General features: G+C 66.1%; 52 protein-coding genes and 1 pseudogene (2 of these 53 cut by a window edge). 23 read left to right on the forward strand and 30 right to left on the reverse strand.

What is annotated here, in order from left to right; all coding sequences use genetic code 11:
* The 9 genes from ACM0PY_RS10560 to ACM0PY_RS10600 all read right to left on the reverse strand — a co-directional run.
* Positions 1-479, reverse strand: the 5' end (the start) of a protein-coding gene (locus tag ACM0PY_RS10560) for a flagellar basal body P-ring protein FlgI (protein WP_053496702.1). The gene continues 652 nt to the left of window position 1, outside the view; only the first 479 of its 1,131 coding nucleotides appear in the window; its start codon is at positions 477-479; the stop codon falls past the left edge of the window.
* Between the two features lie 8 nt (positions 480-487).
* Complete coding sequence (flgH, locus tag ACM0PY_RS10565; protein WP_005416456.1) at positions 488-1,180, reverse strand: flagellar basal body L-ring protein FlgH; 693 nt, start codon at positions 1,178-1,180, stop codon at positions 488-490.
* Positions 1,181-1,202: 22 nt separating this feature from the next.
* Positions 1,203-1,988: a flagellar basal-body rod protein FlgG gene (gene flgG / locus ACM0PY_RS10570; protein ID WP_005416457.1), complete on the reverse strand. Its 786-nt coding sequence runs from the start codon at positions 1,986-1,988 to the stop codon at positions 1,203-1,205.
* 103 nt (positions 1,989-2,091) lie between these two features.
* A complete protein-coding gene (locus ACM0PY_RS10575; protein WP_053496684.1) occupies positions 2,092-2,841 on the reverse strand; it encodes a flagellar basal body rod protein FlgF in 750 nt (249 codons plus the stop codon).
* Between the two features lie 32 nt (positions 2,842-2,873).
* Positions 2,874-4,097, reverse strand: coding sequence for a flagellar hook protein FlgE (gene flgE / locus ACM0PY_RS10580; protein ID WP_005416459.1), 1,224 nt, complete (start codon positions 4,095-4,097; stop codon positions 2,874-2,876).
* Between the two features lie 32 nt (positions 4,098-4,129).
* Positions 4,130-4,813, reverse strand: coding sequence for a flagellar hook assembly protein FlgD (locus ACM0PY_RS10585; protein ID WP_005416460.1), 684 nt, complete (start codon positions 4,811-4,813; stop codon positions 4,130-4,132).
* 23 nt (positions 4,814-4,836) lie between these two features.
* Positions 4,837-5,244 carry a flagellar basal body rod protein FlgC gene (flgC, locus tag ACM0PY_RS10590; RefSeq protein ID WP_005416461.1) on the reverse strand — a complete coding sequence of 136 codons (408 nt, stop codon included), beginning with the start codon at positions 5,242-5,244 and terminating at the stop codon, positions 4,837-4,839.
* Between the two features lie 3 nt (positions 5,245-5,247).
* Positions 5,248-5,643: a flagellar basal body rod protein FlgB gene (flgB, locus tag ACM0PY_RS10595; RefSeq protein WP_005409576.1), complete on the reverse strand. Its 396-nt coding sequence runs from the start codon at positions 5,641-5,643 to the stop codon at positions 5,248-5,250.
* Positions 5,644-5,781: 138 nt separating this feature from the next.
* Positions 5,782-6,726 (reverse strand): chemotaxis protein, encoded by a 945-nt coding sequence (locus tag ACM0PY_RS10600; RefSeq protein ID WP_019659622.1) that lies wholly within the window; start codon positions 6,724-6,726, stop codon positions 5,782-5,784.
* A gap of 166 nt (positions 6,727-6,892) precedes the next feature.
* On the opposite strand from ACM0PY_RS10600, the gene flgA reads away from it, so the two are divergent.
* The 4 genes from flgA to ACM0PY_RS10620 all read left to right on the forward strand — a co-directional run bounded on the left by flgA (position 6,893) and on the right by ACM0PY_RS10620 (position 9,577).
* Entirely contained in the window at positions 6,893-7,549 is a 657-nt protein-coding gene (gene flgA / locus ACM0PY_RS10605) for a flagellar basal body P-ring formation chaperone FlgA (protein WP_061478698.1), read from the forward strand.
* A 75-nt stretch (positions 7,550-7,624) separates the two neighbouring features.
* Positions 7,625-7,930 (forward strand): flagellar biosynthesis anti-sigma factor FlgM, encoded by a 306-nt coding sequence (gene flgM / locus ACM0PY_RS10610; RefSeq protein WP_005409579.1) that lies wholly within the window; start codon positions 7,625-7,627, stop codon positions 7,928-7,930.
* On the forward strand, positions 7,927-8,265 hold the full coding sequence (locus ACM0PY_RS10615) for a FlgN family protein (RefSeq protein WP_014037132.1): 339 nt from the start codon (positions 7,927-7,929) through the stop codon (positions 8,263-8,265). Before flgM ends, ACM0PY_RS10615 begins: the two co-directional genes overlap by 4 nt.
* Positions 8,266-8,356: 91 nt before the next feature.
* Complete coding sequence (locus tag ACM0PY_RS10620) at positions 8,357-9,577, forward strand: ATP-binding protein (RefSeq protein WP_053496680.1); 1,221 nt, start codon at positions 8,357-8,359, stop codon at positions 9,575-9,577.
* Between the two features lie 93 nt (positions 9,578-9,670).
* Here ACM0PY_RS10620 and ACM0PY_RS10625 read toward each other — a convergent pair whose 3' ends face one another.
* Positions 9,671-11,443 carry an EAL domain-containing protein gene (locus tag ACM0PY_RS10625; protein ID WP_180885744.1) on the reverse strand — a complete coding sequence of 591 codons (1,773 nt, stop codon included), beginning with the start codon at positions 11,441-11,443 and terminating at the stop codon, positions 9,671-9,673.
* Positions 11,444-11,447: 4 nt separating this feature from the next.
* On the reverse strand, positions 11,448-13,550 hold the full coding sequence (locus ACM0PY_RS10630) for a sensor histidine kinase (RefSeq protein ID WP_134970197.1): 2,103 nt from the start codon (positions 13,548-13,550) through the stop codon (positions 11,448-11,450).
* Positions 13,551-13,680: 130 nt separating this feature from the next.
* Here ACM0PY_RS10630 and ACM0PY_RS10635 point away from each other — a divergent pair, with 130 nt between their 5' ends.
* The gene (locus ACM0PY_RS10635) at positions 13,681-16,440 is read left to right on the forward strand and encodes an EAL domain-containing protein (protein ID WP_180885746.1); all 2,760 of its coding nucleotides are present in this window, start codon (positions 13,681-13,683) and stop codon (positions 16,438-16,440) included.
* A gap of 135 nt (positions 16,441-16,575) precedes the next feature.
* Here ACM0PY_RS10635 and ACM0PY_RS10640 read toward each other — a convergent pair whose 3' ends face one another.
* The 8 genes from ACM0PY_RS10640 to ACM0PY_RS10675 form a co-directional block, all read right to left on the reverse strand.
* On the reverse strand, positions 16,576-17,661 hold the full coding sequence (locus tag ACM0PY_RS10640) for a GAD-like domain-containing protein (RefSeq protein WP_180885748.1): 1,086 nt from the start codon (positions 17,659-17,661) through the stop codon (positions 16,576-16,578).
* A gap of 120 nt (positions 17,662-17,781) precedes the next feature.
* Complete coding sequence (locus tag ACM0PY_RS10645) at positions 17,782-18,288, reverse strand: hypothetical protein (protein WP_134970200.1); 507 nt, start codon at positions 18,286-18,288, stop codon at positions 17,782-17,784.
* A gap of 67 nt (positions 18,289-18,355) precedes the next feature.
* The gene (locus ACM0PY_RS10650) at positions 18,356-18,571 is read right to left on the reverse strand and encodes a hypothetical protein (RefSeq protein WP_134970201.1); all 216 of its coding nucleotides are present in this window, start codon (positions 18,569-18,571) and stop codon (positions 18,356-18,358) included.
* A 98-nt stretch (positions 18,572-18,669) separates the two neighbouring features.
* Positions 18,670-19,860: a methyl-accepting chemotaxis protein gene (locus ACM0PY_RS10655; RefSeq protein WP_014647075.1), complete on the reverse strand. Its 1,191-nt coding sequence runs from the start codon at positions 19,858-19,860 to the stop codon at positions 18,670-18,672.
* 162 nt (positions 19,861-20,022) lie between these two features.
* Positions 20,023-20,637 carry a high frequency lysogenization protein HflD gene (gene hflD, locus ACM0PY_RS10660; protein WP_049412377.1) on the reverse strand — a complete coding sequence of 205 codons (615 nt, stop codon included), beginning with the start codon at positions 20,635-20,637 and terminating at the stop codon, positions 20,023-20,025.
* Between the two features lie 12 nt (positions 20,638-20,649).
* A complete protein-coding gene (gene mnmA, locus ACM0PY_RS10665; RefSeq protein ID WP_180885752.1) occupies positions 20,650-21,777 on the reverse strand; it encodes a tRNA 2-thiouridine(34) synthase MnmA in 1,128 nt (375 codons plus the stop codon).
* The gene (locus tag ACM0PY_RS10670) at positions 21,774-22,235 is read right to left on the reverse strand and encodes an NUDIX hydrolase (RefSeq protein WP_072166979.1); all 462 of its coding nucleotides are present in this window, start codon (positions 22,233-22,235) and stop codon (positions 21,774-21,776) included. Before ACM0PY_RS10670 ends, mnmA begins: the two co-directional genes overlap by 4 nt.
* Position 22,236: 1 nt before the next feature.
* Positions 22,237-22,710 (reverse strand): hypothetical protein, encoded by a 474-nt coding sequence (locus ACM0PY_RS10675; RefSeq protein WP_005416476.1) that lies wholly within the window; start codon positions 22,708-22,710, stop codon positions 22,237-22,239.
* A 112-nt stretch (positions 22,711-22,822) separates the two neighbouring features.
* Between ACM0PY_RS10675 and clpS the strand changes: the two genes are divergently transcribed.
* Entirely contained in the window at positions 22,823-23,149 is a 327-nt protein-coding gene (clpS, locus tag ACM0PY_RS10680) for an ATP-dependent Clp protease adapter ClpS (RefSeq protein ID WP_005416477.1), read from the forward strand.
* 173 nt (positions 23,150-23,322) lie between these two features.
* Here clpS and ACM0PY_RS10685 read toward each other — a convergent pair whose 3' ends face one another.
* Positions 23,323-24,135 carry an APH(6) family putative aminoglycoside O-phosphotransferase gene (locus ACM0PY_RS10685; RefSeq protein ID WP_069138590.1) on the reverse strand — a complete coding sequence of 271 codons (813 nt, stop codon included), beginning with the start codon at positions 24,133-24,135 and terminating at the stop codon, positions 23,323-23,325.
* 138 nt (positions 24,136-24,273) lie between these two features.
* On the opposite strand from ACM0PY_RS10685, the gene clpA reads away from it, so the two are divergent.
* Positions 24,274-26,559 carry an ATP-dependent Clp protease ATP-binding subunit ClpA gene (clpA, locus tag ACM0PY_RS10690; RefSeq protein WP_180885754.1) on the forward strand — a complete coding sequence of 762 codons (2,286 nt, stop codon included), beginning with the start codon at positions 24,274-24,276 and terminating at the stop codon, positions 26,557-26,559.
* Positions 26,560-26,631: 72 nt separating this feature from the next.
* Here clpA and ACM0PY_RS10695 read toward each other — a convergent pair whose 3' ends face one another.
* From ACM0PY_RS10695 to aat, 3 genes are all read right to left on the reverse strand, one after another.
* Positions 26,632-27,012 (reverse strand): hypothetical protein, encoded by a 381-nt coding sequence (locus ACM0PY_RS10695; RefSeq protein WP_049460780.1) that lies wholly within the window; start codon positions 27,010-27,012, stop codon positions 26,632-26,634.
* A 202-nt stretch (positions 27,013-27,214) separates the two neighbouring features.
* Positions 27,215-27,433: a translation initiation factor IF-1 gene (gene infA, locus ACM0PY_RS10700; protein WP_005409596.1), complete on the reverse strand. Its 219-nt coding sequence runs from the start codon at positions 27,431-27,433 to the stop codon at positions 27,215-27,217.
* Between the two features lie 86 nt (positions 27,434-27,519).
* Positions 27,520-28,260: a leucyl/phenylalanyl-tRNA--protein transferase gene (aat, locus tag ACM0PY_RS10705; RefSeq protein ID WP_180885782.1), complete on the reverse strand. Its 741-nt coding sequence runs from the start codon at positions 28,258-28,260 to the stop codon at positions 27,520-27,522.
* A gap of 200 nt (positions 28,261-28,460) precedes the next feature.
* Here aat and ACM0PY_RS10710 point away from each other — a divergent pair, with 200 nt between their 5' ends.
* The gene (locus ACM0PY_RS10710) at positions 28,461-29,720 is read left to right on the forward strand and encodes a hypothetical protein (RefSeq protein ID WP_235646850.1); all 1,260 of its coding nucleotides are present in this window, start codon (positions 28,461-28,463) and stop codon (positions 29,718-29,720) included.
* 20 nt (positions 29,721-29,740) lie between these two features.
* On the opposite strand, the gene ACM0PY_RS10715 is transcribed toward ACM0PY_RS10710, so the two are convergent.
* Entirely contained in the window at positions 29,741-30,865 is a 1,125-nt protein-coding gene (locus ACM0PY_RS10715) for a GNAT family N-acetyltransferase (RefSeq protein WP_180885756.1), read from the reverse strand.
* Positions 30,866-31,057: 192 nt separating this feature from the next.
* Between ACM0PY_RS10715 and ACM0PY_RS10720 the strand changes: the two genes are divergently transcribed.
* On the forward strand, positions 31,058-32,536 hold the full coding sequence (locus ACM0PY_RS10720) for an N-acetylmuramoyl-L-alanine amidase family protein (RefSeq protein ID WP_134970207.1): 1,479 nt from the start codon (positions 31,058-31,060) through the stop codon (positions 32,534-32,536).
* A gap of 99 nt (positions 32,537-32,635) precedes the next feature.
* Here the strand turns inward: ACM0PY_RS10720 and trxB are convergent, their stop codons facing one another.
* Complete coding sequence (gene trxB / locus ACM0PY_RS10725; RefSeq protein ID WP_005416486.1) at positions 32,636-33,607, reverse strand: thioredoxin-disulfide reductase; 972 nt, start codon at positions 33,605-33,607, stop codon at positions 32,636-32,638.
* 233 nt (positions 33,608-33,840) lie between these two features.
* On the opposite strand from trxB, the gene ACM0PY_RS10730 reads away from it, so the two are divergent.
* The 5 genes and pseudogenes from ACM0PY_RS10730 to ACM0PY_RS10750 all read left to right on the forward strand — a co-directional run bounded on the left by ACM0PY_RS10730 (position 33,841) and on the right by ACM0PY_RS10750 (position 41,012).
* Entirely contained in the window at positions 33,841-36,201 is a 2,361-nt protein-coding gene (locus ACM0PY_RS10730) for a DNA translocase FtsK (RefSeq protein ID WP_005416487.1), read from the forward strand.
* 39 nt (positions 36,202-36,240) lie between these two features.
* Positions 36,241-38,183: pseudogene (locus tag ACM0PY_RS10735) on the forward strand (DUF3857 domain-containing protein).
* Positions 38,184-38,294: 111 nt separating this feature from the next.
* Complete coding sequence (gene lolA, locus ACM0PY_RS10740; protein WP_005413289.1) at positions 38,295-38,933, forward strand: outer membrane lipoprotein periplasmic chaperone LolA; 639 nt, start codon at positions 38,295-38,297, stop codon at positions 38,931-38,933.
* Between the two features lie 241 nt (positions 38,934-39,174).
* Entirely contained in the window at positions 39,175-40,452 is a 1,278-nt protein-coding gene (locus ACM0PY_RS10745) for a replication-associated recombination protein A (protein ID WP_227836677.1), read from the forward strand.
* A gap of 188 nt (positions 40,453-40,640) precedes the next feature.
* The gene (locus ACM0PY_RS10750; RefSeq protein ID WP_026346975.1) at positions 40,641-41,012 is read left to right on the forward strand and encodes a DUF805 domain-containing protein; all 372 of its coding nucleotides are present in this window, start codon (positions 40,641-40,643) and stop codon (positions 41,010-41,012) included.
* Between the two features lie 73 nt (positions 41,013-41,085).
* Here the strand turns inward: ACM0PY_RS10750 and ACM0PY_RS10755 are convergent, their stop codons facing one another.
* Entirely contained in the window at positions 41,086-41,460 is a 375-nt protein-coding gene (locus tag ACM0PY_RS10755; RefSeq protein WP_061478682.1) for a hypothetical protein, read from the reverse strand.
* A 321-nt stretch (positions 41,461-41,781) separates the two neighbouring features.
* Between ACM0PY_RS10755 and ACM0PY_RS10760 the strand changes: the two genes are divergently transcribed.
* The 9 genes from ACM0PY_RS10760 to ACM0PY_RS10800 all read left to right on the forward strand — a co-directional run bounded on the left by ACM0PY_RS10760 (position 41,782) and on the right by ACM0PY_RS10800 (position 51,874).
* Positions 41,782-42,810, forward strand: coding sequence for an alpha/beta hydrolase (locus tag ACM0PY_RS10760; RefSeq protein WP_134970208.1), 1,029 nt, complete (start codon positions 41,782-41,784; stop codon positions 42,808-42,810).
* Positions 42,811-42,932: 122 nt separating this feature from the next.
* Entirely contained in the window at positions 42,933-44,309 is a 1,377-nt protein-coding gene (locus ACM0PY_RS10765) for a YncE family protein (RefSeq protein ID WP_134970209.1), read from the forward strand.
* A 51-nt stretch (positions 44,310-44,360) separates the two neighbouring features.
* Positions 44,361-45,407 carry a heme/hemin ABC transporter substrate-binding protein gene (locus ACM0PY_RS10770; RefSeq protein WP_235646849.1) on the forward strand — a complete coding sequence of 349 codons (1,047 nt, stop codon included), beginning with the start codon at positions 44,361-44,363 and terminating at the stop codon, positions 45,405-45,407.
* Positions 45,404-46,447: a FecCD family ABC transporter permease gene (locus tag ACM0PY_RS10775; protein ID WP_164229446.1), complete on the forward strand. Its 1,044-nt coding sequence runs from the start codon at positions 45,404-45,406 to the stop codon at positions 46,445-46,447. The genes ACM0PY_RS10770 and ACM0PY_RS10775 overlap by 4 nt, the downstream gene beginning before the upstream one ends.
* A complete protein-coding gene (locus tag ACM0PY_RS10780; protein ID WP_180885762.1) occupies positions 46,444-47,205 on the forward strand; it encodes a heme ABC transporter ATP-binding protein in 762 nt (253 codons plus the stop codon). Before ACM0PY_RS10775 ends, ACM0PY_RS10780 begins: the two co-directional genes overlap by 4 nt.
* Positions 47,206-47,269: 64 nt before the next feature.
* Positions 47,270-48,019 carry a hypothetical protein gene (locus ACM0PY_RS10785; protein ID WP_069138580.1) on the forward strand — a complete coding sequence of 250 codons (750 nt, stop codon included), beginning with the start codon at positions 47,270-47,272 and terminating at the stop codon, positions 48,017-48,019.
* Positions 48,020-48,447: 428 nt separating this feature from the next.
* Positions 48,448-50,484 (forward strand): elongation factor G, encoded by a 2,037-nt coding sequence (fusA, locus tag ACM0PY_RS10790; RefSeq protein ID WP_180885764.1) that lies wholly within the window; start codon positions 48,448-48,450, stop codon positions 50,482-50,484.
* 251 nt (positions 50,485-50,735) lie between these two features.
* Complete coding sequence (locus ACM0PY_RS10795; RefSeq protein ID WP_005409616.1) at positions 50,736-51,008, forward strand: hypothetical protein; 273 nt, start codon at positions 50,736-50,738, stop codon at positions 51,006-51,008.
* 110 nt (positions 51,009-51,118) lie between these two features.
* Positions 51,119-51,874 carry a SapC family protein gene (locus ACM0PY_RS10800; RefSeq protein WP_053496662.1) on the forward strand — a complete coding sequence of 252 codons (756 nt, stop codon included), beginning with the start codon at positions 51,119-51,121 and terminating at the stop codon, positions 51,872-51,874.
* Here the strand turns inward: ACM0PY_RS10800 and ACM0PY_RS10805 are convergent.
* From ACM0PY_RS10805 to ACM0PY_RS10820, 4 genes are all read right to left on the reverse strand, one after another.
* Positions 51,831-54,200, reverse strand: coding sequence for an ATP-binding protein (locus ACM0PY_RS10805; protein ID WP_235646848.1), 2,370 nt, complete (start codon positions 54,198-54,200; stop codon positions 51,831-51,833). The genes ACM0PY_RS10800 and ACM0PY_RS10805 overlap by 44 nt on opposite strands.
* Positions 54,197-54,847 carry a response regulator transcription factor gene (locus tag ACM0PY_RS10810; protein WP_235646847.1) on the reverse strand — a complete coding sequence of 217 codons (651 nt, stop codon included), beginning with the start codon at positions 54,845-54,847 and terminating at the stop codon, positions 54,197-54,199. The genes ACM0PY_RS10805 and ACM0PY_RS10810 overlap by 4 nt, the downstream gene beginning before the upstream one ends.
* Before the next feature lie 289 nt (positions 54,848-55,136).
* On the reverse strand, positions 55,137-55,670 hold the full coding sequence (locus tag ACM0PY_RS10815; RefSeq protein ID WP_134970214.1) for a lipocalin family protein: 534 nt from the start codon (positions 55,668-55,670) through the stop codon (positions 55,137-55,139).
* Positions 55,671-55,678: 8 nt separating this feature from the next.
* Positions 55,679-56,103 carry the 3' portion of an SAM-dependent methyltransferase gene (locus tag ACM0PY_RS10820; protein ID WP_134955169.1) on the reverse strand. 649 nt of this gene lie beyond the right edge of the window, so only the last 425 of its 1,074 coding nucleotides appear in the window; its start codon lies beyond the right edge, outside the window; it ends in the stop codon at positions 55,679-55,681.

Consider the following 56,103-nt stretch of genomic DNA (forward strand, 5'->3'; position numbering starts at 1 on the left):
TGCGCGCCAAAGCCACCCACGATCAGATTGCCCTGGGCGATGGCATAGATCTGGCCATCGGCGCCGCGCAGCGGGGCCATCAGCAACGAGCCGCCGCGCAGCGACACCGCGTTGCCGATCGAAGACACCGTGATGTCGATCGGCTGGCCCGGCTTGGCGAACGGCGGCAGTTCGGCGTGGATCGCCACGGCGGCCACGTTCTTCAGCTGCGGATTGACGTTCGGCGGCACGTTCACGCCCAGCTCGCCAAGCAGGTTTTTCAGGCTCTGCACGGTAAAGGGCGCCTGGCTGGTACGGTCGCCGCTGCCATCCAGGCCGACCACCAGGCCATAGCCCACCAGCGCATTGCCGCGCACGCCGCCGACCTGGGCGAGGTCTTTGATGCGCTCGGCGCTGGCCGGGGCGGCCACGATCAGCAGCATCAGCGACGCGATCAACGCCACGCGTCGCTGCCAGGAAGGAGAGAAGGAGAAGTTCATGGCCATACTCAGAACGGCGTCAGGCCGGAATTGAAGAAGCGGCTCAGCCAGCCCATCGCGTTGGACTGCGCGACCGGGCCGCGGCCGCCGTAAACGATGCGGGCCTCGGCCACGCGGCTGGAAGGGATGGTGTTGTCCTGGCTGATGTCGCCCGGGCGCACGATGCCCTGCACCTGCACCAGTTCATCGCCCTGGTTCAGCCGCAGGTTCTTCTGCCCCTGCACCACCAGGTTGCCGTTGGGCAGGCGCTGGATCACCGTGACCGTGACGCTGCCCTGCAGGCGGTTGCTCTGCGCGCTGTTGCCCTTGCCGGTGAAGTCACGCGCGCCCTTGGCGGTGGCACTGAGGATGTCCTTGCCGCCCAGGGTGACCGGCGCACCAAGGATGGACGGCGTGCCCAGGCTCAGGTTGGATTCCTTGTTGGTGGCTGTGTTGGCGCTGGTCTGCGCGGTGGTGTTTTCCAGCAGGGTGATCGTCAGCAGGTCGCCGACATCGCGTGCGCGGCGGTCCGAATACAGCTGCAGGGTCGGGCCAGCGGCGTAGATCGCACCGGCGGTGGGCGCGGCCTGCGGCGGCATGATCGGCTGGATCGGTGCCATCGCCGGATAGGGGCGCACGTCGCCCGCGATCACGCAGCCACCGAGCAGGGCGACCACGGTGCAGGCGAGGGCAGTACGGGCGAGGTTGGAAATGGGCGACATGGCGGTTTCCCGGTTGGGCCGGTCAGATCTTGTTGTTGAGATAGCCGAGCATCGAGTCGGTGGTGGAGATCGCCTTGGCATTCATTTCGTAGGCGCGCTGGGTTTCGATCATCGACACCAGCTCTTCCACCACATTGACGTTGCTGCCTTCCAGCGCACCCTGCACCACGGTGCCGAGACCGTTCAGGCCGGGATTGCCGTTCTGGGCCGGGCCCGAGGCCGTGGTTTCCAGGAACAGGTTCTCGCCGCGCGCCTGGAGGCCGGCCGGATTGACGAAGTCGGTCAGGGTCAGCGCACCGACTTCCACCGACGCGGCGTTGTCGGCCATCTTTACGCTGATGGTGCCGTCGCTGCCGATGGTGACCGACTGCGCGCCCTCGGGAATCTGGATGCCCGGCTGCACCGGGTAGCCGCTGTTGGTGACCAGCTCGCTGTCCTGGTTGATCTTGAACGAGCCATCACGGGTGTAGGCCGAGCTGCCGTCGGGCATCTGCACTTCGAAGAAGCCGCGTCCGTTGACCATCACGTCCAGTGCGCGGCCGGTCTGCTGCTGTCCACCCTGCTCGAAGTTCTTGGCGGTGGCGACCACGCGCACGCCGGTACCCAGCTGCAGGCCGGTCGGCAGCTGCGTCTGCGCCGACGAAGAGCCGCCCGGCTGGCGCACCTGCTGGTACAGCAGGTCCTCGAAGCTGGCGCGGTCCTGCTTGAAGCCGGTGGTGTTGGTGTTGGCGAGGTTGTTGGAAACCACCGACATGCGCATCTGCTGCGCATCCAGTCCGGTTTTCGCGATCCACAATGCCTGGTTCATCTTCGGAGTCCTGTCTGGGTGAAGCCGGCCGCGCAATGCGGCCCTTGGTAGCGGGTGTGCAAGCGGTGTGCCAGCGCCGCGCCCGGGCGGCGCCGGAAATCCGTCAGCTGCCCAGGCGGAGCAGGCTGTTGGCGCTGCGCGCGTTGTCGTCGCCGTGCTTGATCACCTGAACCTGCATTTCGTACTGGCGTTGCAGCTGGATCATCTGCACCAGCGCACCGGCGGCATCGACGTTGCTGCCCTCCAGTTGCCCGCTGTGCACGGCGGTGCCCTGTGCCGGTGCGAACGGCTGGCGCGGGTCGGTGTTGCGGAACAGGCCATCCAGGCCGCGCTCGAGGCGCTCGTCCGGCGCTTGCACCACCTTGATCCGGCCGATCTGCGCCATCGTCTGCGGGCCTTCGCCCTGCGGGATGATCGAGATCGTGCCGTCGGCGCCGATCTCCATCGCCTGGTAGGGCGGAATGGCGATCGGGTTGTTGTTGTCATCCAGTACCGGACGGCCGCTGGAGGTCACCAGCTGGCCGTTCGGCGTCACCGACAGGGCTGCGCCCCGCGTATACGCTTCGCTACCATCGCTCGCCTGCACCGCCAGCCAGGTGCCGCTCTGCAGTGCAAGGTCCAGCGGTTTGCCGGTGATGTGCTGCGCGCCGGGCCGGCGGTTGAAGCCGGCGTCGACGTGCAGCGCATCCACCCGCGAGGCAAAGCCCGGACCCTTGATCGGGAAGGCTTCGGTGTTGGCCAGCGCTTCCTTGAAGCCAGGAGTGTCCGAGTTGGCGAGGTTGTGGCTGAGCGTTCCCTGCGCCTGCAGGGAGGCGCGGGCACCGGTCATCGCCACGTAAAGGGCTTTATCCATGCGGGGAGTTCCGTGACAAGGTCAGCAGCTCATCAACGGATGTTGATGACGGTCTGGGTGATCTGGTCCTGCGTGGTGATCATCTGCGCGTTGGCCTGGAAGTTGCGCTGCGCTGTGATCATGTTGACCAGCTGCTCGGTGAGATCGACGGTGGACGCTTCCAGCGAGCCGGCCTGGATCTTGCCGAGATTGGAGGTGTCCGGCATTCCGGTGCGCGGCGTGCCTGACTCGAAGGTCTCCACCCACAGGTTGTTGCCCTTCGATTCCAGTCCCTGGGTGTTGTTGAAGGTGGTCAGTGCGACCTGGCCCAGCGGCTTGTCGTCGCCGTTGGAGTAGCGCGCATAGACCACGCCCGACTCGGACACAGTGATCTCGTTGAGCTTGCCGGCGGCATAGCCGTCCTGCTGGGTGTTGCGCAGGGCGAACTTCTCGCCGTACTGGGTCGAACCGCTGATGTCCAGCGTCATGTTCAGCTGGCCAGCGCCCGTGGTCGGGGTGAAGGTGCCGAGGCCAACCTTGCCGTTGGCCGGGGCGGTCAGCTTGCCGCTGTTGTCGAAGGTGACCGCGGTCGGGGTGCCGGCGGGCTGGCCATCGACATAGTTGTGCACGGTCCATTCGTTGGGGTTGGCGCCCTTCACGAAGTACGAGACCTGGATATGGCTCACGCCCAGCGAGTCGTACACGGTGATGCCGCCGCTGGAGTGGTTGTAGCTGTTGGAGTCGGTCGGGTCGAACGTGGCCACGGTCGGCTGCTTGGCGTTGGCCGGCAGGGTGAAGCCCACCTTCACTTCGCTGGTCTGCTTCGGCGGGCTGTCGGTGGTCAACAGCTGCAGGTCGACCAGGCGGCCGGCGTCGAAGTTGGTGCCATCGGCATTCGGCGCGAACACCTGCAGGCGCGCGCCCTGCGGATTGACCACGTAGCCGGCCGAATCGGTCTGGAAGTTGCCGGCACGCGAATACACACGCGAACCGTTCATGTTCATGGTGAAGAAGCCCTCACCGGAAATGGCCATGTCCAGGCTGCGCCCGGTCTGCTCGTTGTGGCCCTGGATGAACTGCTGGGCGACGTTGGAGACGCGCACGCCCGAGCCGGTCTGGTTCTTCGACAGGCCATAGCTGGTGGAGGCGAACAGATCGGCGAACTCGGCGCGCGACTGCTTGAAGCCGGTGGTGTTGACGTTGGCGACGTTGTTGGCGGTGACGCTCAGGTCGGTGTTGGCGGCATTGATGCCGGACAGCGAGACATTGAAGCCCATGGGATGCTCCTGGTTGATGCGGGATGTGCGGCTCAGCTGACGCGGAGCACGTAGTCGATCGGGGCCGTGCCCAGGCCCTTGAGGTTCAGGTACAGGCCGTCGGATCCGACGGTCACGCTTTCCACCGGCGCCTGCACATAGGTGGACAGCTTGGTGCTCTTGCCGGCGGTATCGACATGGTTGGCAACGATGGAATACTTGCCCGGCTCCATGCGCTTGCCGTTGGCGTCCTTGCCGTCCCACTGGAAGGCGGTTTCGCCTGCTGCCTTGGCTTCCACGCTCAGCGAGGTGACCTTGGCGCCGGTGGCATCGGTGATATCCACGGTGATGATGCCGGCCGACGGCGCGGCCACCGTGCCCTCGACGCTGCCTTCCTTCTCCAGCACCAGCTTTTCCGATGGCACCAGCACCTGGTGGCCGACCAGCGCCGCGCCACGCAGCACCTGGTCGCTGGCCATCGATTCCTGGAAGCCCTTCACCGTCTTGTTCAGATCGGTGATGCCCTGCACGGTGGACATCTGCGCCATCTGCGCGACCATCTGCGTGTTGTCCATCGGCTTCAGCGGATCCTGGTGCTGCAGCTGCTCGGTCATCAGGCGCAGGAAGTCGGCCTGATCGAGCGTGTTCTTCTTTTTCGTGGCGTTGCTGTTGGGGGCGTTCAGGCCCAGCGCGGAATAGACGTCCTGGCTGGTCTGGTTGTTGACGGCGGTGGTCATGGCGGTATCCGGTGCTGCGGGCCTCAGCGGCCCATGGTCAAGGTGGCCAGGGCCAGTTCCTTGGCGGTGGTCAACATCTCCACGCCGGCCTGGTAATTGCGCGAGGTCGAGATCAGGTTGACCATCTGCGCCACCGGATCGACGTCGGGCTGGTAGATGTAGCCATCGGCGTCTGCCAGCGGGTGGCCCGGCTCGTAGCGCTTGATCGGCGCCGCCTCGCTCTGGGTGATCTCCTTCACCTTCACCGAGGTGATGTTGGGATCGTTCTTGCTGGTGACGGCCTGGAAGATCGGCTCCAGCGGCTTGTACACGGCGTCGGCAGACCCGGCCACGGTGTCGGCGTTGGAGAGATTGGAGGCGATGGTGCTCATGCGCACCGACTGCGCCTGCAGCGCGGAACCGGCGATATCGAAGATCGGCAGGTTGCTCATGGCTTATTGCCCCGTGATCGCGGTCAGCATGGAACGCACCTTGCTCTCGACGAAGCTGAGCGAGGCGCGGTACTCGAGCGCGGCTCGGCCATAGGCGGCACGCTCGGCATCGGGATCGACGGTGTTGCCGTCCAGGCTGGGCTGCACGCCCTCGCGCGCGATCTGGAACGGGTTCAGGCCACTACTGATTTCGTAGTGCTGCTCATGGGTGGTGGCCATCAGGCCGTTGGCATCCTGCCCCTGGGCATGGCGCAGGGCGGCATCGAAGTCCAGGTCCTGGGCCTTGTAGCCGGGCGTGTCGGCATTGCCGAGGTTGCTGGCGATCAGCTTCATCCGCTGTTCGCGCAACGGCATGGCCTGGGCGTGGACGCCCAGGTAGTCGGTAATCAGGTTGCGCACGGTGCACTCCCACGGGAACGTTGCCCGGGAAGCTGCAAGGGGTGTGCCAAGTTCGAGAGGGTAGTGCCGGCCGCTGGCCGGCTCCCCGATGGATCTGGGGTTGCCGGCCAGCGGCCGGCACTACCGGATCAGTGGCCGTCAGGCCGCCATCGCCACCTTGCGCAGGCGGTCCAGCACGAAGTCAGCCAGCTCGTGCGGCGAGTACTTGGCGACGAAGGCGTTGGCGCCGACACGCTCGACCATGGCGTTGTTGAAGACACCCGACAGCGAGGTGTGCAGCAGCACGTAGAGGCCGGCCAGGCCCGGGTGGCGCCGGATTTCCGTCGTCAGCGTGTACCCGTCCATGGCCGGCATCTCGATGTCGGAGATGACCATGGCATAGCGTTCGGCCGGGTTCTCGCCCGAGGCGTGGATCTGCAACAGGTGGTCGAGAGCCTGCTTGCCATCGGAAAGCAGGGTGGCACCCACGCCCAGCTGATCCAGCACGCTGCGGATCTGCTGGCGGGCCACGCGCGAGTCGTCCACCACCAGCACCTGCAGCTGGGGGCCATCGGCGGGCATCGCCATCGCCGGATCGAGTACGGCGTCACCGCGGACCTGGGCGATATCGGCCAGCACGCTTTCAACGTCGATCACCTGGATCAGCTCACCCTGGAAGCGGGTTACCGCGGTCAGGTAGCTCGACTCGGCGCCAAGCTCCGGCGGCGGGTGGATGTCTTCCACCGCGATGTTGACGATGCGTTCGACGCCGCTGACCAGGAACCCCTGGATCGAGCGGTTGAATTCGGTGACGACCAGGTAACCCGGCGAGGTATCGGCATCGGGCTCACGTTCGGGGTGGCCGATCGCCAGGCCCAGGTCCAGCACCGGCACCGAGCGGCCGCGCACGTCGGCCACGCCGGCGAACTGGCTGGGCAGGCCGGGCACCTGGAACAGCTCCGGGCGCCGCAGGACTTCCTGCACCTTGAAGACATTGACGCCAAAAAGCTGACGTCCGCCGAGACGGAACAGCAGCAGCGCCAAGCGGTTGTGGCCGGCCAGGCGGGTCCGCTGGTCGATCCGGTTGAGCAGGTCATGGGACATGGCTGCTGTATCGGCGCGTTGGGCGCCAAACTTGAGGGTGCTCTGCCACCTGCGCGCTGCACACCGCAATTGTGGTGTCGCGCCCTGTTCGACCGAGGCAGCTCTGCCCCTCTGGCACACGCCTTGCACGCACCTGGGCCAGCTCTTGCCGATTGAAGGAGGCGCCATGCGCCGGGTCACATCTCTATTCGCCATCGCGCTGGCACTGGCCTCGCCGTGGGCGGCTGCCGCCGACTGGCAGCCGGTGGCGAGCATCCGCGCGGCGGCCTTGTCGACGCTGCCGGCGGGCAGCGAGGGCGAGGCCCAGGTGGCCGATGCGCTGCGCCTGCCGAAATGTGGCAGCGCGTTGCAGGTGCAACCCACCGCCAACACCACGGTGGAGGTCAGCTGTCCGGATGCGGGCGGCTGGCGCCTGTTCGTGCCGGTAAAGGTGCGGCGCAACCAGACCGTACTGGTGCTCAACCGCGGAATCGGCACTGGAGAAACCCTCACTGCCGCCGATATCACCACTGCCCAGCGTGACGCTGCCCGGATTGCCGGCGCGGTGCTGTCCGATCCCAATGCAGCGATCGGCCGCGTCGCCCGCCGTCCGCTGCAGGCCGGGGCCCTGCTGTCGAACAACGATCTGGTGGTGCAGCGTCTCATCAAGCGAGGAGACAATGTGGCCCTGGTGTCGCGTCGCGGCTCGGTCGAGGTCCGCATTGCCGGCCGTGCGATGGGTGATGCCGGTGAGAACGAACGGGTCTCGGTCGAGAACCTGTCCTCGCGGCGGATCGTGCAAGGCACGGTCGATGCCGCAGGTGACGTAATCGTGGCGCGTTGAATTACCGCAAAATATCCCTAAAGATCACGGCCCTGCGGCCGTTATCCCTTGTGAACGGCAACTCCAGGACACCCCATGAGCCAGAAAATCGACGGCAACCTGCAGGTCCCCCAGGCACTGCGCAGCGTGACGACCCCGGCCAACAAGCCCGGTGTCAGCACCGATGCGGCGGCGCGCCCGGTCGAGGCGGCCGACAGCCTGCGCCTGACCGGCGAGGCCACCAATCTGCAGGCCATCGAGCGCGAGCTGACCACCGCGCCGGCGATCGACGCCCAGCGCGTGGCCGCTGTGCGCGAGTCGCTGCAGAACGGCACCTACAAGATCAATCCGGACGCGATCGCATCGCGCATGCTCGATCTGGACCAGCAGCTGCACGGATGACTGCGGCGATGAGCGAGCCGCTGCAGCGTCTCGCCCAGGCCCTGGACGTTGAACGCCAGGCCCTGGTCGAGCACGACGTGCACGCCCTGATCCGGGCTACCGGCGCCAAGCTGGAAGCGTTGCGTGCGCTGGAAGGCGCGCCGCCGGTGGGCGAGGGCGAACAGCTGCAGGAACTGGCCGAGCGCAACCGGGCCAACGGCGTACTGCTGTCGCGCCGCCGCCGCGAGGTGAACTGGGCGCTGCGCCAGCTCGGCCGCACCGAAGACGCCTCTGCCTACGATGCCAAGGGCCAGTCGCACACGGTCAGCATCGGCCGGCCCCTCGCCGTCGCCTGAGGCGACGGCGGTCGCATAACCCCTCCCGGCGGGCTGAAGCCCGGTGCATGACCGCGTATATTGGGCGCCTGTTCGAACGTCCCGAGTCGCCGTGTCCGCTGCCAACGCCCTGGTTACCGCCCCCCTTCCGCCGCAGCCGGTGCTGCAGGCCCTGCTTGAGCGCCTGCGCGAAGGCCTGCTGCTGTTCACCGATGACGGGCGGGTGGCCCTGGCCAATCCGGCCGCACAGAACCTGCTGGCCAGTGGCGAGGACGGCGGGTTGCCGCCGCCGCAGCGCCTGCGCGAACTGCTGCCGCCCGATGCGCTGGAACAGGCTCGCCAGCATGGTCACTGGAATGGCAGCCTGCCGCTGGGCGAGGGCGTGGTCATCGCCCATCTGTACCACCATGGTCCGGTCGGCCAGGGGCATTTCCTCGCCCTGTTCCGCCACATCGAAGGGCAGGAAGACTACGAACGCGAGCTGCAGCAGCGCCATGCCGAATTGCGCCAGGCCTACCTGCGCCTCAATGGCACCCAGGAAAAGCTGCTGCAGTCGGAGAAGATGGCGTCGATCGGCCAGCTGGCCGCCGGCGTCGCGCACGAGATCAACAACCCGATCGGTTACGTGCACTCCAACCTGGGCAGCCTGCAGGAATACCTGCGCAGCCTGTTCACCGTGATCGAAGCCTATGAGCGCGCCCTGCGTGCGCCGGACCCGAAAGCGCTGATCCCGGAAATCGATGATATCCGTGACCGCCTGGATATCGATTTCATCAGCCGCGACCTGCCGCAGCTGATGGCGGAATCGCGCGAAGGCATCGAGCGGGTCACCCGCATCGTGCGCGACCTGAAGGATTTTTCGTATTCCGGCCGCGACGAGTCGTGGAAGCTGGTCGACCTGCACGCGGGCCTGGAATCGACCATCAATATCATCTGGAACGAACTCAAGTACAAAGTCACCCTGGTGCGCGAGTTCGGCCAGTTGCCCCTGGTGGAGTGCCTGCCATCGGAGTTGAACCAGGTCTACATGAACCTGCTGCTCAACGCCGGCCATGCCATCGCCGAGCGCGGCACGATCACGGTGCGTACCGGCGTTGATGGCGATCACGTTTGGGTTGAGTTCGAAGATACCGGCGGTGGCATCTCGCCGGAACTGCGCCAGCGCATCTTCGATCCGTTCTTCACCACCAAGCCGGTGGGCAGTGGCACCGGCCTGGGCCTGTCGATCTCCTACAGCATCATCAACAAGCACCACGGCCGCATCGACCTGGACAGCACGCCCGGCGTGGGCTCCCGCTTCCGCGTGGTGCTGCCGGTCAAGCAGCCGCGCTGACCGCTTCTGGTAGTGCCGGCCGCTGGCCGGCAACCTCATTGAAACCGATATCCAGAGCAGCCGGCCAGCGGGCGGCTCTACGAGAGGGGATGGTTACCGCAATGGGCGATCCTCGCCGCCATCCCCGCTTTCCACCGGCACCGGGCCGGCATTGCTGCGGCGCTGTTCCTCGTACGTGCGGAACGCCTGGTGGATGTGCTTGCGCAGCTCGTCGTCGTTCCACGGCTTGGTCAGGAAGCGATAGATCGCGCCGCGGTTGATCGCATCGGTCACCGTGTTCAGATCGGTGTAGCCCGACAGCACCAGGCGGATCGTATCCGGGTACAGCATCTTCACCCGGCCCAGGAACTCGGTGCCGCTCATGTCGCTCATGCGCTGGTCGGACAGGATCACCTGCACGTCGTTGATCGCCAGCAGGTCGAACGCATCACGCACGTTGCCGGCAGCCAGGATGCGGTAGCCGTCGCGGCGGAACAGGCGCACCAGCGAGCGCAGCACGTTCTCCTCGTCATCCAGCAGCAGCAGCGTCCGGTCCGGGCGCGTCTCGGCGAAGGCTTCCGGGCGCAGGTAGCGGCGGCGCAGGGTCATGCCGGCGGCATCGGCCGACATCGGTTCGCCGAACAGGTAGCCCTGGAACACGTCGCAGTCGTTGCGGCGCAGGAAGCCCAGCTGCGCCTGCGATTCCACGCCGTTGGCGATCACGGTCATGCCCAGCTGGTGGCCCATGGCGATGATCGCGCGGGCGATGGCCGCTTCACGATTGCCGGCCGGCGCGCTCTTGATGAAACTGCGGTCGATCTTCAGCTTGTCCACCGGGTAGCGCACCAGCGCGCTGAGGCTGGAGTCGCCGGTACCGAAGTTGTCCAGGCTCAGGCTGATGCCTTCGTTGCGCAGGTTGGCCAGCGTTTCGTGGACGAAATTGACGTTGTTGGTCAGCGCACTCTCGTTGATCTCCAGCGTCAGCATGTGCGCCGGTACGCCCGCCGCCTGCAGCAGTGACATCACTTCGGCGAAGAAGTTCGGCCGCAGCAGCTGCAGGGTGGACACGTTCACTGCGATGGTGAAGTCATCAAAGCCCTGGTCGCGCCACAGCCGCGCCTGCTTCAAGGCGCCTTCCAGCACCCAGGTGCCGATCTGCACGATGATGCCCAGGCGTTCGGCGGTGCGCATGAAGCGCTCCGGCACCAGCATGCCCAGGGTCGGCGACTGCCAACGCAGCAGCGCTTCCATGCCCACCACGTGGCCGTCGCGCGCGCTTACCAGTGGCTGGTAGCGCAGCTTCAGCTCGCCATTGGGAATGGCATCGACGATCTGGCGCGCGATGATGCTCTCGCTGTGCGCACTCGGCGGGGTGTCCACCGCATGGATGCGCACGGCATTGCCGCCTTCGCGGGCGGCTTGGTACAGCGCATCCTCGGCATGGTCGAGCAGGCGCGAGGTGCTGCTGGCATGTTCCGGGCACAGGCTCACGCCCAGCTTGCCGGTCATGAACAACGTGTACGGCAGCACCGACAGTGGCAGCTCCATCTGCTGGCGGATCTCCTCGGCGAAATCCTCCGGCAACGGCAGATCGGCGGTGCGCGGCACCGCGATCAGGAACTCGTCGCTGCCATGCCGCCACAGCTTGCCGCGCCCGCGCAGGTAAGACTGCAGGCGCTGTGCCACCAGCACCAGCGCCTGGTCGCCCACTTCGGCACTCATGTTTTCGTTGACCGATGCGAAATGGTCGATGTCCACGTGCATCAGCATCAGCGCGATGCCGCCGGAGGCCGCCTCGGCAACCATCGCCTGCAGCTCGGGGTTGCCGGCGCCAAGGCGGTCGGGGGCATCATCGATGCTGACCGGGGGCAGGTTGGGATTCCACATAGGCTCAGTATTCCGGTGAATCGACGGCAGCCCTGCTGGCCGCCTGGTAGGGGAGGTGGACATCGACCAGGGTGCCTTCGCCATGCGCGGATTCAATCCGCACGTGGCCACCGACGCTCTGTGCGCGCTCGCGCATCACGATCAGGCCCAGGCCGCGCGGGCCGTCCGGATCGAAGCCCTCGCCGTCATCGCGGATCTGCAGGTGCAGGCCGCGCTGGCCGACATCGCGCAGCTGCAGCAGGACCTGGCTGGCGCGCGAATGGCGCAGCGCATTGGTCAGGCTTTCCTGTGCGATGCGGAAGCAGGCCTGTTCGATGCTGTTGTCGGGGCGATGCGGCAACGGCTCGATCTCGGCCAGCAGCTCCACCGGCGAGGAGCGGAACAGAACCCGCGCCTGCCAGCTGAGCGCTGCCTCCAGGCCCAGTGCATCCAGCTGCGGGGGGCGCAGCAGGGTGGAGATGTCGCGCAGTTTGGCCACGGTGGTGTCGGCCAGGCTGACGATCTGCGCCAGATCCTGCCCACGCCGGTGCGGATCGTCCTCTTCCAGCGCCGCGTGCGCCGACAGCTTGATCGCGGTGATGGCCTGGCCGATGTCATCGTGCAGGTCGCGCGAAATCGCACGACGCTCGTCTTCCTGCAGCGAGAACAGCCGCCCGGCCATCGCCTGCAGTTCGCGGTTGCTGGTTTCCAGCGCGCTGCGGATGCGTTCGGAATCACTGAGGTCGCGCACGATCAGCAGCTTGCAGTCGCGGCCACCGTAGCGCACGTCGCCCACCGCCAGGCCGGCATGGAAGCTGCGGCCGTCGCCGCGCTGCATGGCCACCACGCTGCTGTGGCCCGGTCCCAGATGTGGCTGGCCGGCACGCAGCTGGCTGCGCACCCGCGGCAGGTCTGCGGCAGCGACCAGCGCCGACAAGGGCTCGCCCAGCAGGGTATGGCTGCCGTAGCCGAACAGGCCGGCGGCCCAGGCGTTGGCGTACAGCACATGCTCGTCGGAGAGGATCACCACGCCGTCGGGCAGTACCCGCACCAGCTCGCGGAACTGCTCCTCGCGCTCGCGCAGCAGGCGCCGCGACTGCTCGCGTTCGGTCACGTCCTGCAGCGTGCCCAGCACGCGGTTGCGGCCAGCTTCATCAAGACCACTGGCGGCGCGCAGGTGCACCATCAGCGCGCGCCCATCCATCGACAGCAGCGGTAGCAGCACGTCCACCTGTACCGGCTCGCCGGAGCACAGCTCGGCCAGCAGCTGCTCGGTCTGGGTAGCGGTGGCCGGGTCGGCCGGCACCAGCAGTTCGTCGAAGCGGTGCCAGCGGCGGGCTTCGGGCGGGCGGCGGCCGAGCAGGCGATAGACCTGGTTGGAATAGCGGCCCAGCCCGGTGGACGGGTCCAGCTCCCAGGCGCCGATGCGGGCCAGTTCGTGGGCTTCTTCCACCCGTGCCAGCGCCTGGTCGCGACGCAGCTGGGCCAGATCCTCGGCGGTGCGGTCGATGGCGATCAGCAGGCGCGCATTGTGGCCGTCGTAGCTGATCGCGTTGGAGCGCAGTTCCATGTGCCGCAGCGCGCCATCGCGCAGCTGCAGCTGCGCGCGCAGGATGCACAGCTCTTCGGGCGCCTCGCGGATCGCCTCCAGCTTGGCCTGCAGCGCCTGGCCCTGGCCGGGTGGCCACAAGGCGTCGATGGTCTGTTCCAGCAGCTCATCGCGCTCCCAGCCGAAAGCGGTGCAGGCGGCTGGGTTGGCATCGAGGATCGCCAATGTGTCCAGGTCATAGACGAGGATCGGGCCGGGGTTGCCCTCGAACATCTGCCGCAGGCGCAGCTCCGAGGCCTGCTGGCGGGCGTGGGTATGCAGCACATGCTCGGCCAGCGGGCGCAGCAGCAGGTACAGCAGGCCCGCGCTGGCCAAGGCGAAGAACGAGCCCTTCAGGCCCTGCCACAGGGCCGCCTTCTGCGGATCGGGCACCAGCGCCTGCACCACGCTGTCGGTGGAGATCATCCAGGCCAGCGCCATCACCAGGTAGCTCAACACCACCCGCCGCCGGTCACGGCTCAGTGCCTGCGCCATCCGCGGGTCGGGAACTGGGGCGTTGCCGGTCGGTTCTGCGGGCATGGACGGGGTGGGTGAAAGGGGCGCCGGTCATCTTACCCCGCAGCGTGCCGTCACCACTCAATTATCCGCCGCAGGCGCCGTTAACCACTGCGTGCCCCGCTGACGGGCGAGTCATCCGGAGCAAGATCGCGTGGACCAAGGGATCATCGCCAGCCTGCTGCAGCACCCGCTTGCGTCGGCGCTGGTCATCGTCGACCGTACCGGGCGCCCGCTTGCGGCCAATCCGGCCGCGCGCGAGCATGGCCTGCCGGCCACCGTGGCCGCCTATGCGCCAATGCTGGAAGATCTACGCCTGATGGCCGCTGATGGCGGCATCGTGCCCTGCACGCTGCCAGGCGGCCCGCGCGGCCACTACGACGGCCACCTGCGCGCCGTGCATGACGGTGCCGGCAACCTGCTGGCGTTCACCCTGAGCATTCCCGAGCCGGTGCCGGTCGATGGGGGTGGGCGCTGGGAACTGGCACTGGACAGCGCCGGCCATAGCCTGTGGGACTGGGACATCCCCAGTGACCGGGTGGCGCGCACGCCGGCGCTGGGCGACGAGACGGCCACCGAACTGCTGTCGCGCGTGCACAGCGAGGACATCGACCAGGTGCGTGCCGCGCTCGACGAGCACCTGCGCGGGCGCAGCGAGCAGTACAGCGCACAGTTCCGCTTCCGCCAGGCCGATGGCCAGTGGCGTTGGGTGCTCGATCGTGGCCGCGTGGTCGCGCGCACCGCCGATGGCCAGCCGCTGCGCATGGTCGGCACGCATACCGATATCGAGCAGCAGAAGCAGCTCGAATCGCTGCTGCAGGAACAGCAGCTGCACCTGAGCGAGGCCCAGCGCATCGCCAGCATGGGCAGCTGGTCGTTCGACCCCAACAGCGGGCACTTCTGGTGGTCGCCGGAACTGCGCTCGCTGCTGGCGCTGGAGCACGGCGCCGTGCCCGGCCAGCGGCGCTGGCTGAAGCAGCTGCATCCGCGCTCGCGTGGCGCGTTGCGTGCGGCATGGCGGCGCCTGTGGCGCGATGGTCGTGCCGCCAATCTCGAGCTGGAGCTGACCCGTGGCCATGAGCCATCACAGCACCTGCGGCTGTGGATGCAGCCGCTGCTGGACATGGACGGGCAGCCCAAGCGCCTGCTCGGTCAGGTGCAGAACATCACCGAACAGCACCAGACCGACGCGTTGATTCGCTGGCGCACCGAACTGCTGAACCGGGTTTCCGCGCTGGGCCGCATTGGTGGCTGCGAGATCGAGGTGCAGACCCGGAGCATGCAATGGACCGAGGAGTGCTACCGCATCCACGGCCTGCGCAAGGAACCGATCACCCTCGACCAGGCGATGGCGCTGTACACCGAAGACTCGCGCGATGCGTTCGAGGCGGCGCTGGCCCGCATCGCCAACGGCGGCCTGCCCGAGCAGCTGGACCTGTGCTTCTACCGCCAGTCCGGCCTGCGTGTCTGGGTGCAGGTGCTGATCGAGCTGGATCGTCGTGACGGACTGCCGCCGCGCTTCGTCGTCCTGTTCCGTGACATCACCCGCGAGCGCGAGGCCAACGAGCGCATCGAACTGCTGGCCCACTACGATCTGTTGACCGGCCTGCCCAATCGCGTGCTGCTCGGCGAACAGACTGCCGAGGCCATCGAGGAGGCGCGTGATCGCGGCACCTCGTTGGCGATGCTTTTCATCGACCTGGACGGCTTCAAGACCATCAACGACAGCTTCGGCCACGCCACGGGTGATGCGCTGCTGAAGGCTGCCGCGACGCGCCTGCACCAGAACCTGCGCAACAACGACCTGTTCGGCCGCTTCAGTGGCGACGAGTTCATTGTGGTGCTGCGCGACCTGGCCGAGCCGGAAGACGCCGGCCACGTGGCGCGCAAGTTGATCGCCTCGCTGGCCGAGCCGCTGCGCCGTGGCGAGACCACGTTGAAGGTCGGCGCCAGCGTCGGCATCGCGATGCTGGGCGATGCGCAGACCGATTTCGATTCACTGCTGCGCGCTGCCGACGCCGCGATGTACGCGGCCAAGGAAGCCGGACGCAACACCTACCAGTACTACAGCCAGGATGCCCTGGCACGCATCCAGCGCAGGCTGGAGCTTGAGCACGCGCTGCACGGTGCGATCGAGCGCGAGGAGTTCAGCCTGGCCTATCAGCCGCTGCTGCATGCCCACCAGGGCGAGCCGCCGGCAATCGAAGCACTGCTGCGCTGGCATCGCCCCGGCATCGGCTATTGCAGCCCGGCCGAGTTCATTCCCATCGCCGAGAAATGCGGCGAGATCGTGCGCATCGGCGACTGGGTTCTGAACGAAGCCTGCCGCCAGGCAACGGCCTGGGACCGGGCAGGACTGCATTTCGACCGCATCGCGGTCAACGTGTCGGCGGTGCAGCTGCGCGACCGTGGCTTCGCCGAACGTGTGATCGACATCTGCCATGCCCACGGCTGGCCGCCGCAGCGGCTGGAGCTGGAGCTGACCGAATCGGCGCTGATCCGTGACACCGACATCCTGCGCCACTGCTTCGACGTGCTCGAACGGCACGGCGTGCCGCTGGCGGTGGACGACTTCGGTACCGGCTTCTCCAACCTCAACTACCTCAACCGCTTCCCGGTGGGTCGCCTGAAGATCGACCGCAGTTTCGTGCAGGGCATGCTGCACGACTCCGGCACGGCCGAAGTGACCCAGGCCATCGTGCACCTGGGCCACGCGCTGGGCATGAAGGTGGTGGCCGAGGGCGTGGAAACGCACCAGGAAGAAGACATGCTACGCCGCCAGGGCTGCGACGAAATCCAGGGTTACCTGTACTCGCGCCCGCTCAGCCCGCGCGACCTGGCGCAGTGGCTGCGTCAGCAGCGTCCGTTACCGATGCGCACCGACGCCAGCAGCGAAGCGGTGCTGGTGCGCTGACCACCCGACGCTGGTAGGTGCCGACCTTGGTCGGCACGGTTGCCGCATGGCGTGGATCTACTAAAAGAGCCAGCATCTGGTAGTTGCCGACCTTGGTCGGCGTGCACGCTGGTTCGCCCGTTGATGTGTGCGCCGTCAGCGACGCTGCGCAAGCTCTGCGAGCACATCCAGCGCCTTGCGTTTTACCAAGCTGCCTAGCCGCCAGCCGTGCTCTGACACCGGCTCCTTCGAGCTGTAAATCTCTCCGTCGCCCAGCGGCCCCAACATCTCACGGGCTCGCCAGAACATTGGCTCCCCGTCCTCGGCCAGAACATCCAGTTCGGCAGCATCCAATGCAAGCAGGAAGTCGTGCAGGCGTCTGTCGCGGTCGATGTTGCTTGCTGGAAGAGTCAGTGTTGCAGGCGCGCATAGGTAACCTTCGTGGGGTTCAAGCGTGAGTTCGACTCCGGTTCGCCCGCCACAGATCAGCATCTGGCCGAATGGCGAGATCGCATAGACATGGAAATCATCTTTGCCCCATAGAGGGCTGCCCGCCAGAAGGGCGGCGAGCACCGATTCGTACCCCGCAGGGTTCACCAAAGCCAGTCGATCATCGTGATAGCGCGCAAGACCGTCGCGCTGCCACAGTGCCAACAATGCGTCCGGGAACCTGCCTTTCCAGAGCGTCAGCATGGTGTCAGCAACAGGCGAGCCTGGAGTACTGGTTTGCAGTTGATCCAGAAGGCTCGTCGTGAAGAGGGCAGAAGTATCGGTATCCACGACTGCCGAGACGGTCTCCGGGTGGTCCCGGCCCTCCGGATCTTCCGGCAGCAGGTCGAGGAATGTCAGCATGCTCTCGGCCCGTGCAAGCTCCAGGTTCGATTCCTCGCCCGGAATGGCGCTTGCCTTGCTTCCGGAGACAAGCAACAAGGCGCCCGTTGGAAGCTCATGCCACGGGGCTTCAAGGATCAGATAACGTCGCGGCGCCTGTTCGGCATCATCGTCAAGGATGATGACTGGCGGGCCGTCTTGCACGCACCCCGCGGACACTTCAACTGCTGCATCGATCACACCCGCTTCAGGATCGTACGCATCGATCGGAGCGGAGTAGGGCTGCTGGAACGCTCCAAACGTCTTCAGCGCCTGCTGAAGTGCCCCAAGGGAATCGGGATCCACGGTCAATGGGACAGGGGTTGCCGGAAGCTGCAAAGCAACTGAGAGGCAGAGAAGGGCGCTGGTCATCGGGCTGGTTTGATCTGAACCCCAATCGGCCCCTTCACGATGAAGGGCGCATGGTTCACGGTCCATGCAAACAGTCGGAAATGCTGGCATCGCGGGGCATCATCCACGCACGGCGTGGATCTACCTTGGAAACTCCGCCTTCAACTGCATGCGCAGCGTCTCCACAATGGCCGCATAGCGGCGCTTCTGGACCAGATAGCTGGCCAGGAACAGCGGCAGCACCAGCAGCATCGGCGCCACCGTCGGACGCATCGCCACCAGTGGCAACAGCAGCAGCGACAGGATCGCCACGAACCAGCTGCACAGGCCGATCACCCGTACCTCGTGCCGCCGTGCGTTGAGCACGATGCGTCCACGCATCACCGGGAAGTAGCGCAGGCCGAAGCTCGGCGCGAAGCTCTCGCGGAACGTCATGCTGCCATCGGGCAGCGCATGGAAGGCCAGCCGCAGCCACTTGTCCTGCGGCAGGTCACGCTCCAGGCTGCCCAGCGAGAGCCGGGCCTGCATGGCCGATGATGCCGCGATGCGTTCGTTGAACAGGGCGATGCCCCAGCTGAAATAGCCGGTCACCCAGGCCATCAGAAGGACGGTCTCGATCAGGAGCACTGCGATCAGGGCGATGGCCATCGGTCTTCCATGAACGGGACCGGGGCATCATGCCATGCGGGACGGTCCATCCACGCATGGCGTGGATCTACTTCAGCGCTTCCCCATCCAACCCCAGATCCCAGGCCAGGCCCAGCAGCGCCTCGTCCGCCCGCGATGGGGCCGGGCGCGCGTCCGCCAGCTGCTGCAGTTCGCGGATCTCTTCGCGGGCGACATCTTCCAGCTGCTGCAGCTGCTCACGCACGCTCGCGTTGCGCGGGCGCTCGGTGTCGGTGAGGGCGGGCAGGGCGTGGATCAGGGTCATGGTGTGCGTACAGGGTGCATCCAACGGCGGGTCACAGGCAAAGGCCCCGGACGAACCGGGGCCTTGCGGGCTGCCAGCGAGGGCAGCGGACATCAGGATCAGAACAGCTCGACGGTGCCGGCGCCCATGCTCTGCTGGGCGACGGGCTTGTGCGGCGGGCGTTCCCATTCGCTGCGCAGCTCGCGCAGGCGGTTGCCGGTGCGCTGCAGGGCGCTGGCGATCTCTTCGTCGAACACGCCGCCATTGCGGTGCAGCAGCTCCTGCAGGGCCACCGCTTCGCGGTTGATCGCGGTCAGGCGGTCCAGGTGGGTGTGCACGCCGCCCAGCGCCTGGGTGGCGATGTCTTCGAACTGCAGGGCGCGCACGGCTTCGGCCACGCTGCCATCGATCGCACGGGCGCACTCGGACACTTCGCGCATGCCGTCGCCGAGCGAGGCATTGATCTGCGCGACGTTGTCGAGCATTGCCGCCGCTTCCTGGCGCGCTTCGCGGGAGCGGTCCATGTCACGCGAGGCCATGTGCGAGACCGTCTCGCGCACCTTGGCAATGGCGTCCTTGGAGCTGTGCGCCAGCTTGCGGATCTGCTCGTTGAAGGTGGTCGAGCGCTCGGACAGGTTGCGCACTTCGTCAGCGACCACGGCGAAGCCACGACCGGCCTCACCGGCACGGGCCGCTTCGATGGCGGCGTTGAGCGCCAGCAGGTTGGTCTGGTCGGCGATCGACTTGACGTCTTCCAGCAGCGCGAAGATGCCATCCAGGTGCTGCGCCATCTGGTCGATGTGCTGCACGGTGGTGCTGCTCTGGCCGCTCACCTGTTCCAGCGCTTCCACCAGCTGTTCCATGCGGTGGCTGGCGTGCTGGGCGAAACGGGCAACGTCGAGGCCGGCATTGCCTTCATCGCCGGCGCGGTCGACGATGCGCGACAGCGCCTGGCTCTGCTGGCGAGACTTGCGGTTCATCGCATCGAAGCTGCCGCCCAGGCTGGAGACCGCCTGGCGGATCAGGTCGCGGGCGCGTTCCACTTCACCACGCGAACCGTCGATTTCGTTGCCGACGAAGTTGCGCAGTTCGGTCAGCAGCTGGTCCTGCTCACGCAGGACACGGGCATGTTCCGGGGAACGATGCGCCTGGGCGCGGGTGGTCCACCACGCGAAGCCGAGCCAGCTCAGCGTCATCGTGGTCAGGATCGCCCATCGCAGGGCGGCCGGCCATTCGAATCCGATGGCAAAGGGGAGCAGCAGGGTCAGAGCCAGGGGGGCGGCCAGACGGATGAAAATGCGTGAGTACATGGACGTTCTCGGGAGGTGCACGGAGGATGTATCGGCCGTACCCCCTTTCTCTTTAACGTCGATGTGCCTGGAAGTGCATTCTGAATGCGCCGGATTTCCGGCGCCTGTGCGGTCTCGGGGTCGGATCCCTTTTCGATGGGAAAGGGCTCTGACCCCACACCCTCAGGCCAGCAGGCGGTCCACGGCCTCGATCATCGCCTTTCGCCCGAACAGGAAGTCCCAGTAGCTGCCGCCCAGCTGGCGCCACAGCACTGCCGAGCGCACCGCCGCCAACAGCAGGGCACGGATCTCGGCCACCACGCCGGCCTGGCCCAGGTAGTGCGGGTTGCCCTGCACCATCACACGCGGCTTGAGGTGGCTGATGGTGTCCGCGTACAGGCTTCCCAGGCTGGCCAGCACATCCGGGTGGCCGCTGTCGCCCAGTTCGGTGGCCTGGCGCTGGGCACGCTCGATGCCCGAAGCAACCTTGTTCACGGTGGCGCCATCCTGCACGAAGCGGCGCTCCAGCTGCAGCACCGACAGCGCCAGCTTCGGCAGGATCGGATCCTGGCCCTGGTTGCGGAAATAGTTGTGCAGCAGGCGCAGCCCGGCCTTCAGTGCATGGCGGTCACCGAACACCGCCTGCGGCGAGGACGCATCGACACGGAACACGCTGTCCACGGCGGTGCGCACGGCGGCGGCGTCGGAATGGCCGGTATCGGCGATGCGGCGTACCTGCTGCAGGGCCTGGGCAATGCCGGCCAGGGCCAGGACGCGGTCGTCGACAGTGAAACTCATGCAGCGATTACCTCAAAAGGGGGAGGGGGTGGTGCGCAGGCGCTGTTCCAGCGGCGCATCGGTGGCGGCGATCACCGCGCCACCCAGGCACACATCACCGTCATACAGCACCAGCGATTGACCGGGGGTAACGGCGCGCTGCGGGCGCGCGAAGGTGACCAGCACGCTGCCATCGTCCAGCACGTTGACCGTACACGGCTCATCGGGCTGTCGGTAGCGGGTCTGGGCGGTGCATTCGAAGCGCCGCGCGGGTGGCGAGCCCGCGATCCAATGCGCCGCCTCCGATCGTAGGCGCTCGGACAGCATCCATGGGCTGTCGCGGTCCTGGTCGACGTACAGCACGTTGCTGGTCACATCCTTGCCGACCACGTACCACGGGGCGGCCGGACGGCCGCGTACGCCGCCGATGTTCAGGCCCTCGCGCTGGCCCAGGGTGAAATAGAACACGCCCGGATGTTCGGCGATCACGCTGCCGTCGGCCGGGTCGAGGATCTGGCCGGGCCTGGCCGGCAGGTAGCGGCCGAGGAACTCGCGGAAATCCCGCTCGCCGATGAAGCAGATGCCGGTGGAGTCCTTCTTGGCGTGGGTCGGCAGGCCGACGTCGCGCGCAATCCGGCGCAGGTCGGTCTTCTCCAGGTCGCCGATCGGGAACAGGGTGGCCGCCAGCTGCTCCTGGCCCAGCTGGTGCAGGAAGTAGCTCTGGTCCTTGGAACGGTCGGCGCCGCGCAGCAGCAACCACTGGTGGCCACGCTGGGTCACCCGCGCGTAGTGGCCGGTGGCGATGCGCTCGGCGCCCAGCTCGCGGGCGGCATCCAGGAAATGCTTGAACTTCACCTCGCGGTTGCACAGCACGTCCGGGTTCGGCGTGCGGCCAGCGGCGTATTCGGCCAGGAAGTGCTCGAACACGCCCTGCCAGTACTCACTGGAAAAGTCCCGGAAGTGGAACGGGATACCGAGCAGGCCGCATAAGGCGACGGCATCGCGGCGGTCATCCTCGGCGCGGCAGTCACCGCTGCCGTCGTCGGCCCAGTTCTGCATGAACAGGCCGGCCACGGCCTCGCCCTGCTGGACCAGGCGCCAGGCGGCGACCGAAGAGTCGACACCACCCGAGACGCCAACCATCACGCGCGGCGTGCTCATGCGACCTCCCGGACCAGCGAAAGCGGATGGCGCTGGCCACCCAGGTAATCCGCCACCACCTGCCAGACCAGCGGGCTGCGCTGGCGCTCGCCGGCGGCCTGCAGCTCGGCCGGGGTCAGCCACAGCGCGCGGTCGATGCCGGTATCCAGCGGTTGGGCCGGGTCGTGCGAAACCGGGCGCGCTGCGTAGCAGAAGCGCAGGAAGGCGGTGCCGTCGCCGGCAGTCCACTGGTAGCAGCCGATGAAATGGGTCAGCTGCACGGTCCAGCCGGTTTCCTCCCGGGTCTCGCGCAGGGCTGCCTCGGCCAGGCTTTCGCCTGGCTCGAGGTGGCCGGCCGGCTGGTTCAGCACCTGGCGGCCTTCAATGGTCTCTTCGACCAGCAGCACGCGGCCGCCGTCAACCACTACCGTGGCGACGGTGGCGTGCGGTGCCCAGCGCGGGTCCGGCGTGGCGTTCAACTCAGAACTCGTCCTTCTTGGTCAGCTCCAGCTCCATCGCGTCGGCGGTGCGGATGGCCGCATCGATGGCGTCGCTGAGCTGGTCCGGGGTGGCATCGGCGTCGATCTTGACCACGAACATGGCGGTGGTGTCCTGCTTCACCCAGCCGCCCATCTTGGCGTCCTGCGAATCTTCCAGCAGGCGGTTGGCCACGGCCACCGGGAACTGCTTGGTCTTGGCGTTGTAGGCCGGCGACCAGATCTCACGGATGTTGTGGCTGCCGAAATCCTCCACCGCCGAGCGCACGTAGACCATCTGGGTGCGGTCACCCTCGACGTCGAAGACCATGCGGTAGTCGCCATCCTCGTCGACTTCGTAGGTATAGCCCAGCTTGTCCAGGTGGCGGGCCACGGACTTGTCGGCACTGGTTGCGGCAGTGGCAGAGCCGGCAGCGGCCAGCGCGATCAGCAGGGCGGGAAGAAGGGTCCTTTTCATGAAGATCCTGTGAAACAGTGTTGGGAGAGGATGCAATTGTGACGGTGGGCGTGCGTGCCGTCCAATCTGCGGCGGGCCGACGCAGGCCTGCCCGAGCCCCTATAATGGATGGATGCCCCATGAGTCCTCCCCCGATTCCCAGCACGAGCACGGCGTTGCCGTAGAGCCCGCGCGCCCGGAAGTGGCGCCGCCGCCGTTCTACCAGGTGATGCTGCTCAACGACGACTACACCCCGATGGATTTCGTGGTGGATGTGCTGCAGCAGTTCTTCAGCATGGACCTGGACAAGGCCACCCAGGTGATGCTGCACGTCCACACCCGCGGCCGCGGCGTCTGCGGTGTCTTCACCCGTGAAGTGGCGGAGACCAAGGTTGCCCAGGTCAACGAGTACTCGCGGATGAACCAGCATCCGCTGCTGTGCACGATGGAAAAGGCCTGACTGGCTGGCGATTCTCGTCCGGGCACAACGATCCCGGACCCAGTGTGCCCACCAAGGCGGGCACCTACCGAAGCAGAGGCCTGTAGAGCCGAGCCTGCGCTCGGCTGCTTTTCGTTCAGATGTTCCGCATTCCCGGAAGCACAGTCGAGCATGGGCTCGGCTACAGGTCGAGATCACCCCGCCGCCAGCGCCTCCAGCGCCAACCGTGCCACGGCCTCGTCGACCTCGGCAGGGTCGCCATCATCCCTGAACCATACCGCCGACAGCCCCGCACTGGCCGCGATCCAGCGCAGCAGGCGCGTACGTTCCAGGCCGGCCAGCGCAGTGACCTGTTCCAGCCGGGCGGCAAACCGCTCGGGCCGCGTCGCAACGTGGATGCCCGGGCCGCAGAGATCCGGGTTGCTGAACAGCGTCGTGTAATCGAACGCACGATCGCCCAGCAGCCGCTTCGGGTCGATCGCCAGCCAGCCGCGCGCGCCGAAATCCAGCACGTTGTCGTGGTGCAGGTCACCGTGCAGGGGCCGGATCTCCTGTTCGTCACGCAGCAGCCCCTCCGCCAGTGATCTGCACTGTTCCAGCAGTGGCGGCAGCGCGGCCCTTGGCTGCAGCAGATCGGCGAACCATGTACGCAGGCAGACCAGTTCCGCTGGCGGCGCGCTCCGTGGCCGGTGCAGCCGTTGCAGGACCTGGCACAGGATCGTGGTGCAGGCCTCATCGTCGCCCTCGATCGAGCGTTGCCTCAGCGAGTCGCCGCCGGCACGTTCGATCAGGATCGCCGGCCCGGCGTGGGCCAGCAGGCGGGCAGCGCCATCGCCGTCCCACCAGCGCAGCAGGCGATGGCTGTTCTGCTCCTCCGCTTCGCTGCTGATCTTCAGCATCGCCGGCTCGCCGGCAGCGGTCAGTACCGGCCAGAGCCGGGCGTGAGGTGTTTCGATGGCCGGGCCATCACGCCGCAATCGCCAGCGGCTCAGGTAGGGTTCGCTCATGCCGGTTGAGGTCTTCTGGAGTGAACGAAGATCAAGCGTTCTGCAGTGCTAACGCCATCTGAACGCAGCAATCCGCTAGGGTGATGGAAATCGCGTAGTCAGGCCGCATATTGTTCCCATCTGCCGCCGGAGTAATCCATGTTCAGCAAAGACCTCGAACACACCATCGGCCAGTGCTACAAGCGCGCCCGTGAGGCCCGGCATGAGTTCATGACGGTCGAACACCTGCTGTTGGCACTGCTCGACAACCCGTCCGCCCAGGCCGTCCTGAAAGCCTGTGGTGCCGACGCCGAACGCCTGCGCCAGGAGCTGGAGCAGGCCATCGAGGCCTCGGTGTCCCGCCTGGCCGAAGATGACGGCCGTGACACCCAGCCGACCCTGGGCTTCCAGCGGGTGCTGCAGCGGGCCGTGTACCACGTGCAGTCCTCGGGCAAGAAGGAGGTCACCGGCGCCAACGTGCTGGTCGCCATCTTCGGCGAAAAGGACTCCCACGCCGTCTACTACCTCAACCAGCAGGACGTGACCCGGCTGGATGTGGTCAATTACCTGTCCCACGGCATCGCCAAACTGGGCGAGGAAGGCGAGCAGCCGTCCTCCTCCTCCGACGGCGAGGGCCGCATGGAAGGCGGGGAGGGCGAGCCGAAGGGCGATGCCCTGACCGAATTCGCCAGCAACCTCAACGAACAGGCCCGGTCCGGCCGCATCGATCCCCTGGTCGGTCGTGGCGACGAGATCGAGCGCACCATCCAGGTCCTGTGCCGCCGCCGCAAGAACAACCCGCTGTACGTGGGCGAGGCCGGCGTGGGCAAGACCGCCATCGCCGAGGGCCTGGCCCGCCGCATCGTCGAGGGCTCGGTACCCGACGTGCTGGCCGACGCGGTGATCTACTCGCTCGACCTGGGCGCGCTGGTGGCCGGCACCAAGTACCGCGGCGACTTCGAGAAGCGGCTGAAGGGTGTGTTGACCGCGCTGAAGAAGGTGCCCAACGCAGTGCTGTTCATCGACGAGATCCACACCATCATCGGCGCCGGCTCGGCGTCGGGCGGCACCATGGATGCGTCCAACCTGATCAAGCCGGCCCTGGCCTCCGGGGAGCTGCGCTGCATCGGTTCGACCACTTTCCAGGAATACCGCGGCATCTTCGAGAAGGACCGGGCACTGGCCCGCCGCTTCCAGAAGATCGATATCGTCGAGCCTACCGTGGGCGAGACCTACGAGATCCTGCAGGGCCTGAAGTCCAAGTACGAGCTGCACCACAGCGTGACCTATTCGGATGAAGCGCTGCAGGCGGCGGTGGACCTGTCGGTGAAGCACATCGGCGACCGCCTGCTGCCAGACAAGGCCATCGACGTGATCGACGAGGCCGGTGCCCGCCAGCGCCTGCTGCCGGAAGGGCAGCGCAAGGAGCTGATCGACGTCGAGGAAGTGGAGGCGATCGTGGCCAAGATGGCGCGGATCCCGACCAAGCAGGTCAGTGCCACCGACAAGGACGTGCTGCAGCACCTGGAGCGCAACCTGAAGATGGTGATCTTCGGCCAGGACCCGGCCATCGAGACGCTGTCCTCGGCGATCAAGCTGGCCCGTTCGGGCCTGGGCAATCCGGAAAAGCCGATCGGCAACTTCCTGTTCGCCGGCCCGACCGGTGTCGGCAAGACCGAGGTGACCAAGCAGCTGGCGCTGCAGCTGGGCATCGAGCTGGTCCGCTTCGACATGTCCGAGTACATGGAGCCGCATTCGATCAGCCGCCTGATCGGTGCCCCTCCGGGCTACGTCGGCTTCGACCAGGGTGGCCTGCTGACCGAGAAGATCGTCAAGACGCCGCACTGCGTGCTGCTGCTGGACGAAATCGAGAAGGCGCACCCGGACATCTTCAACATCCTGTTGCAGGTGATGGACCGCGGCGTGCTGACCGATACCAACGGTCGTGAGGCCAACTTCAAGAACGTGGTGCTGGTGATGACCACCAATGCCGGCGCGGCGCAGGCCTCGCGGCGCTCGATCGGCTTCACCAAGCAGGACCACGCCACCGACGCGATGGAGACCATCCGCCGCAGCTTCACCCCGGAATTCCGCAACCGCCTCGACGCGGTGGTGCAGTTCCAGGCGCTGGGCTTCGAGCACATCCTGCGGGTGGTCGACAAGTTCCTGATCGAGCTGGAGATGCTGCTGCAGGACAAGCACGTCAGCCTGTCGGCCACGCCGACCGCCCGAGACTGGCTGGCCCACCACGGCTTCGACCCGCTGATGGGTGCGCGTCCGATGGCCCGCGTGATCCAGGACAAGATCAAGCGTCCGCTGGCCGACGAGCTGCTGTTCGGCAAGCTGGTCAACGGCGGCAAGGTGAGCATCGATGTGCGCGACGACGAGCTGGTGGTCGAAACCCAGGCCGAACCCGAGCGCCTGCTGCCGGTCACCGTGGAATGAACTGACCCCCGGCCGGTTTCGGTGGACCTGAAATGACAAGGGCGGCTTCGGCCGCCCTTGTTGTACGCGACGTCAGCGGCTGCGCTGGCGGGCTTTCTTCTTGAAGGTTGCCTCGTCAACTGGTTCGATCTGCGACACGATGCAGCGGCTGGAATCGGTGTTCAGCTGGCTGCGGCCGGCAGCGCACAGCAGGCCCTGCTGGCCGTCCGTAGCGAAGCTCAGTTTCCGCGAGTAGCCTGCCGCCGAGCAGTCGTCCTGGAAATGCACGACGTAGTGGTCCTGGCCATTGCGCAGCAGGATGTTGCGCGAGGCGCCGGCGCGCACCAGTTGCTGGTCGCTGCCCAGCTGGACGCAGTCACTGGAGGTGGAAAGAGTGTCGGCGGCGTGCACGGGCGCTGCGCTGGCGGACACGGCAAGGGCGACGAGCAGAGCGGTCAGCGGGAGCATGTTCATGGCGGGGCAGGGGATGGCGATCCGGACTGGATCGGGTCCCACGATGCCGCCACGGATGCAGATGCGAATCTGCCGCAAGCAGGGCTGACCGACGTCACGGTGAGTTCGGTCACGATGACCTCCGGCAGGGCCGGATTGCAGGCATGACAAAAGGCCAGCAACCAGGGCTGGCCTTGTCGAAGTGGCGCAGCGCGCCGACCGCTTACTTCATGCGGTAGGTGATACGACCCTTGGTCAGGTCGTACGGGGTCATTTCAACCTTGACCCGGTCACCGGTGAGGATGCGGATGTAGTTCTTGCGCATGCGGCCGGAGATGTGGGCGATGATTTCGTGCCCATTTTCCAGACGAACGCGGAAAGTGGTGTTCGGCAGCGTCTCGCTGACGGTGCCCTCGAACTCGATGGAATCGTCTTTCGACATGTAGTCCTGTGCGGTTCAGAAAACGGCCACGCTGGGCCTAAGGCGCGGTATTTTACGCGTGACCGGCCCAGCTTGCAAAGTTTGTGTTAACCGCCGGCCAAATGCCGGGCTGGCAAGCGTCCGACGGCCTGTGTCCACGAGCCTTCACGGCCGTCATGGCGCACGGCCTGGCGCACGTGCTGCAGGAATTCCGCGCGCGGCAGGTGTTCGGCGCCCATCCGCAGCAGGTGCGGATTTTCCACCTGGGCGTCGATCAGCTCCCAGCCCCAGCCGTGAATCGTGGACGCCAGTGCCGCCAGCGCGATCTTGGAACCACCGCTGGCGCCACTGAACATGCTCTCGCCGAAGAACATCGACCCGATGGCCACTCCGTAGATGCCGCCGACCAGCGACTGACGGTCCCAGACTTCGAACGAATGGGCGAAGCCGAGGTCGTGCAACTGGCTGTAGGCCTCGACCATCGCCGGGCTGATCCAGGTGCCGTCCTGGCCGGGCCGAGGTGCCGCCGCACAGGCGCGCATCACCTGGCTGAAGGCGGTGTCGGCGGTGACCTCCCACGTGCTGCCGCGCAGCTGGCGGCGGAAGCGGCTGGACAGGTGCACGCCATCGGTGCGGAACACCATGCGCGGGTCGGGCGACCACCACAGGATCGGCTCGCCCTCGCTGAACCATGGAAAGATGCCGCCGGCGTAGGCGTTGAGCAGGCGCGCTGGATGCAGGTCACCACCCACCGCGAGCAGGCCGTCGGGCTGGCGCAGGGCGGTCTCGGCCGGAGGGAAGGGCGCGTCCGGCGCATCGGCCAGGCGCCAGGGCAGCTGGCGGGTCATGCCGGCATTGTAGTCGCCGCGGTGACGGCTGATGTCTGCCGCCATGACTATCCACTGACGCGACCGGCCCCGCATTAGCGCGTGGCTCGCCTGTCGGCTTCGCTTCTTTTTGGGATTTGTTGCATTCCCCTGAACGGTAGTGCCAGTCACCCTGTGGGCTCATCTTTCAAGTGCGGACTACCGTGAGAACTACTGACACCGTGCAAGAACTGCTTGAGATGGCCGGAATGTCGACTGGCTCAGATAAAGCCATGGTTGCGATGCTGGATCTCTATGAGCGTGATCCTGCCGCCGTCTCGACACTGCTCATCTCGGCGATGAAGGCTCCTGTGGAGAGGAACGGGATGCTTAGGGCTGCGGCTGAGTTGCTGCCGGATGACAGTGCCGCAGAGGTTTGCCGGTTTGCCTGGAGTGAGTTCAAGAACGGTAGCCGCCACTGGCTGGTGACCGGGATTGCGGCGCAGGCGGCCTATCGCGTCCCCGGATTGCTTCATGATGACTGGGATGCCGTCCTTCGCCTGTCGGCCCAGGAGCCAGTAGAAGGTCCATTCTGGTGGGAACTGCCGATTGAGGTCGGCCGGAGATGGATTCAGGAGGCAAGAGGGGCGTCGGCGTCTGCTGCTGGTTTGCCAGGATTACCGCTGGAGATGAGTGGGGTCGTGGAGTTCCAGGACGCCGCGCGTGACCTATCCGGTTCACGGGATGGGCCTTGGGCCGCAATTGGAAGGGAGGGATTGTCTGGTCTTGAGCTGGGGTCCGGACGCGCGCTGCATGGAGGGCGTGGTCTCCACCTGCGTTTCAGTGCGAAGCATCAGCGCTTGCAGCTGGCACAATCCACAAGGGTCGAGCGCCGCCTCCAGCGTCTACATCCCACCTGGAAGGATGGGAATGCGCAGGCAACGGGGCATATGGGCGGTCGCCTGGAGGGGCGATGTGGAATATGCAACTCCCCGTTGCAGCGCTTGCTGGAACTGGAGCTGGCGTTGATCGGTCCGTGCACCCTCTCGAAGGTGACGCTCGGCATATGCCTGGACTGTCCCGACAATGGAGAGTCCGGTTGGTGCCACGGAGATCCCGTGTATTTCCGCCACGATTCGCAGGGCTTTCCCAACGCCCATGAATCGCAGGTATTCGATCCGCGGACATGTCCTGAAACGTCCACCACCCTGATGGAGGCGGAGGTCGATCTGGTCGAGCTTCCGGGGCGGTTCTGGCAACCGCCGAGTTATGTGGGTGGCTTGCAGAATTACAGCCGAGTGGGCGGATTGCCATCCTGGATCCAGAGCGGATTTTATCTGTCCTGTCCCGAATGTTGCCGCACGATGTTCTTTATCATGCAGCTTGATTCCCACATTCCATTGGACGATGGTTCCCTAATGCAGTGGATGAATGGAGGCATGCTCTACACGTTCTGGTGCGACCAGTGCAGGATCAGCGGGCACTACAGCCAGTACAGCTGAACCAGTCGAGCCAACTCGCACTACGGCCCTGCGCGGAACGGCCCATGCTCCTGCAGCGCCTCCTGGTAGCGCCGCACATCCCGTCGCTCCTGCCGGCACCACTCCTGCAACGCCTCGGAGAAATCCGCGTCGGCCACCCAGTGCCGGCTGCGCACCAGCGCTGGCAGGAAGCCGCGCGCCAGTTTGTGCTCGCCCTGTGCGCCCGGCTCGAAACGGCTCAGCCCTTCGCGCAGGCAGTATTCGATGCCCTGGTAGTAGCAGGCTTCGAAATGCAGGCCGGGCAATGTGGCGCCGCCCCAGTAGCGACCGTACAGCGTGTCACCGCCGCGCAGGCAGAGCGCGCCGGCAATCGGCTGGCCTTCCTGCTCGGCCAGGAACAGCACCAGCCCGCGTCCCAATGAAATGGCCAGATGGCGCAGGAAGGCCTCGGTCAGCGCCGGGGCATTGCCGTACTCAAGGAAGGTCTGCAGGTAGAAGCGGTACATCGCCTGCAGGTCGGCGCGGCTGGCGTCGTCGCCGTGCACCACGCGGAAGCTGATGCCCTGGCGGGCGACCTTGGCCCGTTCCTGGCGGATGTTCTTGCGGTGCTTGTGGTTCATCGCGCCGAGGAACTGGTCGAATGTCGCCCAGTCACCCGGGTTCTGCCACTGGAACTGCACATCCTCGCGCAGCAGCCAGTCCTCGCCGAACAGCGCCTCGTCCGCTGCGGTGTGGAAATTGATATGGGCCGATGACACGGCCAGTGCCGGCAGTGCATCGCGCAACGCCGACAGCAGCGTGGTGCGCTCTGAATCGTGACGGGCCAGCAGGCGCGGCCCGGTGACCGGCGAGTACGGCACCGCGCCCAGCCACTTCGGGTAGTAGTCGCGGCCATGGCGGGCATAGGCATTGGCCCAGGCGTGATCGAACACGAATTCGCCGTGGGAGTTGGTCTTCAGGTAGCCCGGAATTGTGCCGATCAGGCGCTCGCCCTCCCACAGCGTGAAGTGCCGGGGTTGCCAGCCCCAGTCCTCGCGCAGGCAGCCGTGCTGTTCCAGGCCTGAAAGGAAGGCGTGGCTGATAAACGGATTCTGGCCGTCGTGCAGGGCGTCCCAGTCGGTGGCGGGAATGGACTGCAGGGAGTCGAGGAAGCGGGGGGAGGGCATGGTTGGCAAGGATAGGCCAGGTGGATCACGAATGGTGTTGGCGGGGCTGGGTTGGTTTGTTCTGCGGGGGCATGAGGAAAGTTTGAATTCTCCAACCGTGTGCATCTGGTGCGGAATCACCGGCGCACGGCTCGGCAGGGTGGCGGGGCGCCGCATGAGTGGCGCGCATCCCACCACATGGAGAAATCAACAATGAAGGGATTGAAGCTTGCGTCTGCCGTGGTCGCGTGCGGCTTGTTCTTTGTGTCACCTGTTTGGGCTTCTGGAGATCAGCCAGCAAAAGTGCTTGAGGATCCGGGTGCCTACGCGGAGGTGGTTGCGCTGTTGGAGCGTGAAGTTGGGAGCCAGTTGACGCGTCATTTGCAGGAGAGGGGTGAGCTGCGACATGTCAGCGTCAGCATCCGTCTCAATGCGAAGGCAAGATCAATGGTGATCAGCTTTGGGCCTGGATATCTTCCTGGCCCCGATCGGGGTTATGACGAGCTCTTCCTGATTCCGATGGCGTCCTCGTTGAGGTTCTATGCCGAAAAGTCAGGACTGATTGTGAACGACATTGATTTCCTATTCGACGGAAAAACCCTTGAGGAGTACTACCCGGAGGATCTCGCCGTTCCGCCGCAGGCGCGGGCGAGATCGACGCATACGTCAGCTTTGGTATCAGCAAGCCATGGCTACATCAGCTTGCATCCCAGCAGAGAATGGAAGTTTCAGCGTCCAGCGCCTCTCGGCATTCAGGAAGACACGCTGAGTCCACTGTTTGGTGACGAACTGCAAGTATTGATGGAACAACGTAGCGGCTTGACGGTGCACCGGGCACGGAGCCGCTCCACGGAACTCCATCCGGAGTCCGGGAAGCCATGGGAGCACATGTCATCCCGCTACCACCTCAAGGCTCTTTTCCCCGAACGCACCGACATATGGAATGAGTTTCCGAACAGCCCAGAGTCTGCTCGCGAAAAGGAAGAGGACATACGGGCTCGCCCCAACTACGCAAACCATCTGGGTGTGGATGTGATGCTGAGCCTGCACACCAATGGCAGCGATTCAGCCAGTCTGCGTGGAACCGAGGTCTACTATCATCAGGACAAACCGCAGGACAAGGCGCTAGCGGATAGCATTCTCTGTGGGATGCGTGAAATCATCCGAGCGCAACCAGGCTATCGGGATTTCCCGATTCGCGAGAGTTCGACCTCGGCCAGGCACGGCGAGAACCGCATTGGGAAGATGCCCTCGGTGATCATCGAAACCGCCTACCACTCCAATCCTGACGATGTGGCTGCCTTGCAGGACCCCGTCTTCCGCTCGGCGTCGATGAAAGGGGTGGAGAAGGGCTATCGCCTGTGGGCAGCAGGCAAGACCTGCGAGCCGCTGGTCCTGCATCCGATCCCAGATACCAATGTGCCGGTTCAATCGGCCCGTGACATCGAAGTCCGCTATGCCGGGAATCCTCAATACCCGCTGTCGGTGGAACTCTCGCTGACGACCTGTTCCGAGGCGGGTGCGTGCTCCTCGTCGACACAGACTTTTGACGATCCGATGCAGCCGGTGGTGATTAATCTTGCCTGTAATGGCATCGGCACGGGTGTCGCGCGCTGGAGTGCTGTACTGCGCGACGCGGATGGCGTTGCCACGGCACCGGTCGAGTTCTCGCAGGCGTGCGTACGGGCGTGAGGGCAGGCTTCGGTCTGCCAGGCATGGCCTGGCACTACTGAAAGCACAAAGGCCGGCGCTCTCGCGCCGGCCTTTGGTCGGGGTCGAGCATGGCTCGACTCAGCTGGCCTTGCCCTGCGCGTCCAGGTAGCGCTCGGCGTCCAGTGCGGCCATGCAGCCGAAGCCGGCCGAGGTGATCGCCTGGCGGTAGTGCTGGTCGGCTACGTCGCCGGCGGCGAACACGCCTTCCACCGAGGTCTGGGTGGCGTTGCCGCCCAGGCCCGAGCGGATTTCCAGGTAGCCGTTGTTCATCGCCAGCTGGCCGTCGAACAAGGTCGTGTTCGGATGGTGGCCGATGGCCACGAAGAAACCGTGTGCGTCGATGTCGCGGGTGCTGCCGTCCAGGGTGGACTTCACGCGAACGCCGGTCACGCCGGCATCGTTGCCCAGCACTTCCTCCACCTGGTGGTGCCAGACGGTCTCGATCTTGCCTTCGGCGACCTTCCTGAACAGCTTGTCCTGCATGATCTTCTCCGCCTTCAGGGTGTCGCGGCGGTGGACCAGGTAGACCTTGCGGGCGATGTTGGACAGGTACAGCGCCTCTTCGACGGCGGTGTTGCCGCCGCCGACCACGACCACGTCCTGGTCGCGGTAGAAGAAGCCGTCACAGGTGGCGCAGGCGGAGACGCCGCGGCCCTTGAAGGTCTCTTCGGTCGGGATGCCCAGGTACTTGGCGGTGGCGCCAGTGGCGATGATCAGCGCGTCGCAGGTGTACTCGTGGCTGTCGCCGATCAGCTTGAACGGGCGCTGCGACAGGTCGGCGGTGTGGATATGGTCGAAGATGACCTCGGTCTCGAAGCGCTCGGCGTGGGCCTGCATGCGCGCCATCAGGTCCGGGCCCATCAGGCCGTGGGCGTCACCCGGCCAGTTGTCCACCTCGGTGGTGGTCATCAGCTGGCCACCCTGCTGCAGGCCGGTGATGACGACCGGCTTCAGGTTGGCACGGGCGGCGTAGACGGCGGCGGTCCAGCCGGCCGGGCCGGAACCGAGGATGACGAGGCGCTGGTGGCGGGAGGGCAGGCTGGTGCTCATGTAAACTCGCGAAAAGGTAGATGGGACAAGGCGCTGGCGATGTTTGCGCAGCATCCAAGGCTGGTCATAGAGTGGCGGCTGGGGGAGGGCGATTCAAGCCGATGAACAGAACGCCGTCATCCAGCGGTGGTTCCGGGCCCCGGATTGCCTTGCCGGACGTCGCATAACTGAAAACTGACGCCGTCTCATTTATTATCAATCACTAACAGCGCATTCCAAAGGTATGGTCTAAGGTGGCGAAGCAGGTCCCCGAACGCTCCAAGTCCGACGACAGCAAGGCGTCACGTCGCACGGCCGCGGCGGCGACGACCGACAATCCACGCCGCCAGCGCCTCTGGCGCGACCTGGGCCTGATCGCCATCGCGCCGGCCCTGCTGTATCTGGCGGCCAGTCTTTTCACCTATTCAGCGACTGATCCGGGCTGGTCGCATACCGGCAGCGTGGTTGCGCCAGTGCACAACCTGGGTGGCCGCGCCGGGGCCTGGATCGCCGACGTGCTGCTGCAGCTGTTCGGCTACATCGCTTTCCTGCTGCCGGTGGTGCTCGGCGCACTGGCGTGGATCGCCATGTTCGGCCTCAAGCGCGAGAGCAAGGGCGAGAACGATCTGGACCCGGCGCTGCGCCTGGTCGGCCTGGTCGGTTTCCTGATCGCCGGCACCGGCTTCCTGCATGTGCGCCTGTTCAGTGGCGATGTCGCCAGTGCCGGCGGCATCCTCGGCAAGCTGGTGGGCAATTCGCTCACGGTGGGCTTCGGCGCGCTGGGGGCGAACCTGTTCGTGCTGGTATTGCTGCTGGCCTCGATCACCCTGGCCACCGGGCTGTCCTGGTTCACGGTGATGGAGAAGATCGGCCGTGGCGTGATGTCGCTGGCACCGTTGCTGGAACGCAAGAAGGAAGAAGTCAGCGAGTGGAAGCAGACCCGGGTGATGCGCGAGGAGCGCCAGGAAGTGCGCAAGGCCGACGCCGAGGTGCGCGCCAAGCGCGAGCCGGTGAAGATCGAGCCGCGCCCGGAGCCGGTGATCGAGAAGAGTGATCGTGCCAAGCGCGATACCCAGATTCCGATGTTCCGTGGCGTCAACGGCGATGGTTCCGACCTGCCGCCGCTGGCGCTGCTGGATGATCCCAAGCCACAGCCGAAGGGCTACGACGAAGAAACGCTGGAAACGCTGTCGCGGCAGATCGAGTTCAAGCTGAAGGACTTCCGCATCGATGCGCAGGTGGTCGGCGCCAACCCAGGCCCGGTCATCACCCGCTTCGAGATCGAGCCGGCACCGGGCATCAAGGTCAGCCAGATCAGTTCGCTGGACAAGGATATCGCGCGCGGCCTGTCGGTGAAGTCTGTGCGCGTGGTCGATGTCATTCCGGGCAAGTCGGTGATCGGCCTGGAAATTCCCAACGTCACCCGCGAGATGATCTTCCTGTCCGAGCTGCTGCGCTCGAAGGAATATGACAAATCGGCCAGCGTGCTGACCCTGGCGCTGGGCAAGGACATCGCCGGCCGCCCGACCGTGGCCGACCTGGCGCGCATGCCGCACCTGCTGGTGGCCGGTACGACCGGTTCGGGCAAGTCGGTGGCGGTCAACGCGATGGTGCTGAGCCTGCTGTTCAAGGCCTCGCCGAAAGACCTGCGGATGCTGATGATCGACCCGAAGATGCTCGAGCTGAGCGTCTACCAGGGCATTCCGCACCTGCTGGCGCCGGTGGTTACCGACATGAAGGAGGCCGCCAACGGCCTGCGCTGGTGCGTGGCCGAGATGGAGCGCCGCTACAAGCTGATGAGCGCGGTGGGTGTGCGCAACCTGGCCGGCTTCAACAAGAAGGTGAAGGAAGCCCAGGACGCCGGCCAGCCGCTGATGGATCCGCTGTTCAAGCCGAACCCGGAGCTGGGCGAGGCACCGCGTCCGCTGGAAACGCTGCCGTTCATCGTCATCTTCATCGACGAATTCGCCGACATGATGATGATCGTCGGCAAGAAGGTGGAAGAGCTGATCGCGCGCCTGGCACAGAAGGCACGTGCGGCCGGCATCCACCTGATCCTGGCCACGCAGCGCCCGTCGGTGGATGTGATCACCGGACTGATCAAGGCCAACATCCCGACCCGCATCGCCTTCCAGGTCAGCTCCAAGATCGACTCGCGCACCATTCTCGACCAGTCTGGCGCGGAGACCCTGCTGGGCCACGGCGACATGCTGTACCTGCCGCCGGGCACCGCGCTGCCCGAGCGCGTGCATGGTGCGTTCGTGTCCGACGACGAAGTACATCGCGTGGTCGAGCACCTCAAGGCGATGGGCCCGGCCGACTATGTCGACGGCGTGCTGGACGAAGTGCAGACGATGGGCGACGGCGTGGTCGTCGGCGCCACTGGCCTGCCCGAGACCAGTGCGGCCGGCGACGAGTCCGACCCGCTGTATGACGAAGCGCTGCGGGTGGTCACCGAGACCCGCCGTGCCTCGATTTCCGGCGTGCAGCGCCGGCTGAAGATCGGCTACAACCGTGCAGCGCGACTGATCGAGGCCATGGAAGCGGCCGGCGTGGTCAGCCCGCCCGAGCACAACGGCGACCGCACGGTGCTGGCACCGCCGCCGCCGAAGTAAGACCCGACGTATCCCCCACGACGTCCAAGGAACCGACGCATGCTTCACCCCGTACCAAGCGCGCTGGCGCTGGCGCTGGCAGCCCTGATGGCTGCCGGCCCGGCACTGGCAGAAACCGCCACCTCCGCGCCCGCCACGGCGCCGCCATCCACCAGCGGCGATACCGAAGCCAGCAATAATTTCAGCATTGTCCGTTACCGCGCCGACTACCAGGTGCGGCCCGATGCGGGCAATGTGCAGACCGAAACCTATGAAGTCCTGCTCAAGACCAAGGCCTCCGTCGAGCAGTTCAGCCAGGTGCGGCTGAGCTACAGCGAGAAGATGGAAACGCTGGAAGTGCTCGGTGCCTACACCATCACTGCCGACGGCCAGCGCCGCGACGTGCCGGCCGACCGTATCTACACGCAGGAGAGCTACTCCAGTGCTTCGGCGGCGATGTATGCCGACCGCAAGGTGCGGGTGATCGTGTTCCCGAACCTGGCCCCGGGCACGCGCCTGTACTACCAGGTGCGCCGCACCCAGGCTACGCCGTACTTCCCGGGCTATTTCGGCCTGTGGGAGACCTTCAACGTCTTCACCGAGTACGAGGACGCCGAGGTCACCCTGAGTGCGCCGGCCAACCTGCCGATGTTCGTCGACAGCCGCGGCGTGCAGGGCAGTGACCGGCCGACAGTGAAGAATGGCCAGGCGCAATGGCGCTGGCGCTACCAGCGCCGCGAGGCGATGCCGGCGCAGAACTGGTCGGCGGAGGCTGGGAGTTCGGCCCGAACATCATGGCCAGCACGTATCGTGACTGGTCGCAGATGGGGCGCGCCTACCAGCTCAAGGCGGGCCCAGCGGCCGAGGTGACCCCGGCGCTGCAGGCGCTCGCTGATGAGATCACCGCCGGCATCAGCGACCGCCGCGAGCAGGCTGACGCGCTGTATCGCTGGGTGGCGCAGAACATCCGCTATGTGGCGGTGTACCTGGGCAACGGCGGCCTGGAGCCGAACAGCGCGCAGAGCATCCTCGACAACCACTACGGCGACTGCAAGGACCATGTGACGATCCTCGAGGCGCTGCTGGCGGCCAAGGGCATCGCCAGCTCGCCGGTGCTGATCGGTGCGGGGGGCGGCCCGACGCTGCCGAAGATTCCGGTGCTGGGCCGCTTCAACCACGCCATCACCTACATCCCCGAGTTTGATCTTTACCTGGATTCGACCACCGCGTGGGCGCGCTTCGGGCAGTTGCCGGAAGCTGACCTGGGTGCGCCGGTGATGCGTACCCGTGACGCCACGCTGGCGCGTACCCCGGCCAACACGCCGGAGCGCAATGCCACCTCGATGGAAGTGCGATTCACCTTCGACGCCGACGGCAACCTGCGCGGCGAGACGATTCCGAAGCTTGGCGAGAACGCCGAGATCGGCATGCGTGCGCAGTTCTCCCAGCTCAACGCGCAGAACCGTGCGCGCGCTGAAGAGCAGATCATGGCCTCGTCTGGTTTCGATGGGCGAGGGCAGCTGCAGATCCAGGGCGTGCCGGTCGACCTGACCCGGCCCTTCGGCTATCGCATGGCGTTCCAGGCCGAGGACTACGCCGATTTCAGCGTGGCCGGCGGCATGGCCGTGCCGGATCCGCCGGGCGGCGAGTCGGTGCGTGGCTTGTACGCCACCGCCTCGGCGCCGGCCAACGAGACGCCGTTCTACTGCAATGCAAGCCTGCGCGAGGAAACCTATCGCCTGCAGTTCCCGGCCAATGCGCCGATCATCGCCATTCCGGCCAGCCAGCGCTTTGCCAATGCCGCTGGCGAATACCGCGTGGACTGGAGCCGCGAGGGCCAGGACGTGATCGTGCACCACCGCTTGCGGCAGAACGCGGTGCGTGGGCCGGAGGCGCTGTGCCAGCCGCAGGACTACCCCGCGTTCCGCGCGCTTTACCGCGAAGTGCGTCGCGGCTTCCGCGGCCAGGTGCTGTACGGCAAGCTGCCGGCATCTGGCGGCTGAATCGCCGATGGACGTTCAGGGCGGCATAATGTCGCCCTGATCGCCCATTCATCTTTCTCCGGGCACACTGGCAACCACCTTTCCTGGCGCCCGCGCCCACAGGATTCCCGCATGAACTTCCGCTTCCGCCGTTTCCTTGCCACGACTACCCTGGCCGTCGCCTGTGCCGCTGCCGGCAGTGCCTGGGCCGGTGCCCGCGATGACCTGAAGACTTTCACCAGTGGCCTGAAGGGCCTGGATGGCCAGTTCAGCCAGCAGGTGTTCGACAGCCGCGGCAAGGTGAAGGAATCGACCAGTGGCCGCGTGGCCCTGTCGGCGCCGCGCCTGTTCCGCTGGGAATACGTGCGCCCGCACGAACAGCTGATCGTGGCCGACGGTAAAAAAGTCTGGATGTACGAGCCGGACCTGGAGCAGGCCACCGTGCGCGAGCAGGGCAAGGAAGAGCAGAACAGCCCGCTGACCGCGCTGATCAACCCGGCGCTGCTGGAACAGCAGTACGACGTCAGCGAAGAGGCCGCGCAGCGCGACGGCCTGCAGTGGCTGTCGCTGTCGCCGAAGCGCGAGACCGAGGCCAGCTTCCAGTACGCCGCGCTGGGCTTCAATGCCCAGGGCCTGGCCAAGATGGAGATCACCGACGCGGTCGGACAGCGCACCGTGATCAGCTTCAGTGGCTGGAAGCGCAATCCAGGCTTTGCTGCCGGCACCTTCAGCTTCACCCCGCCGAAGGGCACGGACGTCATCGGTAACTGACCGAGGATGCCGGGCATGACCCGGCGCTACCTGGTCCGGTGGGTGTCAACCGGCACCGCCTTGGTGGGTGTCACCCTTGGTTGACGCAATTTTGATCTGCCGGCCAGCGGCCGGCACTACCGGAATCGCCGTCACGCTCTCGCGGTACAATAAGCGGGTGCCAAGACATCGCTCCACTTCCTTCCCCGGTCCCGATCTGCTGAGCGTTGATCGGGAGCACCTGCGCCCGCTGGCCGAGCGCATGCGCCCGCGCACCCTCGACGAAATGGTCGGGCAGAAGCGCCTGCTGGCGCCGGACAGCGCATTGCGCCGTGCAGTCGAATCCGGACGTGTGCACTCGATGATCCTGTGGGGGCCACCGGGCTGCGGCAAGACCACACTGTCACTGCTGCTGGCCGAGTACTCCGATGCCGAGTTCCGTGCCATCTCCGCGGTGCTGTCCGGGCTGCCGGAAGTGCGTCAGGTGCTGGCAGAGGCCGCACAGCGCTTCGCTGAGGGCCGGCGCACCGTGCTGTTCGTGGACGAGGTGCACCGCTTCAACAAGGCGCAGCAGGATGCGTTCCTGCCGCACATCGAACGCGGCACGATCCTGTTCGTCGGTGCCACCACCGAGAATCCGTCGTTCGAGCTGAACTCGGCGCTGCTGTCGCGTTGCCGCGTGCACGTGCTGGAAGCGGTATCGCCAACCGATATCGTCGAAGCGCTGGAACGCGCGCTGGGCGACCGCGAACGCGGTCTGGGCGAAGAGGGTATCGAGGTTGCGCCCGAGCTGCTGCTGGAAATCGCCACTGCCGCTGATGGTGACGTACGCCGCGCACTGACGCTTCTTGAAATAGCCGCCGAGCTGGCGGGCGGGGAAGGTGGCCGCATCACCCCGCAGACCCTGACCCAGGTGCTGGCCGATCGTACCCGCCGCTTCGACAAGGGCGGCGAGCAGTTCTACGACCAGATCTCGGCGCTGCACAAATCCGTGCGCAGCTCCAACCCGGATGCCGCGCTGTACTGGCTGACCCGCATGCTCGATGGAGGCTGCGATCCGTCTTACCTGGCGCGTCGGCTGACCCGCATGGCCATCGAGGACATCGGCTTGGCCGATCCGCGCGCGCAGAGCATGGCGCTGGAAGCCTGGGACATCTACGAGCGGCTCGGCAGCCCGGAAGGCGAGCTCGCGTTCGCCCAGCTGGTGCTGTACCTGGCGAGCACCGCCAAGTCGAACGCTGGCTACGCCGCGTTCAACCAGGCCAAGGCCGACGTGCGCCAGAGCGGTACCGAAGAAGTGCCGCTGCACCTGCGCAATGCGCCGACCAAGCTGATGAAGGAGCTGGGCTATGGCGCCGAATACCAGTACGACCATGATGCTGAAGGTGGCATCGCGCTGGACCAGACCGGTTTCCCTGATGCGATGGGCGAACGGGTGTACTACAACCCGGTGCCGCGTGGCCTGGAGATCAAGCTGAAGGAAAAGCTTGATCGCCTGCGTGCCGAGCGTGAAGCGGCGAGGGCCGCAAAGGGCCGTTGAGTCGGCTCATGTAGCGTCGAGCCACGCTCGACTCCGCTCTGGACCGATCCAGCAGCACCTGCGGAAACAGCAGCCGAGCATGGCTCGGCTCTACAGGGGTAATCGCAGTCGAGTGTGGTTCGTCACCACATTGTCCTGCGGGCGCTCCTTTGGCACACTGCGCGGCTACTTTTTCAAGGATTGATGCCGTGCAGGAAATGATTCTGCCGTTGAAGCGTTACGCCCAGTTCGAGGGCCGTGCCAACCGTCGCGAGTACTGGATGTTCCAGCTGTTCCTGTTGATCGTCTCGGCCGTCCTGATGGTCCCGCTCATCGCCGGGTTGGTGATGCAGTCCGACGTGCTGGGCATCGCGTCGATCATCCTGTTCGTCGTGTTCTGGCTGGCGACGTTCGTGCCGGTCATCGCCGTCACCGTGCGCCGCCTGCACGACTGCAACCAGTCGGGCTGGATGTACCTGCTGGCCTTTGTTCCGTTCGGTGGCCTGGTGATCTTCGTGTTCGCGCTGCTGCCGGGCACACCGCAGGAGAACGTCTACGGCCCGGTGCCTGCGGGGCCGTGAGACTGCGTGAGTCGAGAATGGCTCGACTTCTACAGGGCGGGAAAACGAAGCCGGCGTTTCGCCGGCTTCCTTCTTACTTGATGCTGCAGTCGCCGAAGGACAGGTAATCCGTTCCCGAGCTGAACTGCAGCGTGCAGCTTGCGGTGAAAGTCGCGCCTTCTTCCAGTGCGCCCAGCTTGGCCGCCTGCTGTTCGTCGTCGCTGGTCAGCCGGGCCAGGACATTGCCCTGGTCGTCGCCGGCCTCGATCAGCGGCTCGCCCGCCAGGTTGCTGGAGACACCCAGGGCCACGGCAGTGAATGTCACCGTCTGGTTGAGTTCGTCCATGCCCAGAGACGAATTGCCGGCCTCTTCAAAGGCCTGGTAGAGCGTTGGCAGGTCCTGTGCGGCATGGGCGGCCAGCGGTGCAAGGAGGCCGAGGGAAAGGGCGATCAGGGCGGTGCGCTTCAAGGTGTTCTCGCAGTCACGGGATTCATTCCCGTGGATGGTGGTCAGTAGATCCACGCGATGCGTGGATGGGTTTGGCAAAGGACAGGGCGCGGCCGGCGGCTCGATTGCCCATCCATCCGCAGCCCTGCGAGGGAAGGGCGCTCCTGCGCCCCGCTGTCCGGCAAAATAGTGGATCCGGCGTTTTCGGCGCAACCGGGAAAATGAACGCATCGCGCGCGTGATACACAGCGTGACGTTCGATCGATGTGATAATCATTCGCGTTTAAGGTAGACTGCGGTCCCCTGTGAACCGGCGGCCATCGGCCGCTCCTGCCGCCGCTGATGAAGCATTTCGTCCCGCCTTTGCGCCGTGGTCCACTGGCCCGCGGCATGGCCGCCCTGATGATGGGGGTCCTGATGGTCACGCCCTACGCCCATGCGCAGCAGCGCAATCCGCTGCAGAAGATCGGCCACACCGTGCTGGACGAGCCGGCGGCCAGCTATCGCTTTGAACGTTTCGTGGTGGACAGCCCGGACCAGCAGCGCCGTTGGCGGGTGAACCTGGCGATTCCGGCCAGGGCCGGCAAGACCCCGTCCCCGGTGCTGTACGCGCTGGATGGCAATGCAGTGGCCATGGTGCTGGACCAGTCGCTGCTGGCCGAGCTGGCCGCGCGCAAGGCACCGCCGGTACTGGTGCTGATCGGCTACGACAACGACCTGCGCATCGATTCCAAGGCGCGTACCTTCGACTACACCGCGTGGATCGACCGTGCCGACGACGAGAGCGGCACGACCCAGGCAGTCGGCGGCGGCGCTGCGGCTTTCCTGGATGTGATCGAGCGCCGCATCAAGCCGGAAGTCGAGCGACGCGCACGCATCGATACGCAGCAGCAGGCGCTGTGGGGCCATTCGCTGGGCGGGCTATTCGTGCTCAATGCGCTGTACACGCGACCTGCCGCGTTCCAGTCCTATCTGGCAGCCAGTCCGTCGCTGTGGTGGAGCCAGGGCGCGGCGCTGGGTGATCCGGAGCAGCAGTTCGTGCAGAACGTGCACGGCCAGCCGGCAAAGCTCTGGCTGATGCTGGGTGGCGCCGAGCGGGTCGGTGATCGCGGCAAGCGCGATATGAGCAACCCGCGCGTGGTTGCGCACCTGCGCCGGATCAGTGGCGCCACCCCGGATGCGGCGATGCAGTTGTCCGAGCGGCTGGGCAGGGTGCCGGGCCTGAGCGTGCAGTACCGCGAGTTCGATGGCCTCGGCCACGGCCCGATGCTGCCCGCATCGTTCCACGCTGCGCTGCATGAACTGTATGGCGTGTCCGACCGCAGCGCCGGCGATGGCGCGCCCAGTGGCGGGGACAGCGCCGCCGAATGAATGCCTTCGCACGCCATGCCGTGCGACCCCACTACCCAGGCGAGGCTGCCGGCGTGCAGCGGCCCAGGCAACCGATGAATCCCGCGCCACGCGGCGCGGCCTACGTGTGCAAGGAGCCTGCCATGTCGTTCCGTCCGTCTTTCCGCCTTACCTCTCTCGCCGCCGGTCTGCTGCTGGCGGTGACCGCCACCGCCCAGCCGGTGTTCGATCAACCGGCCAACGCCACCTTCAAGGGTGAGGTTGTCTCGCGCGGTGAGAACGTGGTGCCCGGCAGCACTGCCGACGTAGTTGGTCGTGGCTTCGTGCCGGGCCAGAAGGTCAGCCTGCTGCGTGGCGACAGCGTGCTCAACACGCAGCCGCTGGAGGTCGATGCCGATGGCAACTTCAAGACCCAGCTGAGCATTCCGGCCGATGCGGTGCCGGGCACCCACCCGGTGGTGGTGCGCGCCAGCCAGCCGGCTGCGGCCACGGTGCTGAAGCTGCGCGTGTCGCCGCAGCTGCCGCTGTCCGGCCAGGCGCAGTTCGCCACCCAGTCCAACAAGCTGGTGCCGGGCCTGTACCAGTCCGCTTACAGCGCCGCCAGCAATGCGGTGTTCGTGACCTCGGCGGTGGGCCGTCCGCCGGTGACCCAGTCGCAGTTGCTGAAGCTGGACCCGAAGTCGCTGAAGGTGACCAGGGCGATCACCCCGGCGCAGGTGCCGGGCAGCACCAACGGCGCGGTCTATGCGGTCTACGGTGTGGGCGTGGATGACATCAATGGCAATGTCTGGGTGACCAATACCCGCCAGAATTCGATTGCGGTCTATCGCCAGAAGGACCTCTCGCTGGTCCACCAGTTCCCTGTCGACACCGTGCCGCATGCGCGCGACGTGGTGGTCGACGGCACCCATGGCAAGGTGTTCGCTTCGGCCACGGGTGAGGACCACCTGTCGGTGTTCGATGCGAAGACGTTCAAGGAGCTGCCGCCGGTGACGCTGGAGTCCGGCGTGGATGATGGCAAGTTCACGCCGATGAGCCTGGTGCTGGACGAGAAGGGTGGCAAGCTGTTCACCGTCAGCATCGGCACGCCGGAGGCGGCGGTGATCGATGTGGCCAGCGGCAAGGTCGACAAGGTCATCGACCTGGGCAATTCGATCAGCGCCTCTGGCGTGGCCTTCGACGCAGCACGCAACCGCCTGTACGTGGCCTCGCAGGGCACCGACAACCTGCTGATCGTCGATGTGGCTTCCGGCAAGGTGCTGCATGACGTGCCGGTCGGCGCCGGCGCGCTGAACGTCGCCTTCGATGATGCCTCCGGCCTGGCCTATGTCAGCAATCGTGGCGCCGGTACGGTCACGGTGGTGAACGGCGACGGCAAGGTGGTGGCCAACCTCGATGGCGGCACCCTTCCGAACCATGTGCGTGCCGACGGCAAGGGCAACGTGTTTGCGGTGAACAAGTCACGTGGCGCCGAAGATCCGAAGGGTGATCGCATCACCCGCATCACCCCGAAGCAGTAAGTCACAGGGCAGGGCGGCGTGCGCGTCGCCCTGCCAGCAAGGAGAACGTCCATGAACATCGCGTCCCGTCTGCGCCCGTGTGCACTTCCGTTGGCTGTTTCGCTGGCGCTGTCTGCCTGCAGTGGCTCGTCAACGCCGTCGGATGGCCACAAGGCCGCCGAGCCGCCCGCCGCAACCGCCGCTGCGGAAACCGCATTGCCGGCAGGCTGGCAGCGCGTGGCCGGTGCCGAACTGCCCTCCGTGCACGGACAGAAGGCCGTGCTGCCGGCCCAGGTGCATTCCGACGATGGCGCAGACGTCGAGGTTGCCGACACCAGCCGCATCATCGCCGGGGGCGACGACGTCATCGCAGTGATCGAGGCACTGGGCCTGGGCCAGCAGGTGTACGCGGCACCGACCAACACCACCACGCAGCCCGGCCTGGCCGCGCCGCACCAGTTCCTGTTCAACCGCACCACGGGCGTGGAAGGCGTGCTGAGCCTGCAGGGCTCGCTGTTCCTCGGCAACAGCCTGCGCCGCCACACCGAGCTGGCGAAAAAGCTGCGCGAGGTGGGCGAGCCGGCGGTGGTCATCGATGACCTGCAGCCGGCGCCGGACAAGGTGCGCAAGGTCGCTGCGGCACTAGGGCTGGCCGAAGCGGGGCAAGCACTGGCCACGCAGGTGCAGCGTCAGCTCGACGAGGCTGCAGCGATTGGCAAGGGCCTGGGCCATGCGCCACGATTGATTCACGTTTCGGCAACCGGCGCTGGCGGCTCGCCCACTGTTGCAGGTGCCGACAGCGCGTCGGCGCAGTTGATCGCCCTGGCGGGCGGCATCAACATCGGTACCGAGGCCGGGGTGAAGAATTACTCGCAGCTGAGCAATGAGGGCGTGGTCGCGGCGGCACCGGAAGTGATCCTGGTGACCGAGCATGACCTGCAGCTGTTCGGCGGTGCCGAGGGCCTGTGGAAGGCATACCCGACGCTGAAGCAGACCCCGGCCGGGCAGGCCAATCGGGTCTGGGTGATGCCGGATGTGCAGCTGAAGTACACCAGCGTGGGTTCTGGTGCGGGCGCGCTGGCACTGGCCAAGGCCCTGGCAGCGTTGCCGAAGGCATGAGTCCGGCGGATCGGCGCCGCCGTCGCGGGCGGGCGATGTTGATGGTGGTGTTGCTGGCACTGCTGGGGGCAGTGCTGGCGTCGTTCGCCGTGGGTCCGTTGCGGTTGCCACCGCTGGAGGTGATGCAGGCGCTGGCGGTGAAGCTGGGCCTGCTTGATCCACAGGCGGTCAGCAGTCGCGACCTGGCCGTGGTCTGGCAGCTGCGCATTCCGCGCGCCCTGTTGGGCGCAATGGTTGGCGCCTCGCTGGCGATGGCCGGTGCCAGCCTGCAGGGCCTGTTCGGCAATCCGCTGGCCGACCCCGGCATCGTCGGTGTCAGCCAAGGTGCTGCGCTCGGGGCAGTCGCTGCCATTGTTCTCGGCGCTGCCGGTGCCGCAGGTTGGCTGGTGCCGGTTGCCGCCTTCGTCGGTGGCGCCCTGGCCATCGGCCTGACCTATGCGCTGGCGCGGCCGGGCAAGGGCAGTGGCAATGCGACGCTGCTGCTGGTCGGTATCGCGATGGCGGCGTTCTGTTCGGCGCTGATCGGTTTTCTCACCTATATCGCAAGCGAAAGCGAACTGCAGTCGCTGGTGTTCTGGCAGATGGGCTCGCTGGCACGTGCCAACTGGGCCGATGTGGTGGCGGTGGTGCCGCTGTTTGCGATTGGCGTGTTCGCATTGCAACGATTGGCAACGCCGCTGGACATGCTGGCGCTGGGCGAGCGCCAGGCCCAGCATCTGGGGCTGGATGTGACCCGCACGCGGCGCCGACTGGTGGCGTTCAGCGCGCTGCTGGTGGGGGCGGCGGTGGCGTTTGCGGGCTCGATCAGCTTCGTTGGCCTGGTGGTGCCGCACGTGGCGCGCCTGCTGGTGGGTCCCGGTCATCGCTGGCTGCTGCCGTTGTCCGGCCTGCTGGGTGCACTGCTGATCGTGGTGGCGGATACGGCCGCGCGCACGCTGGATCCGCCCGCGGAGATTCCGCTGGGCCTGTTCTCGGCCGCGCTGGGTGCGCCGTTCTTCCTCTGGCTGGTGCTGCAGCAGCGCCGCAAGGCGGTGCCATGAGTGTGCTGCTGAAGCTGCACGAGGTGGTGGTGCGCCGCCAGCAACGCGAGATCCTGCACGGCATTTCCTTGGCGTTCGAACCAGGTACGGTGACCGCACTGGTGGGCCCGAACGGTGCGGGCAAGTCCACGCTGTTGGCGGTCGCGGCCGGCGACCTGCGCGCCGATGCGGGCGAGGTGAGCCTGCTGGGCAGGCCGCTGGCCAGCTACAAGGCGGGGCCGCTGGCGCGCGAGCGCGCGGTAATGCCGCAGGAGCACGGCGTGCGTTTTGCTTTCAGCGTCGAAGAAGTGGTGGCGATGGGGCGATTGCCGCATCCGCCGGACCCGGTCACCGATGACGCCCAGGTGGAAGCTGCGATCGATGCCGCTGAACTGCAGGCGTTGCGCCTGCGCGAGGTGCAGCAGCTGTCCGGTGGTGAGTCCGCCCGGACCACGTTCGCGCGCGTGCTGGCACAGGACACGCCATTGCTGCTGCTGGATGAGCCCACTGCTGCGCTGGATCTGCGCCATCAGGAGCGCACGCTGCGCAGTGTGCGTGCCTGTGCACAAGCCGGTGCGTGCGTGATCGTGGTCCTGCACGACCTCAATCTGGCCGCAGGCTATGCCGACCGCATCGTGCTGCTGGAGCAGGGCACGGTGGCGGCCGATGGCACGCCATTGCAGGTGCTCACCGAAGACAACCTGCAGCGCGTGTACCAGCAGGATGTAGTGGTGCTGGAGCATCCGCTTCGTGGGGTGCCGCTGGTGGTGGTGACCTGAGCGAACGTCCGCCAGGTTGCTCCGGGTATCATGGAGGCTTCGCTTTCTTCAATGGACTGACGCCATGTTCCGCACCGTTACCCGCAGCGTGCTGCTTGCCGCGATGATTGCTTCCGTTTGCGCAGCCCATGCAGCGTCGACCTCCCAGGTTTCGCTGGCCAACGCGGCCGAGAATGCCTCGCTGATCGAAACCCGGCATTCCAGTGGCGACGGTGCCGCAGTGACGTCGATGAAGACGCAGTACTTTGCCAACGAGGAAATGTCGGTGAGCTGGGACGACCAGCAGGTACTTGTGCTTTGCAGTGAAGCGGCGTACCTGCAGATTCCTGCCGCCAAGCTCAAGGCCGGGGCGCTGACTACCGAGCAGCGGCAGATGATCGTCTATCAGGCACTGATGTCCGGCTTGGGGGCTGTCGCGGGCGTTGTCGGGCCGGCCGGCGAGGTGGTAACCGTGGCGGATGACGGTAGCGAGACCCGCAGTGTTGGCGAGAACAGCTGGGCATACGGTATCGAGCGCTACGACGTGATCAGTCAGCGGCTGCCGGATGGTGCTCTTCGGGTCCGAACCCGTAAGACGGAAACCGTGAATACCACGCCGCCGGCGGGCCCGGACGACACATTCAGCACCGAAGATGATCAGGCGGCACGCCTGTCCGAGCTGGCGCCGGTGGGGAGCTGGATCGAGGTCGTGATTCATGGTGGCCCACGGCTGCCGCACGTGGACCCGGCGATTTCGTTGAAGGGCTGGATGTCGATGGGGGATGACCAGCCTGCAACAGTGGCCGAGGCGCGCAAGCTGCACGGCTGCAAGTGAGGGCTGCCAGGGTCAGATCCCTTTGCGAGGGGCAAAGGGATCTGACCCCTATCGTTGGACCCCTATCGTTGTCGGCCTCATCGTTCCATTTATGTGTGCAATATTCACTTGCGCGCCAGATTGGCAGGTCTAGAATGCGCCGCATGAACCGGATGCCGCTCCTGAAGTTTTTCACCCTGACCCGCGCAAGTGCGGAACGGGCGTGTCTGCCTGGAGCTCCACAGGGCCGCTGAAGCGGCTATCGCTGGATCATCCACAGAGCGCCCTTCGGGGCGCTCTTTTCGTTTCTGCAGTTTCATTTCCCTAACCCGACGTACCGCAAGGAGAGCGTGCCATGCACCAGATCGCTGAGACCGAACGCTAGCCGCGCACCCTGTCGCCAACCGGGGTGCGCGGCCCCCGTAGTTGGCTTTGCAGGAACCTATCTCATGAACACCCAAGTCCTTTCCCGCCGTCGCAACCTTGGCATCATTGCCCACATCGACGCCGGCAAGACCACGCTGACCGAACGCCTGCTGTGGAAAAGCGGCGAGATCCATCGCGTCGGCGAAGTGCACGACGGCAATGCGACCACCGATTTCTCGGCAATCGAGCGCGAACGGGGCATCACCATCGGCGCGGCCGCCGTGCAGGCGCAGTGGGCACCGCGCGACCTGCCGCCGCATCGGTTGACCCTGATCGATACCCCCGGCCACATCGATTTCGCCATCGAGGTCGAACGTTCACTGCGCGTGCTCGACGGTGCCGTGGCCGTCTTCTCGGCCGTGGACGGCGTGCAGCCGCAGTCCGAGACGGTGTGGCGCCAGGCGCGTCGCCATCGCGTGCCGCTGATCGCTTTCGTCAACAAGATGGACCGCGTAGGCGCTTCGTTTGAACGCGTGCTGGAGCAGCTGCAGGACAAGCTTCGCGCGCGGCCGTGGGCGTTGGGCGTGCCGTTGGGCAGCGAAAGCGGCTTCAACGGCTGGGTCGATCTGGTCGATGAGCGCGTGCTGCAGTGGCAGGAGGACGGCGCAACCACGGTGACTCCGTGGGACGAAGCGGCGCGGGCCCAATGGCAGGCCCAGCGCGATGCGCTGGTCGAAGCTGTGGCCGATCATGACGAAGAACTGGCCGATGCCTGGCTGGAAGGTCGCGTGATCGATGCCGGGGCGCTGCGGGCGGCAATCCGCCGGGCGACGCTGGCAGGTGCAGGCGTGCCTGTGCTGGCCGGTGCTGCGTTCAAGGACAAGGGCATCGAGACGCTGCTGGATGCCGTGGTCGATTACCTGCCGTCGCCGCTGGATCGCCCTGCTGTCAGCGCCGAAAGCGATGAGGGCGAGGTGATGCTGCCGCCGGATCCGGACGGTCCACTGGCAGGCCTGCTGTTCAAGATCACCCACCAGCAGCACGGCGCGTTGAGCTTCGTGCGGCTGTACTCGGGCACCTTGAAGGTGGGCGACGCGGTGGCCAGTTCGCAGCATCTGCAAGGGCGGCGTGTCAGTCGCCTGGTGCGGGTGCAGGCCGACCAGACCCATGACATCGAGCAGGCCGTGGCCGGTGACATCGTCGCGGTACTGGGCTGGAAGGATGCGGTCAGTGGCGAGACGCTGAGCAGCCGTGCGCAGCCGCTGCGCCTGGAGAACATACAGGCTCAGGCGCCGGTGCTGGCCTGGCGGTTGGAGCCGGCGCGTGCGGCGGACCTGATCCGGATGGCGCAGGGGCTGGCCAGCCTGGCCCAGGAAGACCCCTCGTTCCGTGTGGAAACGGACCGGGAAACGGGTGAAACCCTGGTCTGGGGCATGGGCGAGCTGCACTTGGAAGTGATGGTCGAGCGCCTGCGCAGCGAATGGAAGGTCGAGGTGGCCGTGGGTGCGCCACGCGTGGCCTACCAGGAGACGCCGATGCGCCCGATGACCGGTGTCGTCGGGCGGCTGGTCAAGCAGACCGGTGGCCAGGGCCAGTTCGCGCACGTGGTGCTGGATGTGGCGCCGCGCGACGACGACCTTGTCTTGTTCAACGACCGCATCGTCGGTGGCGTGGTGCCGCGCAGCTTCATCGCAGCGGTGGAAAAGGGCGTGCGTGCCGCGCTGTCGGAAGGTCCGCAGGGACATCCGGTGGTCGGCATCGAGGTCAGTCTTGTCGATGGCCAGACCCATGCCAAGGACTCTTCGGAGATGGCGTTCCATCGCGCAGGCGCCGAGGCGATCAAGGCGGCGCTGGCCGAGGGTGGCACGCAGCTGCTGGAGCCGGTGATGGCGGTGACGGTGCATTCGCCGTCGGCGTCGGTGGGTGATGTGGTCGGCGACTTCAACCGGCGCCATGGCCGCATCGCCCGCATCGAGGACCAGGACGGTCGTGCCGAGGTCAGTGGTTTCGCGCCACTGGCGCAGCTGGTGGGGTACACCACCTCGCTGCGTTCGCTCAGCCAGGGGCGGGCCAGCAGTGAGGCGCACCTGCACGGCTATGAGCCAGTACGCGCGGCATGAAGAAGGCAAGGGAGCCCGTTCGCGGGCTCCCATTTTTTTGTCCGGGTTTCCGTATCCACGCATGGCGTGGATCTACCGGGTGACCGGGTCGCGAGCTCTGCAGTAGATCCACGCCATGCGTGGATGGATCTGCACCGACACGGCAACATTGGCGCTGCATCGCACCAAATCTGTAGAAAAAGCTGGATTAAAGTGATGCCTCACGATAAATTGCGCACCCCCCGTTGCTCGCCGCCGCCCGCACCCCTCTCATGCGTGATGACAAAGACCCCGGAACCCTGGAGCTGACCCTGCCGCGCAAGCGCGGTCGTCCGCCCAAGTTCGGGTACGCGATGAGCGATGCGCAGCGGGCGGCGCGCTATCGTGCGCGCAGGGCAGGGCAGGCCAACCATGCCGACGTGCGTTCCTGCAGTGACATGGTGCTGCTGGACAAGATCCGTGCGGCGGTCAGTGCCCGCGACACCGAGCTGGCCGGTTTCCTGGTCCACGTACTCTGGCAGCGCTACCCCCTGCAGCTGAAATAGTTCGCCGGTGGGGTGGCCGTTGTCATCGAGCTTGTTGATAATGCGGGATTCAGGTTGTTCCCGCTGGCGTGCCCGGGATGGCAGGCGCGCATGATCGAACGGTTCCCAACATGACCACCACCAGCGACACCACCACCGAAGCGGCGCCGAGCGGCGCCCCCCTGTTCTATACCCGCCCGGTGCCGCTGCAGGCCGATGTGCATGCCGATCTGCGCATCCTGCCGGGCAAGCTGGAGTTCGCCGCCGGCAACAATGCCATTCCGCTGGTGCTGGGCGAGTTCTCGCTGGCCCTGCACCACTTCCCGATCCTGTTTGCCGGCCCGAGCGCGGTTCCGATGGCTGCCGTGGGCGTGTCCGACCAGAACCTGTTCATCAAGGATGGCCTGTGGGAAGACGAGGCCTACATTCCCGCCTACCTGCGCCGCCACCCCTTCATCTTCATCGACACCGGTGCGGAGAATGATTTCCTGCTGGGCATCGACGAAGAGAGCCCGCGCGTGGTCAAGGGGGGCGAGGAAGGCCAGCCGCTGTTCGTTGACGGCAAGGCGACCGAGATGGTGCAGCAGGCCCTGGAATTCTGCGGCCAGTACACCCGCGAACACGAACAGACCCAGGCTTTCTCCAAGGCCCTGGTCGACAACGGCCTGCTGGTGGAGCGCAACGCCACCGTGCGTATCCCGGATGGCCGGGAGTTCAACCTCAACGGCTTCCTGGTCGTGGACGTCGAGAAGTTCGTCGCGCTGCCGGAAGCAACCGTGGTCGAGTGGCACCGCAGTGGCTGGCTGGCACTGATCCACCAGCACCTGATGTCGCTGGGTCGCTTCAATGACCTGACCCGTCGCCAGGTTGAGCGTCTGGCCGCGTGATCAAGGGGTTGGGCAGGGTTCCCGCGACGCGGGCGCCCTGTCCGGCCTGCAGTACGCACAGCAGGCGACGTGCGTCGGTCCAGTCTGGCGTGGCGTCCTGCGCCAGATCGACCAGCTCGGCCGCGACGGCGGCGTGCTCGCATTGACCCAGCATCTGTAGTGCGCCCTGCAATCGGTGCGCGTGATGACCGAGCGCCGATGCGTCTGCATGATCGACAATCCGCTCGATCCTGCCGAGTTCATCGCAGATGTCGGCGCTGTAGGCCGCGTCCATTTCAGTCGCCTGCTCAAGCGCGTCCAGGCTCTCCGGCACGGGAATGCCAAGCGCAGCGAGCAGCTCGGCGGCGTGCAGCGGCTTGGCCAGCATCGCGTCGAAACCCGAGCGGCGGCAACGTGCGTGGTGACGTCGTCCGCTGCGGGCAGACAAGGCGATCAGGCGGACCGGATGCCCACTACGGGCGCGCAGTTCGCGTGCCAATGCGTAGCCATCGATGCCACGCAGCCCAATGTCGATCAGCGCGGCAGGGCGGGGGTGGCGTATCTGTTCGGCCAGCGCGCTGGCCGCGTCTTCCAGGGCACATACCTCGGCGCCCCAGCGCCGCAACTGTTCGGCAATGACGTGGCGATTGAGTGCGTGGTCCTCCACCAGCAGCAGTTGTAGCCCGGCCAGTGGCGTGCCCTCCACGGGCATGTCCCGGACACTCTCGGCAGAGTCAGCAGCGCATACCGGCAGGCGCAGGATGAAGCGGCTGCCGCGACCGAGGACGCTGTGCACGGTCAGATCGCCCCCCATCGCACGTGCCAGCTCGCGCGCAATGGAAAGCCCGAGGCCACTACCGCCACGCTGATGCCCACCGCTGCCTTGATGGAAAGGCTGGAACAGTTCGGCTACCTGTGCGGGCGCGATCCCGATCCCGCTGTCGATCACCTCCAGCAGCAGCTCTTGCGGCCGCGCTACTGGAAGCAGTCGCAGGCGCAGCTCGATGCCGCCGATATCACTGAACTTCACCGCATTGGCCAGCAGATTGCTGGCAATCTGGCGTAGCGCATCAATGTCCACCCGAATGATCGGCGAGGGTTCGGTCGGGGCATCAAGATGCAGTTGCAGGCCTTTCTGTTGCGCCTGAGGCCGAATGGCCTCCAGTGCCTGCCGGCAAAGCCGGGTCGCATCACAGGCTTGTGCATGCGGCCTGAAAGCGCCGCTGGCGAGGCGCGAAAAGTCCAGTGCGCGATTCAACAGGCCGCGCAGGGATTGGCCGGCGCTGCTGGCAGCGGCGAGCAGATCGCGCTCGCCTTTCGGCAGTGTCGATCGTCCAAGCAGCTCGATCGAGGCCAGTACGGCCTGTGCCGAATTGCGCATCTCGTGACTGATCATCCCGATGGCCTGCGCGCTGCGGTGGTCGCCGCGTACCCGCAGGTGACGGGTCATGGGCCACAGCAACAGGGCGACCAGCAGAGGGGGCAGCAGCAGCCAGCCGCGCGGGGGCGAGGCCTGCATCCAGTCCAGTGCGTTTCCCGCCGCCGCTGGCAGGGTCTGGCCTGCCCACAGGTGGAGCAGGCTCGCATGCTCCTCCAGCGTGATCTCCCGCAACGCCTGTCCGATGCGTTCAAGCAGCTGCTGGTCTTCCTGGCGGACGAGCAGGTAGAGGTCGGTGGAGAAGTCGCTGTCGAATGGCTGCAGGCGCAGGCTGCCGTTGAAATGGCGTCGAACCAGCGGGCGCAGCGTGGATTCCAGGCCAATCGCCACGTCGGCCAGGCCGGATTGAACTGCCGTCAATGCTGCGTACCGATCAGGCAGGTGCTGCAGCCGGATCTGAGGATGATGCGCGCGCAGCCAGCCGGCGTAGGGCCCGCCTTCAACGACGGCCACCACCCGGCCGTCGAGCTCGCGTATCTCCCGTGGCAGCCATTCGCCGGCGCGCCCTGCCAGCAGGGTGGCGCCACCCCGGAAGCGGCTGGACGCGGCGAGGTCGGGGCAGGGCAGCTTCTGGTGTCTCGCGCCGCCAAACACCATGACCAGGTCGGCCTCGTGATGACATACAGCGAGGATTGATGCGGCGGTCGTCGGATAGGGGTGTTCCAGGAAGCTGAGTTGGGCGTGACGCGCCACCAGGTTGGCGTAGCCATGGGCGAGCGTCGGCGGTGATGACGGATCGGCTATCGCCGCGGGCACGGGGCGTAGGGACGGAGCGGTGGAGACCCGCACGCTGCTGCCCGGCAGCCAGCGTGGTGACCGGATATCTTCCGCCGACGCGGCGGGAAGGAGAAGCAGTACCAGCAACCCCCGGATCAGCAGGCACGGACGCAATGGCGCATGGCGCCTCACGGCGACTCCAGCCGTTCGCGCAGCGCATAGATCTCCACATCGCTGCGCAATCCCAGCTTGCGCAGCACCGCGACCTTCTGTGTGCTGACGGTCTTGATGCTGCGGTGCCGGCGCAGCGCGATCTCCGATACGGTCAGGCCTTCCAGCAGCAGCTCCAGTACCTCCCGCTCGTTGCGGCTGAGCTCGCCACGATCGCCGGCCAGCCTGACGTCCGGCGGAATCCGGATCAGGCCCTGGAAGACGCGCACGATGGCGTCGGACAATGCCGCAAGGGGTTCGGCCTTGCTGACGAACCCACTGAGTCCGGCATCGATCAGGCTGTTGAGATTCGTGGTGGGGCAGAGCGTGGCGAAGGCCAGCATTGGTGTGCGCGGGAATTCGCGACAGAGCAGCGTAACCAGCTCGATGCCGCCCAGGTCGCCACGGGCGAGCGTGAGATCGATGATGGCCACATCCACGGGCAAGCGGTGCAGGCTGTCGATCAGCGCGTCGCTGCAACCATGGCTGGCGACGATGTCGAACCGGAGATCGCCTGACAGGTGCAGGGCGGTGCCGCGACGGACGACTTCATGGTCGTCCAGGAGCGCCAGGCGAAGCCGGCGCGGTGCAGGAAATCCATTCATGCGCGGGAGGTGATCAGCGCCCATGGGCGTGGCCACCATTCTGGCGCCGCTGTCGCGTCGAACATCGAATTTGTTGCGTTTTTACGACTATTCCTAAAGATCGATGGATGAGCTCCATCGATAAGTGCTGATCCATGGGCGGGACATATCGTCAGGTTGAAAGCCGCGGGGACCCAGTGCCCTGGCGCGCTCTCGCTGGGTACAGCTGGCCTGGGTTGCAGGGCTGCCGGCACCCTTTGGCAGGACATTAATGTGACGCGTCACGCCGGGGTGCCTGGTCACCCGCGAGCCGAGTAGTGGGCGGTAGCGCAATCTATCGCACCGACTGCGGCACGCGCCTGAGCCTGCCGGTGTCGTAGCCCATGGCCGCGATGCGCTGCACGGCGTGCTGGTAGTCGCTGTCCGATACGTGCGGGGTACGTGCCATGTACCAGACATAGTCGCGCTTGCTGCGTGCGACGATGGTCTGGCCATAGTCGTCGTCCAGCCAGGCAATCACATACTCGGCCTGGATCGGCCAGATGAACTGCATGCCCCAGATCGCGCCATTGCCGTTCTTCTCGACCCGTCCAACCGGGTGCATGGACTTCTGCGGGGCGTCGAAACTGCCCTTGCGATAGGTGAAGGTCGTCTGGATGCGCCCGTCCGGCCGCAGTGCATAGCTCTCCACCGCGTCGAAGGCCTCGCGCTCCGGCCATGAGGGTATGTGGGCGATCACATACCAGTCGCCCATGAAGCGCGGCACGTCCACCGAGGGCGGGCGGGGCAGGGGACGGGTATCGCCGGAGCTGCAGCCGGAACCGAACAGGCTCAAGGCCAGCAGGGGAAGCAGGGAGCGCATGCGCATGTCACACCTCAACGGGGACGGAACAGATAGTGGGCAACCAGCCACTGCTGGCCATCGTCGTAGCCGAACAGCTCGGCGCAGGCCATCCAGAACATGCGCCAGCGCTGCCACCAGATCTTCGCCGCCGCTTGGCCGTAGGTTGCGACCAGTACCGGCATCACCGCCTCGCGGGCCGCATCCTGGTTGGCCAGCCAATGGTCGGCGGTGCGCTGGTAGTGGGTGCCGTCCAGCAGCCAGCGCTGATCGAGTCGCAGGTCGCGCTGGAAATGCAGCAGCGTGTCGGCGGCCGGCATCAGGCCGCCGGTGAAGAAGTGGCGCCCCATCCAGTTGTCGCCGCCCTCGGTCTCGAACGGGTACATCAGCGTGCGATGGGCGAAGATGTGCACGAACAGCGCACCGTCGGGCTTCAGCCACTGCGCGATGTGCGCCAGCA

Origin of the sequence: Stenotrophomonas sp. BR163, assembly GCF_047520985.2 — a bacterium.
GTDB lineage: Bacteria > Pseudomonadota > Gammaproteobacteria > Xanthomonadales > Xanthomonadaceae > Stenotrophomonas > Stenotrophomonas sepilia.

What these genes read in the sequence shown, in the direction of transcription:
- flgE (WP_005416459.1), bottom strand. Translation starts at nt 4,097, where the DNA reads ATGGGCTTCAATGTCTCGCTGTCCGGCATCAATGCCGCCAACACCGAC.
- clpS (WP_005416477.1), top strand. Translation starts at nt 22,823, where the DNA reads ATGCCCCATGAGTCCTCCCCCGATTCCCAGCACGAGCACGGCGTTGCC.
- ACM0PY_RS10760 (WP_134970208.1), top strand. Translation starts at nt 41,782, where the DNA reads ATGAAGCATTTCGTCCCGCCTTTGCGCCGTGGTCCACTGGCCCGCGGC.
- ACM0PY_RS10650 (WP_134970201.1), bottom strand. Translation starts at nt 18,571, where the DNA reads ATGACCCTGATCCACGCCCTGCCCGCCCTCACCGACACCGAGCGCCCG.
- flgC (WP_005416461.1), bottom strand. Translation starts at nt 5,244, where the DNA reads ATGAGCAACCTGCCGATCTTCGATATCGCCGGTTCCGCGCTGCAGGCG.
- flgM (WP_005409579.1), top strand. Translation starts at nt 7,625, where the DNA reads ATGAGCCAGAAAATCGACGGCAACCTGCAGGTCCCCCAGGCACTGCGC.
- ACM0PY_RS10785 (WP_069138580.1), top strand. Translation starts at nt 47,270, where the DNA reads ATGTTCCGCACCGTTACCCGCAGCGTGCTGCTTGCCGCGATGATTGCT.
- clpA (WP_180885754.1), top strand. Translation starts at nt 24,274, where the DNA reads ATGTTCAGCAAAGACCTCGAACACACCATCGGCCAGTGCTACAAGCGC.
- ACM0PY_RS10675 (WP_005416476.1), bottom strand. Translation starts at nt 22,710, where the DNA reads ATGAAAAGGACCCTTCTTCCCGCCCTGCTGATCGCGCTGGCCGCTGCC.
- lolA (WP_005413289.1), top strand. Translation starts at nt 38,295, where the DNA reads ATGAACTTCCGCTTCCGCCGTTTCCTTGCCACGACTACCCTGGCCGTC.
- fusA (WP_180885764.1), top strand. Translation starts at nt 48,448, where the DNA reads ATGAACACCCAAGTCCTTTCCCGCCGTCGCAACCTTGGCATCATTGCC.
- ACM0PY_RS10655 (WP_014647075.1), bottom strand. Translation starts at nt 19,860, where the DNA reads ATGTACTCACGCATTTTCATCCGTCTGGCCGCCCCCCTGGCTCTGACC.
- ACM0PY_RS10720 (WP_134970207.1), top strand. Translation starts at nt 31,058, where the DNA reads ATGAAGGGATTGAAGCTTGCGTCTGCCGTGGTCGCGTGCGGCTTGTTC.
- aat (WP_180885782.1), bottom strand. Translation starts at nt 28,260, where the DNA reads ATGACCCGCCAGCTGCCCTGGCGCCTGGCCGATGCGCCGGACGCGCCC.
- ACM0PY_RS10615 (WP_014037132.1), top strand. Translation starts at nt 7,927, where the DNA reads ATGACTGCGGCGATGAGCGAGCCGCTGCAGCGTCTCGCCCAGGCCCTG.
- ACM0PY_RS10765 (WP_134970209.1), top strand. Translation starts at nt 42,933, where the DNA reads ATGTCGTTCCGTCCGTCTTTCCGCCTTACCTCTCTCGCCGCCGGTCTG.
- ACM0PY_RS10640 (WP_180885748.1), bottom strand. Translation starts at nt 17,661, where the DNA reads ATGACCAGCGCCCTTCTCTGCCTCTCAGTTGCTTTGCAGCTTCCGGCA.
- ACM0PY_RS10630 (WP_134970197.1), bottom strand. Translation starts at nt 13,550, where the DNA reads ATGCCCGCAGAACCGACCGGCAACGCCCCAGTTCCCGACCCGCGGATG.
- flgH (WP_005416456.1), bottom strand. Translation starts at nt 1,180, where the DNA reads ATGTCGCCCATTTCCAACCTCGCCCGTACTGCCCTCGCCTGCACCGTG.
- ACM0PY_RS10600 (WP_019659622.1), bottom strand. Translation starts at nt 6,726, where the DNA reads ATGTCCCATGACCTGCTCAACCGGATCGACCAGCGGACCCGCCTGGCC.
- ACM0PY_RS10625 (WP_180885744.1), bottom strand. Translation starts at nt 11,443, where the DNA reads ATGTGGAATCCCAACCTGCCCCCGGTCAGCATCGATGATGCCCCCGAC.
- ACM0PY_RS10575 (WP_053496684.1), bottom strand. Translation starts at nt 2,841, where the DNA reads ATGGATAAAGCCCTTTACGTGGCGATGACCGGTGCCCGCGCCTCCCTG.
- flgA (WP_061478698.1), top strand. Translation starts at nt 6,893, where the DNA reads ATGCGCCGGGTCACATCTCTATTCGCCATCGCGCTGGCACTGGCCTCG.
- ACM0PY_RS10685 (WP_069138590.1), bottom strand. Translation starts at nt 24,135, where the DNA reads ATGAGCGAACCCTACCTGAGCCGCTGGCGATTGCGGCGTGATGGCCCG.
- flgG (WP_005416457.1), bottom strand. Translation starts at nt 1,988, where the DNA reads ATGAACCAGGCATTGTGGATCGCGAAAACCGGACTGGATGCGCAGCAG.
- ACM0PY_RS10780 (WP_180885762.1), top strand. Translation starts at nt 46,444, where the DNA reads ATGAGTGTGCTGCTGAAGCTGCACGAGGTGGTGGTGCGCCGCCAGCAA.
- ACM0PY_RS10585 (WP_005416460.1), bottom strand. Translation starts at nt 4,813, where the DNA reads ATGACCACCGCCGTCAACAACCAGACCAGCCAGGACGTCTATTCCGCG.
- ACM0PY_RS10775 (WP_164229446.1), top strand. Translation starts at nt 45,404, where the DNA reads ATGAGTCCGGCGGATCGGCGCCGCCGTCGCGGGCGGGCGATGTTGATG.
- trxB (WP_005416486.1), bottom strand. Translation starts at nt 33,607, where the DNA reads ATGAGCACCAGCCTGCCCTCCCGCCACCAGCGCCTCGTCATCCTCGGT.
- ACM0PY_RS10795 (WP_005409616.1), top strand. Translation starts at nt 50,736, where the DNA reads ATGCGTGATGACAAAGACCCCGGAACCCTGGAGCTGACCCTGCCGCGC.
- ACM0PY_RS10770 (WP_235646849.1), top strand. Translation starts at nt 44,361, where the DNA reads ATGAACATCGCGTCCCGTCTGCGCCCGTGTGCACTTCCGTTGGCTGTT.
- ACM0PY_RS10810 (WP_235646847.1), bottom strand. Translation starts at nt 54,847, where the DNA reads ATGGGCGCTGATCACCTCCCGCGCATGAATGGATTTCCTGCACCGCGC.
- ACM0PY_RS10645 (WP_134970200.1), bottom strand. Translation starts at nt 18,288, where the DNA reads ATGGCCATCGCCCTGATCGCAGTGCTCCTGATCGAGACCGTCCTTCTG.
- infA (WP_005409596.1), bottom strand. Translation starts at nt 27,433, where the DNA reads ATGTCGAAAGACGATTCCATCGAGTTCGAGGGCACCGTCAGCGAGACG.
- hflD (WP_049412377.1), bottom strand. Translation starts at nt 20,637, where the DNA reads ATGAGTTTCACTGTCGACGACCGCGTCCTGGCCCTGGCCGGCATTGCC.
- ACM0PY_RS10715 (WP_180885756.1), bottom strand. Translation starts at nt 30,865, where the DNA reads ATGCCCTCCCCCCGCTTCCTCGACTCCCTGCAGTCCATTCCCGCCACC.
- mnmA (WP_180885752.1), bottom strand. Translation starts at nt 21,777, where the DNA reads ATGAGCACGCCGCGCGTGATGGTTGGCGTCTCGGGTGGTGTCGACTCT.
- ACM0PY_RS10815 (WP_134970214.1), bottom strand. Translation starts at nt 55,670, where the DNA reads ATGCGCATGCGCTCCCTGCTTCCCCTGCTGGCCTTGAGCCTGTTCGGT.
- ACM0PY_RS10745 (WP_227836677.1), top strand. Translation starts at nt 39,175, where the DNA reads ATGCGCCCGCGCACCCTCGACGAAATGGTCGGGCAGAAGCGCCTGCTG.
- ACM0PY_RS10695 (WP_049460780.1), bottom strand. Translation starts at nt 27,012, where the DNA reads ATGAACATGCTCCCGCTGACCGCTCTGCTCGTCGCCCTTGCCGTGTCC.
- ACM0PY_RS10800 (WP_053496662.1), top strand. Translation starts at nt 51,119, where the DNA reads ATGACCACCACCAGCGACACCACCACCGAAGCGGCGCCGAGCGGCGCC.